Raw genomic sequence first — 57,671 nt, 5'->3', positions numbered from 1 at the left:
TTATCTACAAGAATTTAGATAGTAATCATCATGATGAGGATGAATGCACTGCCCGGTTTCGTAATTATATTTTATAAAAATAAAAATACCAAGACGTAGAAGGATACCGTTTGTAATATATTAATATAAAAATGCCACCAACACATATAAGCAGGAAGCACCATAAAGGATTCAGATAATACTTGATCATCAAAAATTTTTGACCAGGTTCATACCACTTTATAATTCATCACACTATTGCTACATTCTAAAAAATAATATTGCAGGGAACACTAATGGCATCAAAAACCGAAACCACAATGAAAGAAGATGAATTGCTTGAAAAGGTCGTCTCAGGAGAAATGCCACTCCGAAAAATAGATGCATATACCGACACTGATACAGCTATAAGGGTTCGAAAATGTGCCATTGAGAAGATGAAGGGAGTTCAGTTCGAACACATACAGAACTATACGATCGATGCTGAAGCAGCCACCAAGCGCAACATCGAGAACATGATAGGCACCATACAGATCCCTCTTGGCGTTGCAGGTGCTATAAAAGTGAATGGACAATATGCCAACGGAGACTTCACGCTTCCCCTTGCGACCACTGAAGGTGCTCTTGTTGCAAGTACTAATCGTGGATGTTCCATCATAACCGCATCAGGTGGAGCAAATGTCAGGATATTCCAGGACCTCATGACCCGTGCCCCGGTATTCAAACTGGAGAATGTGAACAAAGTAAAGGACTTTGTGGATTGGGTCAAAGAACCGGAAACTTTCACAAATATGAAGGAAAAGGCAGGCGAAACCACACGTTTCGGAGAACTGCTCAGTGTAGATCCATTCATCACAGGGAACACTGTGTTCCTAAGGTTTGCCTATGACACCAAAGACGCAATGGGAATGAACATGGTCACCATTGCCACCGATGCTGTGCTCAACTTCATCTCAGAGGAATTCGGAGTATATCCCATCTCACTTTCAGGCAACATGTGCACCGACAAAAAACCGGCTGCCATCAACAATATACTTGGCAGAGGAAAGACCGTTGCTGCAGACGTTACAATTCCAAAGGAGATCGTGGAGAAGAAACTGAAGACGACCCCCGAGATGATGGAAGAGGTAAATTACAGGAAGAATCTTCTGGGTTCAGCAAGGGCAGGTGCCCTGGGATTCAATGCCCACGCAGCAAACATTATCGCAGCACTCTATCTGGCATGCGGTCAGGATGCCGCCCATGTGGTAGAAGGAAGCAGTGCCATAACAACAATGGAAGTAAATGAGAACGGAGACCTATACTGTTCCGTCACTCTCCCATCGATACAGGTAGGAACCGTTGGAGGCGGGACAAGCATAGCTACCCAGAGAGACTGCCTTAACCTGCTGGGAGTTGCAGGAGCAGGAGAGGTTCCCGGACATAATTCAAAGAAGCTGGCAGAGATAATCGCTGCTGCGGTCCTTGCAGGCGAAATATCACTGATAGGAGCACAAGCTGCCGGACATCTGGCAAAAGCACACGCAGAGCTGGGGCGTTAACCCAGCTTAACTTTTTTTAAAAAGGAAATATCCTTTTAAAAAAAAGGATTACCCTCTCTGTGACAAATAGATGCTCTCGATACGATCTATCGTTTCAGCCTCTTCCGGAGATTTATCATCCCTCACATTTACAAGCCGTGGGAATCGGAGAGCATACCCTGAACCATAGTTCGTACTTTTCTGGATCTCCTCGAAGGCGATCTCGAACACCACATCAGGTTTAAGTTCGATCTCCCGACCGGATTCACCAACAATGAGCTCAGAGAAGACCTCAGTAAGCTCAGCAAGCTGCTCATCTGAAAAACCTGTAGCCACTTTGCCGATAGGAAGGAATTTCCCATCATCAGGATCAAGACATGCCAGAGCATAAGAACCTATGAGATTTGCACGCTTCCCATAACCCCATTCCGCACCAATGACAACGAGGTCGAGTGTCTCCATTATAGGCTTCTTCTTAAGCCAGTTCTTACCCCGCTTGCCAGGAGAATACGAAGCTTCCGGATTCTTTAGCATGACCCCTTCGTGTCCACCCCTCAATGCAGCAGTATAGATCTCGTTCACAACGTTCTCATCATCTGTGAGAACCTGCTCATCCACCCTGATGATATCACAGTTCTCCACACATGCGACCAGCTGTTCCCTTCTTCTTAAAAGAGATTGGTCCATCAGTACTTCCCCATTAAGATAGAGAATATCGAAAAGGTTCAGCGTAAGAGGGATCTCACGGACCATTGCCTCAACGTCATACTTTCTCCTGAAGCGTTTGAGTATATCCTGGAAGGCACGAGGAGCTCCGTTACCATCGACCGCTACAGCCTCCCCTTCAAGAATAGCGGAATTTGCCTTCACATGGAGCTTCACTGCCTCAACGAGATCCGGCAGAGATAGTGTCACATTCTCAAGCCTTCTTGAAAAGATGTTGACAGAATCTCCATCCTTATGGATCTGAACCCTTGCACCATCGAACTTCCACTCGACAGCCAGCATACCAAGGTCCTTGATAGCAGCTTCGATGCTCGGAGTGACCTGTGCCAGCATCATCTTTATCGGACGGTCAAGCTCCATCCTGAGCTTTGAGATCTCCTCAATGCCACCCTCTTTTGCAGCAACCGCCACAAGACCCAGATCGTTGGTCACCATAAAACCACGCTCGATATCCCCTGCCGGAACATCGAAAGCCTTAGAGATAGCATCCCGAACGATCCCTTCACCGACACCAATACGAAGGTCCTCGATGGCCAGCCGGGCAAGATAACGTGCTTCTTCAGGACTGGATGAATTGAAAAGGAATTGCAGGTTCCTCATTTTATTACTCTGTGAACCTGCACCTGATGATCTGGAAATATCAAGGAACCGACCAAAGACATCCATTATGGAGATGGAAGGTTCCTCACCCATGAATGCAGAGAATGTAGACTGGTTCTTTTTCCGTTTACCAAGTGCTGCTACCGCGGTCTCACCTATATCACCGGTGGAACGTACAAGGTCCTCAATGTCTTTCAGGGAAAGACCGGATGATCTCGAAAGGGCACCATACAGAAGGCTCGTACCCACGCCAAGCTGTTCAACACTCCATGCAGGAAAAACATCCCCCATTACAAAATGGGTCACAACAGGAAGTTCATCTTTAGATACCGACTTTAACATCTCTGAGATAACATCGGTCATCTCCAGTGAACTTGAGATATGTTCGATCTGTTTGCAAACATCAGCGAATTCCTTGAAATCGGTCATGTATAGATATTCCTGTCGTTCCCATCAGGTAACCAGATAGCCATCAGTCCTTGTAGATGGATACAATATCGCTCAAGATAGCACTTGCAGTCTCAATAGAACCTGCACCCCTGCCTGTTACCGTAATGGTTCCTGCAAGATCGGTACTGACCGATGCAACGTTCAACGTACCGCCAACAGCCAACGGATGAGATGCCGGTACAAGGCGTGGTGAAACTCTAAGACGGTCCTTCTTGACCTCACCTATAAGCTTGATGACATAGCCTTCATCATAGGCAAGAGAAAGAGATTCCAGAGTGACCTTGGTAATTCCGGTAACATCCACATCCTGATAGGTTGCATCCTGATTGAATATGGAATTTGCAAGAATGACAAGTTTACATGCCGTGTCGATACCTTCCACATCATAGGTAGGGTCGGTCTCAGCAATACCAAGCTCCTGTGACTCCGCAAGCATCTGCTCATAGGAAGCATGCTCTTCCATCATGCGTGTCAGAATATAGTTACATGTACCGTTAAGGATACCTTCCACACTGAGAATCTCATTCCCGGCAAGCGTATCCCTCACAAGATTGATTATAGGCATAGCACCGCCGACCGTGGCCTCAAAGAGCAACTTACGATCAGCTTCATTCGCAGCTTCCACAAGTTCCCGATATTTCAACGCAAGAGGACCTTTATTAGAGGTCACCACATGTCTGCCAAACTCAAAAGCAGCAACCATATTAACAAGACCGATGCCACCGGTCTCTATATCAGTAGGAGTCGTCTCGATCACAATGTCATGGTCCACACTTTTGATGACATCCTCTCCAGTAAGATCATCGATGGCAACAGTACCGGATTCCCGCTTTCTGCCAAGTGCAGCTTTAAGGTCTATACCAGCAAGATTCACCTCAGCACCTTTGGAATCAGCGATGGCCACAACGTCAAGGTCGATACCAAGAGACTTTAATTCTTCATCCTTTCTCAGAAGGACCTCTGCAACACCCTGTCCAACCGAACCAAATCCAATAATGGATGCACGTACTTTTCTCATTGAAATATCACCTTTATGCAATTTCAGTCTTAATTGGTTCTATGACCAGAAGATCCTTCTTGTTTGCGACCTGCCTCAGGATAGAGATCGCCTCATGAAGCTCATTCATTCCCAATGCATCTATTTTTAAAGAAGCAGAAGAGCGCATGTCTATCTGCGGCATTGAAAGAGAAATGTTCACGACCTCTGCAAAGCCGGTCTTATCAATAGTATCAATGGTATCCTGTATATCAGTATGAACTATATGACCTATCAGGAGGACAGCACCATGTGCTGTGAAACGATTCTCATCAACCCTTGCAACACCAATTCCATTCCCTTCGAGACGACCTATAAGGACCTCAAGATTGTCCGGTTCGATCTCAAAAACAAGCTGTACCGGAATGGTACTTCTTGGAGTTCGTTCTTCATGATGGTGTACGATCGATTTCAAGTTCCCTTTTAGCTCCGAAATCGGATCCAAAGCCAGAAGCAATTGTCCTGGAGTGTCCTTTAATTCAATGTCCATTGAAACTCTCATGTGTTCCCTCTTAGGCATTCTTCATATAAATGTATTGATAGGCCATACCATCAGTTCTTAAGATAGTACAGAAGCAAAGTCAACTTACTTCCTATCGTCAGGAATTATAATGATGTTGCCCCGCCCCTTCTTGAACTTCTCCACAAGGCCACGGTTTTCCAGATCAGAGACTATCAGACTTACCTTCGCCTCGGAATATCTCAATTTCCCACGCAGGTCCTTTTGGGTTATGCGTCCACCATTTGCAATAACGATGTCCAGAACTTCCTGAAGATCGTCAGGTAGGACAGTTGTTTCAACTTTAGTGATAGTATCAATGCGTTCCGAATCATCGCTAATAGTGCTGACCAGTCCAGCTTCCTTCACATCAACTGAGGGAGATACATCTGGTAAAGCACCATTATCACCCTCTGGTGAAGTGTTGACCAAACTCCCTTCATTCACCCCTTTCTTCCTTGAATACACATATGCTGACAAAACAATTACAAAAACGATCAGCAGAACCGCCACATAGGCCATATATGAGCTTTCCGCATCATCCTCGATGATCTGAGAATCGGCTTCAAATGCTTCGCTCAAATTGGCTATTTCAGCATCTTCGAGTTCCTCATTTTCATAGGAAGGAAGAAGGAGAAGGTCGATTATGTAATCACCATCATCGGTTATTGTTATCGATTCCTGTGCCGACGCTACGAGAGTATTACCAGTATAATAAGTAGCAACTATCATATAGTCACCTGGAGCCAGGTCCAGGGAATAGACACCATACTTTGCAACTATGGACTGCGGAGGAGTGGAATTGACCTCGATCAAGACATTCTCAAGAGGTTCAAAGGTGTCCCATTCATAGATAGCCCCATGTATCGTTGCAGTTCCAACAGCGCCCACAGGAACAACAAGCAGTATTAATGTAAGAAATGTGCAAACCTCAAATAGTGCCTTAACTTTCACAATATTATAATGCAGGGTTCCACTTTTATAGTTTTTTATTCCCAAATTAGTGTTATTGAAGTTACTTACGATATATGGAATAATAATGATCGAAACACCGAAAATATTGAATAGCTGAACAGTCCAAATAAAAATGGAGGAGAATCTCAGATAGAAAAGCGGTATTATAGACCTATATTTGAAAATAAGCATATTTTGCCATTTAATAAACAAAATAATTTAATATAAAGTATTATAAAGTAAACAAATGCTTTTGATTGCTCAGATAATACTTTAGATTGCCTTGATTCTGAAGATCAATTAAAGTAAGCTTATATCCCACGTATCCAAAGTTGAACTTGTAAGTTCATTACATCGATGATCAAGATCGTATCACATAATAAACAAAGGAAGGGATCCATTATGAAGAACAAAACAATGAAAGGGTTTGCACTGATCGGTGCCATACTGATGATATTAAGTCTCCTTCCTGTGACAGCTTTTGCTGCCAACCAAGGGGATAATGGTGTTGGGGCCATGGGCGCAGACAAGATAAGATCACAGGAACACAAAGATGAGAACCTCGCACCTGAGTTTGCTGCTAACAAAGCCGATAATGGTAATGTGGATGCAGACAGGATAAGGTTACAGGAACATAAAGATGAGAACATCACACCTGAACTGATCCAGGAAAAGGAAATGCGAAATAACCAGGGAAGGAGCAAAGTTAAGATCTCAAAGGCTGGCTATGAGGAGCTAAGAGGTAATTTCCAGAATGCTAAAGCATTGCAGGCCAAAGGTGAGTTAGATGCCACAGAAGCACTGGATGCAGCAAAGGAATACCTGAACGGGACCATTGATTACATGATCACCCGCCTTGAGACCATCAAGGAAGAAGGAAGCTATACTGAAGATGTCAATGAGACGATCGACACATACATCGTCAGGCTTGGAGAACAGAAAGATGATGTTGATGCTGCAGATACCAGAAAGGACCTCTCCGAAGCAACAAAGGACATAAGGAAGATCTGGAGTGATGCTCAGAAGGACCTGAACAGGATGAGAGCACAGAGGATCAACAATGGCCTTGTAAACTACCTTGAGAAAACAAATGGTGTTTCAGAGAGACTTCAGAATGAGATAGACCGTTTGAACGAGGAAGGCGAAGATACTGAAGAACTCCAGGAAATGCTTGACGACTACAATGCGCTTATCGAGGAAGCAAAGCAGACGCATGAACGTGCAAGAGAAGCTTACCAGAATGGAGAAGAAGACGCTGGCGAACAGCTCCGCAGATCCATCAGACTGACTAATGAAGCCAACACAAAACTTAGAGCACTTGTTCAGGAAATGAAAGGATTCAGACATGGCTATGTGAAACTGGCAGGCCAAGGTTTGATCGATGCCGAGGGTGATGGAACAGTTGTGCTTTCAGGAGAACTTGAGGTTGAGTTCACCGCAACCAATGCCACTATCGTCATCAAAGACCTTGCAGGTGACGCAGAAATTGACATTGATGGGGATTACGAGCAGCTCGATGAGGACAGCACAGGAGACGGAAGCTATGCATATGTCTACCACAATTTCACAGGAGAAGCAAAAATTGAAGGGTCCCGCCTCACAATTATGGTTCGTGGAGAGGACATAACCATCAAAGCAGAAGGAACAGGCAGCACATCCCTTTCAGGAGAAGGCTCTTACACAATTGAAAAGGATGATGAGAGTACTGAACTTGAGTGGGCTGCTCCAAAGATAAGCGACGATGAAGACGACAGTGCTGATGAGAAAGAGGATGAATTGGAAGACAGCAGCAACGAAGAAATGGAAGATGAAGGCTTCGATGATGACAGTGCTGATGAGGAAGACTCCGACGATGAGGAAGATGAGGATGACAGTTCCGATGACAATAACTCAACAGAGGTGGTCTGATCATGGTGAGCATTAAGCATCTGGGAATTGTTGCCATCCTTCTCATCGGACTTGCATTCTCCGGTTGCGTAGGGGAACCTGCGGACAATGCTACAGAAGAAGATACAGCCACTACCGCTGCAGACGAGATACTTGTAGAAGAAGGAGTTGAACTGACAGATTCTGAAATAGCAGCCCTTGAGAACGATCTTGAGGAATTTGAAGCTCTGATCTCTGAGATAGAAGAAGATACAGAACTGATAGTAGAAGAAGTATGAAAGTCGATATCTCGGCATTACATTCTTTCTTCTTTCTTTTTTATTTTTTATTTTGCATTGGTCAGCCCAGCGGATACTAATTTAACAAGGAAAAGTATTGCAACAGGCATTCGAATTTCTATTAGCTTTACATCGAAGCGTCTGAATATGTGTATTTCGAACGTGCCCTCAAGACCGATCATTTTTAGCCGTTATTGTGGGAACCATTTCGTCCCGATCAGGAATTAGAGATAATATATGGATTGAGCATATAAAATAAGATATGCCCGGACCATAACCCAACACATATATATAGAACCACAAATCAATAGATATGTTAGTAGGTGTAAATATCTAAAATTTACAGATTTTTCAAAGAACAACAGATACATGCGCACTACTGAGGTAAAACATGAAGAACATGCTTAAGACCACATTATTACTTTCATCCTTGACGGGACTGCTGATCATTGTAGGTCGTCTTATAGGCGGAACTGGCGGAATGTTCATCGCATTTGCGTTTGCACTTGTGCTGAACTTCGGCAGTTATTGGTACAGTGACAAGATAGTCCTGAAAATGTACAAAGCTAAAGAAGTGACAGAATCCGAAAGTCCGCAACTTTACGATGTTGTGAGAAATCTTGCAATGCGTGCCCAACTCCCGATGCCTAAAGTTTACATCGTAGAGACATCGATGCCAAACGCATTCGCCACTGGTAGAGATCCTAAACATGCAGCAGTAGCTGCGACCACAGGGATAATGAACATCCTCACACCAGAAGAACTTGAAGGCGTGCTTGCACATGAACTGGCACATGTAAAGAACAGGGACACACTTATCAGTGCTGTTGCTGCGACAATTGCCGGAGTTATCACAATGCTTGCCACCTGGGCAAGATGGGCTGCCATCTTTGGAGGTATCGGAGGCAGGGATGATGATGGAGGCGGAAATATTGTTGGATTCATAGCACTTGCAATAGTTGCACCGCTGGCAGCAACCATCATACAGTTTGCAATATCACGTTCACGTGAGTTCGGTGCAGATGCAGAAGGAGCACGCATTTCACAGAAACCCTGGGCACTTGCCAGTGCACTCTCTAAACTTGAATCAGGAGCACAGAACTACCAGCCAAGAAGGAACGATGTTCAGCCATCTCAGAACACAGCACATATGTTCATCGTAAATCCCCTGAGAGGAAGCTCCTTGATGAAGTTGTTCAGGACACATCCAGCCACAGAGGAAAGGATACGCCGCCTGAACGAAATGTAAACGCTTAGAACATTGAAAGATCCATCTGACCAGGATCGGTCAGATGGATTATTTTTATTCCGGAAGATTCAAGGACCTTTGATAAATGATATCTATGGCAATCCTTCGGGTTCTTTTCAGCGCACATAAGGACGATAGCTGAACCCGCTTTATTGACAGCCTCTATTTTATCCACTAAACTAGAGTAATATTTGCTGAACTCATCGGTCTTAGCATAGTCCATATAGCTTCCGTCCCTAAGACCCCCAAGACCCGGACAATGAGAATAGACGATATTGTTCTTGGGAAGCACTATCTCGAGGTTCTCCTTATTGAAATCCTCGTGCACTGAATGCGGATAACTGCGAATATCCACTAAATAGACAATATTGAAACTTTGCACCATATCAATAAGATATTCAAGAGACCTGTTACCATAGCCTATGGTATAGCAGAAACTAGCGTCTTCCATTATGGCCATTGAATGGATTGGAAGTTTATTATCTTTTCTCTTTTTAGTTGTTAACCCACGTTTTTTGAACAGAATTTATAGACATTAGATGCATATCAATGAACATTATTGAACATTGAACAGATACCTATATTAGAAGGATAATGCCTATTTAAGTTCATTAGTGGAGAATTTGTCATGACGCATGATGCTGCAATTGGAAGGATCATAAAAGCCCGGACTATAAGCGATGCATGGTATCGAGGACTCAATGTCATATGGAACCATGGAAGTGTGATAACCGATGAGCGTGGGAGCCAGATACGCGAGTTCATGAACCTCATGGTGGTTATCGAGGACCCATACAGTAATGAGATACCTGAAGATAGCGCCTGGAACCATGAGAGGCTGGAAGAATATGCAAAACAGCTTATTACAGGCGAAAATGTACAGGATTTCGAATACACCTACGGTCAAAGGCTCAGGAACTGGGATGACAAGGTCGACCAGATAGAGTATGTCATCGAGAAACTGACAAACAACAAGACAACACGCAGGGCTACTGCTGTCACATGGGTACCAACGATAGATACCGAAGTGGATGAAGTGCCATGCATGATAATTGACGATTTTAAAATAAGGAACGATAAAGTGCATCTTACAACATTGTTCAGAAGCCATGATTTTGCCGGTGCATATCCTGCAAACCTGTATGGGCTTTCAAAATTGCTCGAATATGTTGCAGATGAAGTGGGACTTTCCCCAGGAACGATAACTAGCGTGAGTGTTTCCGCACATATATACGACCATGACTGGGACAAGATCGAGAAGATCATTAAAGGGGTGCAGTAAATGAAAGTTACAGTAGGAAGATCAGGAGTGCACGGAGAGATCTATGCACCTCCTTCAAAAAGTTATACTCATAGGGCCATCACAGTTGCAGCCCTCTCAAAAGAATCCATTATCCACAGACCTTTGATCTCAGCAGACACTCAATCAACGATAAAGGCCTGTGAGATGCTTGGTGCATACATCGAAAAGGATGGAGAGAGATTATTGATAACCGGTGTTGACGGAGAACCACAAATACCTGACAACGTTATCGATGTTGGCAATTCCGGAACAACGCTTCGTTTTATGACAGCCATTGCTGCACTTGGCAAGGGAACTACCGTTCTTACAGGAGATAATTCCATAAGATCAAGGCCCAACGGACCACTTCTCAATGTATTGAACGACCTTGGAGTTAAATCCATATCGACACGCGGTAACGGATGTGCACCTATTGTGGTCACCGGAGGATTAAAAGGTGCTATCGCAAAGATAGACGGCTCCATAAGTTCGCAGTTCATATCCGCACTTCTGCTTGCATGTCCACTGACAAAGAACAGTACAACGCTTTCAATAAAGGGAGAACTGAAATCCAAACCTTATATCGATGTCACATTGGATATTCTGGAGAAAGCTGGTGCTGAGATATATCTGGAAGAGAATCAGAACCTTAAGTTCATAATACCTGGTAACCAGAAGTACAGGCTCAAGGAATATACAGTGCCAGGAGACTTTTCCTCAGCATCATATCTTCTTGCAGCAGCAGCAATGACAGATACGAAGATCAAGGTGAATAATCTGTACCCATCCATGCAGGGAGATGTTGCCATCATAGATATCCTAAAGGAAATGGGTGCCAATATCCACTGGAACAAAGAGGAGGGAACCGTGGAAGTAAATGGCGGCAAACTTCACGGCATCACAATGGATGCAGGTGCAACACCTGACCTCGTACCTACGGTCGCAGTCCTCGGTGCAGTTGCAGAAGGTGAGACTGTCATTACCAATGCCGAACATGTCAGATACAAGGAAACCGACAGGCTTCATGCAATGGCTGTGGAACTCAATAAAATGGGAATCTCCACAAGTGAGGAAAAGGACATGCTAACCATCAAAGGAGGAGAGCTTAAAGGTGCAGATGTCCACGGCTGGCACGACCACCGCATAGTGATGTCGCTGACACTTGCCGGGATGATAGCAGGCAATACCACCATCGATACTGCGGAAGCTATCTTTATCTCATATCCGAACTTCTTCGATTCAATGCGTTCCATCGGAGCGGATGTTATCCTAAGCGAACAGTGATGAAGAAGATATATCTTTAGGCCAGCTTCCAATGATATACGATGTAGTTGTTGTCGGTGCAGGACCAACTGGCTCTACTGCAGCGCGTTACGCAGCAATGGCCGGTGCGAAGGTGCTCATCATAGAAGAGCATGCTTCCATCGGATCTCCTGTGGAATGCACAGGATTACTGAGCACACGTGCTGTTTCGGAATGTGATATCGATCCTGAAGATGATTTCGTATTGAACAGTGTCCGCGGGGCCTTTGTGCATTCCCCTAACGGGTCCTGCCTGCCAATTGATGGAAAAAGGACAAAGGCCTATGTCGTTTCCAGAAAGATCTTTGACCGTCATCTTGTCTCGCTTGCAGTTGATACCGGAGCAGAGCTCATGCTTAAGGGCAGGGTAACAGGAATTCAACAAAAGGAGGGGATACAACTTATTTCGGTCATCCACATGGGAAAGATGATGACCGTCAGAGCGAAGATCGTCATCGGTGCAGATGGTGTCAAAAGCAACGTTGCCAGATATACAGGACTTGGAAAGGTTGAAAGGGTCCTTTCAGGGGTACAGACCGAAGCAGTTTACAGCTCAATCGACACTGATTTTGTGGAACTGTTCGTTGGTTCACAGGCACCCGGATTCTTTGCCTGGACAGTACCTGTCAATGAAAGGATATCAAGGATAGGACTGGCAGTAGAACCCGGAAATGAACACAATGCAATGAACTACCTGAACAACATAGTGAATAAGAACGAACATCTTGCAGGCAATTGCACCAACAATATGCTTGACCTCGTTGTCGGAGGGATACCCATAGGTCCGCTTAAGAGAACATATTCAGATGGGGTCCTCATTGCAGGGGATGCAGCAGGACAGGTCAAACCGACATCAGGAGGAGGCATTTACACAGGTGCTGTTTGTGCAAAGATAGCGGGACAGGTTGCAGCCGAAGCTGTCAGTGAGGAGGACTTTTCGGCAAACAGACTGAAAGAATATGAAAGCAGATGGAAAGCATCTCTTGGTCGTGAACTTAGAACAGGAATGAGGATACACGACTTTATGGGCGGGCTGACCGATAAAGAACTGGATGACCTTATCGGTTCAATGAACAATGATGCGATCCTCGAGCTTATAACAAAATACGGAGATATGGACCATCCGTCCATACTTATCAAAAAGCTACTGAACCCCATGAACTCACGTCATTTGATAGGGGTTTTCAGAGCATTTGCAAAAACTGTTCTGTGAAAGGATCAATAGATGCTTACGCCTTTTACGCCGGGAAGCTGTAAGATCTCATTTACAAGGTCACCCGGTACCTTGGAATCTGTGATTATGGTCAACATCGCTTTGCTGTTGAAATAAGGGTCATCTGATACCGCCTGCCTGATACTGATGTTGTGGTTAGATATCACCTGTGATACGCTGTACAGGATACCAACGTTCGCAGCATCATCAGGAGTTATTATTATTACACCAAGACCGAGAGCTGGAGCTACATCACGAAGGAAAGGTATGGACGTGACGTTCTGGAAGATATTCTTCAATAGATCATCCGAGAGTATGGTGTCAGTAGTTGCATCTACGACCCTGCGGTCCACACCTGCCTCTTTTGCAAGCTGAGTGTGAGGGATCTCTATCGAGCCTGATGTTACCTTGCCATCGCCATTTACCTGAAACCCGCGTTCGAAGAGTAACTTTATTACCTTCTGCTGGGCAGGGTGTTTTTCGAACTTCTTGAGTACTGTGCTCCACATGATGATCACCTTGGGCTTAAAATTATAATGATATAGGGACCTATAACCATATAAAATGAGCTTAATAAAGCTTCCGTTACATCACAGGAAGTTGCGGACATAATATGATTAAATAAATAATTATCAACATAATTAATGTACAAAAAAGAAAGACATTTTAAGGATAACGTCTTAAAGGGGTTAAATCATAGCGTTAATAGACAGATCAAATTATGTTTTCTCTAAGTGGTACAATACGAAAAACAGACTATTGTTATCAGTTCTATGAAATTATAGTGGTGGAATGCACACAGATAATACTGCTTCCATATCACAATTGTTGAGACAGTCATATACATTCAAGGAGGTAATTTATGAAACTATACAAAACTTATGACGATCTTCCAAAGATTAAGCTCCCGAAGGGACAGGAAGTAAGTATAAGTGATAGTACCCTACGTGATGGGGCTCAGATGCCAGGTATTGTATTAAAGGCAGATCACAAAGTGAAGATCTATGAGTATCTGCACAAGATCGGAATTGAAAAACTTGAGACATTTGTGTATAATGACCGTGATCGAAACGCCATTAGCATGATGTTGGACAGAGGTTATGAGTTCCCGGAGGTCACCGGTTGGGCAAGGGCTGCCACCAGTGACATTGATCTGGTACTGGATATCGGTGCTATCGAAGAGACCGGAATATTGATGTCCGTCTCAGACGTACACATATTTGACAAGATGGGACTACCAAGCAGGGAAGCTGCTGAGGAAAAATACCTTGATGCATTACAATATGCGGTAGACCATGGGCTTAGGACACGTGCACATATCGAAGACATGACACGTGCAGATAACATTGATTTTGTATATCCACTGATCAAGAAGATCCTTGAGATCGATCCAAAATGCACCATCCGTCTTTGTGACACCATTGGATTCGGAATTCCATTTGTAGATGTTGAAGAACCATTCGGCATACCCGAAATGGTCAGATATGTCAAGGATGATCTAAAAGCCATCAATATCGAGACCCATTGTCACGATGATTTCGGTCTTGCTGTGGCAAATTCCATCGCTGGGTACTGGCATGGTGCTAACTGGTCAAATGTGACTTTCCTCGGCATAGGTGAACGTGCAGGTAATGCTGAATTGGAGAAGTTGTTGCTGTTCCTCGGAAGGAGGATAGAAGGCTTCGATAAATACAACCTGAACTCCCTTTTCGAATTTGCCAAATTCATGGAAAGAGAGATCGGCATAAGGATCCCAAGGAACAAATCAGTTGTAGGGAACAATGTCTTTGCACACGAATCAGGTATCCATACAGCAGGTGTCATCAAGAACCCATTCACCTATGAACCTTATCCACCGGAAGTTGTTGGAGGAAAGAGGGCTTTCCTCATAGGTGATTCATCAGGCATCGAGGTTCTGCGTTTCAAGGTAGAGGATACCCTTAATGACCTTCTGGACGTCAAGATCAGTGTCGAAAAGAACGATCCACGCCTCAGGGCCATCCAAAAGGACATACAGGATATTTACAACAATGAAAAACGTGTATCATGCATCTCCGATGAAGAGATACAGGCATACGTTGAAAAATACTTCCTCTTCGAACCTATCGTTGAGAAAAGCATGGGTAGAAAGACCCTCTGAGAGCTTGTCCGCTAATATGCGGATAAGCAGCATTCTTTTTTTAAATTCGAGATCATTATATAGATATGCTCACTGATTGATGGCTTTAGAATTATCCATCTTAATCATACCAAGTGTATGTTACCAATAATAATTGAACAGACTTTTATAGATAGAATTACAAAATTACTGTTGTTCTTTAATTAGTAAGTTTGGGATTCAGGGAGAGTTAAAGCATGTTATTTGGAGAATATCAACTAACGATCTATACAATAATTGCATTGTTCGCCCTTCTTACGGTATTAAATTACATTCTCCGGAAAACCACCATATTGACCCGGGACAAAATGATAAAACAGATCATACTTTCCGTAGCCACCCTTCTCGGAATTGTTCTGATATTACTCACATTGCCAATATCAGATAATTCAAAACAAACCCTTTTGAGCTTTTTAGGAATACTACTGGGTGCCACCATTGCACTGTCATCGACAACATTTGTTGCAAACGGTATGTCAGGCATGATGTTGAGCATTATCAAACCATTCAAAACAGGTGACTATATAAGAATAGGAGACGAATTTGGGAAGGTCTCGAACATAAAAATACTTCATACACAGATACAATCCATTGACCGTGATCTTATAAGCATCCCAAACCTGAAACTCGTCTCAAATCCACTGGTCACGATAAGCACATCGGGAACAATTATTTCTGCCATCGTTTCATTGGGATATGATACACCATGGGAGCATATCGAAAAGGACCTGATAAGAGCAGCAGAAAGAACAGGCCTTGAAAGTCCATTTGTACATGTCACAGAACTAAATGATCATGCTGTAACATACAAGGTAGGAGGTCTTCTCCGGGACATATCAGGATTGATCACAAAAAGGTCCGATCTGAAAAAAGCAGTTATTGATGCCCTTCATGAAGATGACATTGAGATCGTTTCACCCACATTCATGAACCAGAGAGTATATGAGAAAAATGCTGTTTTTATACCATCATGCCCGGTATGCGATACAAAGGAAAATGTGCCTGCACCCTCTGATGAGTATGTGCCGAAAATGTCAACTGAAAACATAATATTTGACAAAGCCATAGGTGCAGAGCTTATCAACAAGATAGATATGACCTTCGAACGCCTTGAGGTGAAAAGTGCAGACTTCAGGTCCCTTTTCAGTACTACCACAAATGCTGATATGTTCGCATCAGAACTAGAAGAGATAGAATCTATCGAAAAACAAAAGGTAGAACTTGTGGACTCATTCAAGACCATGAAAGAAACTTTTAAAAAGGAAGATGATAAAACTCCTGATGCTATAAAACTTAAAACGCTTCAGTATGTTGATTCAAGATCACAAGAGATGGAAAACGAGATCTATAAACTTCTTGAGAAATTGAAAGAAAATATTGACTAAATATATCGACCTCATTTCACCAAGAAATCGATCAATAAAAAGAAGGTGCATAAGGCGTTAAGCCTTATGCGAAAAAGTCCCATTCTCGCCAGAGCCGGACTTACGTATAATTTTTAATTTACAACTTTGCGATGATAGCGTCGGTCGAAGCGGAAGTTTTAGTTCCCTAATCACATTGCTTATTTAGATACTAAAAAGCCCCGGTCGAAACCGGGGCTTTCCTTTTGTTTCCACAATAAAATTAAATAGAATCGATAATCCCATTCAAAGTCGCACTAGGTCTCATGGCCTGGGATTTCAACTCCTCATCTGGAGCGTAGTATCCTTTGATATCCATAGCTTTGCCCTGAGCTTCTAACAACTCATTGGCAATCTTCTCTTCATTTTCCATCAGAGCTTTAGCTACAGGTTCAAAAATCGCTTTTAATTCGCTATCTTTCTCCTGATCAGCCAGAGCCTGAGCCCAATACATTGCCAGATAAAAATGAGATCCTCTGTTATCAATCTCATTCACTTTTCGGGAAGGTGATTTTCGGTTTTCCAGAACCAGCTCTGTCGCTTTATCCAATGTTTCTGCTAAAACCAGAGCTTTAGGATTATCAAAACTGTTGCCCAGATGCTCCAGAGAAACAGCTAAGGCCAGGAATTCTCCCAGAGAGTCCCAACGCAGGTGACCTTCCGATTCAAATTGCTGTACGTGTTTGGGTGCCGAACCGCCGGCACCTGTCTCGAAAAGTCCACCGCCATTCATTAGGGGAACGATTGATAGCATTTTCGCACTGGTTCCCAATTCTAAAATGGGAAAGAGGTCTGTCAGATAATCTCTCAAAGCATTTCCAGTCACAGAGATTGTATCTTTGCCCTCTTTAATTCTCTCCAATGAAAACCTGGTCGCTTCAATGGGAGCTTTGATCAATAGTTCCAGGCCATCAGTATCATAATCTTTCAAGTATTTGTTCACTTTTTTAATGAGCTGTGAATCGTGAGCTCTTTTCTCATCGAGCCAGAAGACTGCAGGATCGCCTGTCGCTTTGGCTCGCTTGACTGCCAGCTTGATCCAGTCCTGAACGGGTGCGTCTTTCACCTGACACATGCGGAAGATATCCCCTTCCTCTACCGGCTGTTCAATGAGTACATTATTGTTGTCATCGATAACTTGAACTTTTCCCGTACCAGTCATCTCAAAGGTCTTGTCATGTGAGCCATATTCTTCAGCTTTTTGTGCCATAAGCCCCACATTGGAAACACTTCCCATTTTTGATGGATCAAAGGCACCGTGTTTTTGACAGAACTCAATAGTTTCCTGATACACTCCCGAATAAGAGCGGTCTGGAATTATGGCTTTCATATCTTTCAGTTTCCCGTCTGGTCCCCACATGCCGCCTGATGAGCGGATTGCTGCAGGCATGGAAGCGTCGACGATAACATCACTGGGAACATGGAGATTGGTAATTCCCTTATCGGAGTTAACCATAGCCAATGCCGGTCTCTTGGCATACACAGCTTCTATATCTGCTTTGATCTCAGCCTGTTTGTCTTCAGGCAGATTCTGGATCTTTGTATAGAGATCACCCAGTCCGTTGTTGGGATCTACACCCAATTCTGAAAGCAGATCACCATATTTATCAAATATATCTTTAAAGAAGACCTTTACCACATGACCGAAGATAATAGGGTCGGAAACTTTCATCATTGTCGCTTTCAAATGAACGGAGAATAAGACATCTTTAGCTTTGGCATCTTCTATCTGTTCAGCCAGAAATGCCTGAAGCGCTTTTTTGTTCATGACAGCTGCATCAATGATCTCTCCGGTCTGAAGAGGGGCTTTGTCTTTTAATAGTGTTTTATTACCAGCGTCATCTGTAAAGAAAATTCTGAAATTGGTAGCCTCTTCAATTTCAACAGATCTCTCACTGCCGTAAAAATCTCCGCCGGTCATGCTGGATACATGGGATTTGGAATCGGACTTCCATTCTCCCATGGAATGGGGATGTTTTTTCGCATAATTTTTTACAGCTTTAGGAGCTCTGCGGTCAGAATTCCCCTCTCTCAATACAGGGTTAACAGCACTGCCCTTGACAATATCGAATTTCGCTTTGATCGCCTTTTCTTCATCATTAGAAGGATCTTCGGGATAATCAGGCAGATCATATCCCTGAGCCTGGAGTTCTGCGACTGTCGCTTTAATCTGGGGAACTGAAGCGCTGATATTGGGTAGTTTGATAATGTTGGCTTCCGGAGTTAAGACCATCTCTCCCAATTCGGAAAGGGCATCGGAAATCTTCTGGTCCTCTGTCAGTCTTTCGGGAAACTGGGCAATGATCCTTCCTGCCAGGGAGATATCCCTCGTTTCCATAGTGATTCCGGCGTTTTTCACATAAGCCTATACAATAGGTAGGAGCGAACTGGTTGCCAAAGCCGGAGCTTCATCGGTTTTCGTATAAATGATTGTCGATTTCTGTGCCATGTTAATCCTTTTCTCTGTAAATTAATAACGTTTTATCGAATCGAAGCGCTTTATTCTATATAAAAAGACCCCATCCCTTTTTACCCATGTTGACCGAGCGTACAAAAGATCAATGTTACCTATTCTTAGATGTTTAAAGCTGGTTGTGCAAGTAACCTACATAACCCAGTTCTTATTAACATCTGATATATATGATAGGCAATAAACTAATAATATATAAGAAATAGAGTCTCAAAATCATAATATATACTCATTATAATGTACCCATTTGTAAAATAAAAGCTCGAAACATTTATATGGCAGAATTATATATTTTTAATTACCAAAAGTGGTTGGTATTTTTGTAGTTAATATTTTCGTGGTGGGTGATATTATTAAAACATTAAATGCAGATTCCCGTTTCATTAGCACAGCTAGTAAAATATTCCATTTCAACCTGAGATCTTGCAGGATCATTGGTTTAGCATTACTTTTGTTGTTGATTGTAAGCACCGGTGCAGCATTAGCTGAAGAGCCAAATGTCTGCAGAGAACTTCCGGCAAGTGCGAACCCGGGTGATACAATAACTGTGATCCTGGACATCACACTTGATGGTGCGGACAAGACCCTCATCGAGGATAATGCACCTGCAGGATGGGTAGTAAGCAATCCATCAGATGATGGATTTATCGTTGATACAGCTAATCCAGAGAAGGTAAGCTGGATTTACATCAACTCAGCACCAACTGTCTCACAGTTTACATATGATGTCACGATCCCTGGAGATGCTGCACCAGGAACATACACATTTGATGGAGAGTTCGACCTGGCAGTAGCGGTTCCTGGAATGCAGCCAATTGACTGTGAAACACAGATGGATGTCGAAGATACAACATCGACCATCAATGAGGAAACAAAGACCTCAAGTAGTGGTAGCAGCAGTTCCTCAGGCAGCAGTAACGTTGGAAGTGGAGCATCCGGTGAAGCCTTTGAGAACATCGCATTTAAAGATGTGAAAGCGAAGAACATCATCGGTGGTGCCGTGATCAGCTACACTTTCGATGAGGAACAGAATGCCATTGATTACATCAAGTTCACCGCACTGAAGAACTATGGAGAGGTTTCAACAACTGTCGAAGTCCTTAAAGATAAATCTGCAATGGCCGATGAAAAAGCTCCAGGACTTGTATATCGCAACCTCAACATTTGGGTTGGTAACGCGGGATTCGCCACAGAAGATAACATTGCACATCCTGTGATAGGTTTTAGAGTATCCAAAGCATGGCTCACAGAGAATGAGATCAATGAAAATGCTATTGCATTGTATCGCCATAGTGAAGGTAAATGGAACAATTTGAATACCATAAAGATAGGGGAAGATGATCCATATATCTATTTTGAAGCAGAAACACCCGGATTCTCACCATTTGCGATCACAGCAGATACAGAAGAAGATGATACATCGATAGTAAATGATGCTGAACCAAAATATGCAGGATCAGATGCTGAAGCAGAACCACCAATTGAGGAGGAAACTGCCAGTGAACCAAATGAAACCCCGGGAATTTCAGGGATCTTATCATTGATGCTTATGGGTTGTGCCTATGCATTCAGCAAGAGGAAGAACTGAGCTTCTTTCTTCCCCTTTTTTTCTTTATACCTTGAGCCAACATTTCTTTGCCAGGACTGTTTCTTTCGGTTCCTACTGAAGCATTTGTTCTTTTTCTTTAACAATAAAAAAAGAATTAAGAAATGAAATTTCCGAATAAGATCAGAACGAACAATAACATTATTCAACCCCCAACACATCAATAAATACATGAACACATCCCCAAAGATCCCCATAACCGATGAACACATGCACATCGACCCACGTGCAAAGGGACTCAAAGCTGTCAAAGAGTTCCAGAATGCAGGCGGCACCCACATCATCCTCGTAACGAAGCCAACGTGGACCATAGGAGTGGAAGTTACAAGACCGGAAGATTACAAGATCGTCTTTGATGAGACCGTTGACCTTGCCAGGCAGATCAACGAGACCGGGATCAAAGCATTTCCGGTCCTTGGGGTCCATCCTGCAGAGATCAACAAGCTGAACGAACGCATGGAACTTGAAAAGGCAGTGGAGCTTATGAAAAGCGGGCTTGAGATAGCTTCGGAGTACGTGGAAGAAGGGGTTGCAGTGGGACTTAAAAGTGGAAGACCGCACTACCCGGTGTCGGAAGAGATATGGGATGCATCCAATATTATCATGGAACATGGTTTCACACTGGCGAAGGATGTCGGTTGTGCCATCCAGTTACATACTGAAAGTGTTGGGGAACCGGAGCTTATCGACATCACTGAAAGAGCAAAGAAGACCGGAATTCCGCTTAATAAAGTGGTCAAGCATTACGCCCCACCCCTTGTCGAGGTCTGCGAAAGGCTTGGCATCTTCCCGGGTGTATTGGCAGGAAAAGGAGCCATCGAGGAAGCTCTTGAGCAGGGTACTCGCTTCATGATGGAAACCGATTATATCGATGATCCTCAAAGACCGGGAACCGTCCTTGGACCTAAGACCATTCCCCGAAGGACATTGAAGCTGGTAGAAGAGTATGGGGAAGAACCTTTCTGGAAAGTCCATAAGGAGAATGTGGAAGAGGTCTATGGTGTGGAGATCGAGCTCTGAGTCCGGGAACATACTGACCTTTAATTTCAATGCATGTACTCCGGACACACATCCGGCATATATTTATTCAAACCAATCATAATTATCAAACACACATGTCCCTTACAAGCATCATCGTAAAAGGTGCTAAAGAGCACAATCTCAAGAATGTAGACGTTACATTCCCACGTGATAAACTGATAGTCATAACCGGACTCAGCGGATCTGGAAAATCTTCCCTTGCTTTTGATACCATCTATGCGGAAGGTCAGAGACGATACGTGGAATCGTTGTCAGCTTATGCAAGACAATTTCTGGGACTCATGGAAAAACCGGATGTTGAATACATCGAGGGACTTTCCCCTGCAATTTCCATAGAACAGAAAACAACCAGCAAGAACCCGCGGTCCACGGTCGGTACTGTCACGGAGATATACGATTATCTGAGATTGCTCTATGCGAGGATAGGAATACGGCACTGTCCTAAATGTGGCAAGGCCATCGAGCCCCAGAGCGTTGACCAGATAGTCGATAGTATACTGAAGATAGAGGAAGGTTCTAAGATACACATCCTTGCACCCCTTGTGAGGGAACGCAAGGGAGAATACAAGAAATTGCTCACGGAACTTCGTACAGAAGGGTTTGCACGTGCAAGGGTAGACGGCGAGATAATAGCCCTTGAGGATGCAGAGACGATTGAGCTGGGACGTTATAACAAACACAATATCGAAGCAGTAGTGGACAGGATCGTAATAAAGGACGACATTCGGGAAAGAGTTACAGATGCCGTTGAGACCGCACTGGAGAAAAGCGGTGGCACACTGATAGCCCATGTGCTTGACAAAGAGGAAATGGTCTTCAGTGAAAATCTGGCATGTACTGATTGTGAAATTGGTTTTGAGGATATGGAGCCATCTGCATTCTCGTTCAACAGCCCTCAGGGAGCATGCGAGGAATGCCACGGCCTTGGGACTTCCATGGAGTTCGATCCTGAACTTATCGTACCCGACCCCACCCTTTCATTGCATGAAGGAGCCATCGAACATTGGGGCAAGAAAGATGGGTACTACATGCAGTCCCTGAAATCCGTTGCGGACCGCTATGGGTTCTCCATGGATGTGCCCTTTGAGGAACTTGCTCCTGAACATAAGGATATCATCTTTAACGGTGCCAGCGGGCTGATCGATTATGTGCACATCGGTAAGAACGGCGGGATGTGGAAACACAAGGGAAAGTTCAATGGGGTCATCGCCAATATATCAAAGATATATAACAGCACAGAATCCGAGAACAGAAAAGATACCCTGAAAAAGTACATCACCACCAAACCCTGCACATCCTGCAATGGAGACAGACTAAAACCCGCAAGTCTTGCAGTTACTATTAATGAACAGAACATTCTCAAGGTCACCCGTATGTCCGTGGAGACTGCACTATGGTTCTTCGAGGAACTTGAAACAAAGCTCACACCACGCGAATATTCCATTGCGAGACTCATACTCAAGGAGATAAAGGCAAGACTGGGTTTCCTGATGGATGTGGGACTTGATTATCTTACCCTGAGCCGTTCAGCAGCCACCCTGTCGGGCGGGGAAGCCCAAAGGATAAGACTTGCAACCCAGATAGGTTCCAGCCTTATGGGCGTGCTGTACATCCTCGACGAGCCAAGTATCGGTCTGCATCAGAGAGATAATCTCAGGCTCATTAACACGTTAAAGCATCTGAGAGATATTGGAAATACCGTCATAGTGGTCGAGCATGATGAAGAGACCATCATGAACTGCGATCATGTTGTTGACATGGGACCAGGGGCAGGCATACACGGCGGAGAGATAGTCGCAGAAGGAACTCCTGAAGAGATAATGGCCCATAAGGATTCACGTACCGGACAATATATGAGCGGTAAACTGGAGATCGCCATCCCGGAAAAAAGGCGTGAACCCACAGGGAAACTTGTTATTGTGGGGGCTTCACAGAACAATCTCAAGGGGATCGATGTTGAATTCCCGCTTGGAGTGATGACCTGTGTTACCGGAGTATCGGGTTCCGGAAAAAGTACGCTTATCAATGAGACATTGAACAAGGTCCTGTCACAGAAATTACATCGCTCCCGTGAGAGGCCGGGCAAATATAAGGATATAAAAGGGCTTGAACTGGTGGATAAGGTCATCACCATCGACCAGTCACCAATAGGACGAACACCACGCTCAAACCCTGCCACATATACCAATCTGTTCACACCCATACGAGAACTGTTCTCACAGACAAAGATGGCGAAGACACGTGGCTACAAGCCCGGAAGGTTCAGCTTCAATGTTCGTGGCGGCAGATGTGAGACATGTTCAGGTGACGGAACCATAACGATCGAGATGCACTTCTTGCCTGACGTTTACGTGCCGTGTGAGGTATGCCACGGAAAAAGGTACAACCATGAGACACTGGAAGTGAATTACAAGGACAAAAATATCGCTGATGTCCTTGATATGACCGTTGAGGAAGCCCTGGAATTCTTTGAGAACGTACCGAAGATCAGGAATAAACTGCAGACACTTTTCGATGTTGGTCTTGGATATATAAAATTAGGACAATCTTCAACAACATTGTCTGGTGGAGAAGCCCAGCGAGTGAAACTTGCGACCGAACTCAGTCGCCGTTCAACCGGAAAGACAGTATTTATCCTTGATGAACCCACCACTGGGTTGCATTTTGATGACGTAAACAAACTGCTTGACGTGCTTCAAAGATTGGTGGAAACAGGGAACACCGTTATTGTGATCGAGCACAATCTTGACGTTATCAAGACCGCTGATTGGGTCATAGATCTTGGACCCGAAGGAGGAGAACGTGGTGGCAAGGTCATTGCAAAGGGAACTCCTGAGAAGGTTGCGAAGGTCAAAGGCTCCTATACCGGAGAGTTCCTGAAAAAAGCACTCAAGAAATAATGAGGAAAAAAAAGAATGAAGTTTAATTGATATCTGACCCACAGGTCAGATATCGTGTCCTTCAAAACAGGAAAGGCAGACAATTTTACCTTCCTTTACACGCAGACGTGTTTCCATGGCTTCCTCGCCACATTCCGCACAGGCAATGGAACGATAGATCATTGCTTTTTCCGGCGGTTCTGTTTCAACTTTCTTGACAGTGAACAATTCCTCATCTGGAATGTCAAGGATAGCATAGGATCTTTCAGCATGCCTTTTTTGGAACTCCTCAAGCTCCTCGGCAGTAGCGGTTCCATTTCTCACCTTTGGGAAAAGTTCATTGTACTTTTCATCATTGCCCCGTTTGCGGGGATTTACGGATATTCGCAGAGCTTTGCAGTCTCCCCTCTTGAAGAAAGTGTAGACATGCTTGCCAAGGTCTTTAAAGACAAGATTGCCCTTTCCAAAAGTGCAACCATTGATGACCTGTATAGCATCGACACCGCATGATTTGTTCTCTACGACAACTACAAGTTCCTCATCCTCTGAACGGTCCTTGAACTGCTCAGCAGCATAAGTGCCTACTCTGTAACCGATGACCAGTCCCGGACAAAGGTGGCCGTGGAACTCTATTGCGTCTTCCAGATCCATTATGCCACCTTAGTACTGAGCCCTGAGCTTTGCCACAACGTTCTCGACCTGAACTACTGCGGTACCGATGTACATGTCAGGATTAAGAAGATCGTTGATCTCGGATTCGTTCAGATACTTTGTAACGTCCGGTCTACTGAGGAGGACATCCTTGAGATGCTTTCCTGATTCATGGGCTTCCATTGCGGAACTGCGCACGATCTCATGGGCTTCCTGCCTGCCAACACCGCGTTTTGCGAGATCGATCATGATAGCTTCGCCCATGTTAAGACCACGTAAGAGGTCGAGGTTCCTGCGGATGTTCTCAGGATAGAATCTCAGGTTCTCGATAACGCCTATTGCGAGCTTTAAGAGATGGTCTGTAAGGACACAGCTTTCAGGGAAAACGACCCTTTCACATGAGGAGTTCGTGAGGTCACGTTCATCCCAGAGAGTGTTGTTCAAAAGTTCCGGCTCGACCATTGAACGAACGATACGTGCTAAGCCACTGATCTGTTCTGATTTGATAGGGTTCCTCTTGTGAGGCATTGTGGATGAACCTACCTGGCCCTTGCGGAAGCTCTCCTCCACTTCTGCGATCTCGCTTCTCTGGAGGGTGCGTATCTCTATGGCGATCTTGTCAAGGGTGGTTACTGTGTTTGCCATCCACATGACGAATTCTGCGTGGCGGTCACGCTGGATGATCTGATTTGAAACATCAACACTGCCAAGACCGAGATATTCCATTGTATATTCCTGGATCTCGATACCATCATTACCGAATGCCGCCTGTGTGCCCACAGCACCTGTCATCTGACCTACCAGAAGACGTGGTGTAAGCTGTGCCAGACGTTCGAGATGCCTTGCGACCTCACTTGCCCAGATAGCAAATCTCAGGCCGTATGTGGTCGGCACACCGATCTGACCGTGTGTCCTGCCAGCACAAACAGTGTTCTTGTGCTCTTCCGCCTTTGTGAGCAGTACATCAAGAAGGGTTCTTGTCTTTTCCTCAAGGATAGCCACAGCATCCATCATCTGAAGAGCGGTAGCTGTGTCCAGGATATCGTTGGAAGTTGCACCAAAGTGTACCCACTTGGCAGCGTCATCTGTGCATTGCTCAGAAATAGCAATAACAATGGCCATCATGTCATGGTGGATCTCGTCCTCGATCTCAGCAACTCTCTCGATCTTCACATGAGCTATGCTCTTCTCGATCTCTGCTGCAGCTTCAGCAGGCACCATACCGATCTTTGCTTCGGCATATGAGAGGGCTGCTTCGGTCTTCAAGAGCTTTTCAAGGCGGTTTGCCTCGCTCCAGACATATTTCATTTCGTCAGTACCGTAACGGTATTCGATAGGATGGATTGCCATGTCTTTTGGTCTCCTTTGATGTGGAATTGATTTACTAATGAAGTATAGTTGGTAGATAAACAACAAACCCATAAATAGACTTTGTTTGTCAAGTTTAAAGCCCAAGGCAATACTTTCAAACTCACGCATATTCCAGATGGCAAGACATATTCGATATCATGAAAGACATGAACATGACCTCTATTCCATGCTATCAGTCCTCGAATACGGATATTCAGATATACAAAAAGATAAGAAAAGTGTAAAGAGTCCGTAGAACGGACTCAGCTTAGATCGCCTGTAAAAAGATAATCATTATCTGCCTTTGCTGAATGGCAATCGATGCAACCTGCGACCTTACCCTCAACAGTCACCTCACCTTGCGGTGAATAAACTGCCCAGAACCAGTCGTTATTCTCGGGATCATAACCGTCTACTTTGTACATCACAAGGACCCTTGTAAGTTCCTCATCCAGATCGTAGCCTTCTTTTACGATAATGCTACCATCGGGCATTACATCTTCTTCATCCTCGATGGCGGTGAAAGCATTATCTGATACATAGATGGTTATCAGCTCACCGTGTACTCCTTCGCTTTCACTAAGTTCGCCAAGTCCAGGCCAGAGATCCCATTCTTTGTAATTGTCCTCTTGAGTTATCTGCTCATAGAGATCAGCCGCATTGGGTTGAGCTTCTCCACCATTTTCAGGCACTGGTTCCTGATCTCCAGAATCATAACCTGTGCACCCTATGACCGTAAATACACTTATCAGTATCAATAAGATCGTAAGTTCTTTTCTCATTATTTGTCCCCCATATAATAGATATAGATATTTATGAAAGGATTACCTAATAAGTTTTTTCCGTCAGATGGATCAAGATCCTGGACTTCTATGACATTACCGAAGAAATTGACTCTTTAACATAATTTGTCTTTTCGGGCGCTTTAGCGGCGCTCAGACAATCACTTAAGGATTTATCAGGGTTATGAATTTTCAATATTAAGAATGAAGTTTTTATGAATCTCGTACTTTTGATTTATTATAGCTATTATTCCATTTTCAACGAAGTGCTCCAAAATCGCAACATTTTCATCAAATATACCAATGTTACATTGTCTTGCTATTCCAGCTATTGTACAAAAATGGTCATAAGTATTATTTTCAATTTCATCTAACAAATACTTGTATTTTCTTGTATCATCAGCTAAATTTAAACCAATATAGCGATTCTTGAATGCAGTTGTTGAAAAATAATTGCGATTATTAGCTTTTTCAAAGTACAAAGTTTGTTCAATTTTATTGTTTTGATTCTGTTCTTGCACTTGCCTTCTTTGCCTTTGCCACTCAACAAATTCTTTACGTCCAGGCTTTTCATGCCTCCAATACTCGTCTTGAGATTTTCTCTGATTGCAATTAAAAATTAGCATATCTTTAGTAGTAATAATTGCATACCCACACCCAATCCCATTATTTAAAATGTATTGAGATATCGATTCATCCATCGATTCAACACATTTTTTTAAAATATCATAATCAGAATCAGTTTTTATATACACATATAATACATCAATCCCCATTTTACGATATGTTTCTTTTTTCAATTCATTGTCATCATGAGTATGTATAATTTCTATTGATTTTACAAGATTATTGTTTTTCATTAAAGAAATATCAGGGACTAAATTACCTTTTTTTGTTTCTAATCCAAGTGAATCTACATTATCTAAAAGAAAAATTTCGTTTTTAAAATTCTTAGGAATAATTGTATTCAATATATATTTGCCATTGCTGGAATCGATTCCATATTTAATAGTATTGTATTCAATCCCATCACTGACACATTTTAGAAAGCACTTCAAATCTTTCCCATTAGATAAATATTCATTAAGTCGAGAATATAATAAAAATTTACTATTGCTATGCAAAATAGATTCTTTACTAGCAGTACATTTCTCTTTTTTATAATGATAAAAATGAGCTATTACATTTTCAGTTGAACGAGCTCTTAAATTAGCATCACACACAGGACACCGATGATCAATCCCTTTCTCTGCATCTTTTGCCGAAACTATTTTTCCGTCCCTATAAGCAAATTCGTATTCTACCATAGTTCCTCATAATTCAGATTCATTGAACACAAAAACAACACTACTAATTATATTTACTATTTTTCCAGTAAATTCAATTATAACAAAACATTTAATGTTATCAAGAATTACTCAATTCCATTCAAAATTTTAGCAATATTTGGATCATTCTCCACAAGTCCCATCAACTTAAGCATAAGTTCCTCTCGATTACCATCCATGGAAATAGCAGTTTCTACTCGGAGGGCTACACCACATTGAGCACAGAGATTGGAGGTTGCACCATTCTTATGTTTACATCTTGTACATACCTGATAGGACAATATAGGAATTGGACCATCTTGTTTCAATCCATGCATTTTTAAAAGGGCATCATCAACCTGCACCCCGGATAAATGAATATAGGTCGCTGGCATCATCGAACCTTGTATCCATCCTAAATGAGATTCCATTTGAACTTGGGTTAAATGGTTTGCTAATTCAGTAGCTCTTGAATGCCTGAAAAGATGTGGATGAATTCTTTTATTTGTACCTGCACTTTTAGCCAATCTTATAAGGACCATAAGACAGCCCATATATTGCATGTGTTGCCCTTTTTTTATCGCCTTGGTTTATCCACAAATAACCATCTGAATCGCCCCTGTGTGGATGTACGTCCAGCCAGGCGGCAACCTAAGGACAACTAGAGATAATACGTATCCTTCTCATTCCAGTTTTGCCGTCTACCTGGATAATACCGCCAACTTGAGAATATGTGATACCAATAAATCTGTGGAAAAATAAAGGTAATGTTTATCTACTCATAGAGAACATAATTATTTACTATAGGGGGAAAATTTGTGGAAAAATTAGATGTGTTCTTTGAGAAATTTGACAGGAATGAGTTTACAAGTCAGGATATAGGCCTACTTGTAAAACAGATGGCAGATGATGCAAAGCAGGGGATCATTGCATTTACAAAGGAAGACAGGCAATGGTTCGAGACCTATGCGTTCGGATTACAGCAATTTGAAGTGCTTTGCAGTAAAGACCCGTCTAAAATGAGAGCAGGGGACTGGAGACAGGCAGTGGATGATTTTAGCAAGGTCCGGTTCTTCGTGGATGATATGGAAGAGAGGAAGATAGTCAAAAATGTATTCTGGAATGTGGAAGGAATAGTTACCTTCGATATCCCTGATAGTGCAGGATACAGGAACTTCATCTATTGCAGGATCAAAAGTTATCTTGAGAAACTTTATAAATTATAAATTCCGGAAGAAAAAGGAGTGTATAGCGGGCCCGCCGGGAATCGAACCCGGGTTCTAAGCTCCGGAGGCTAAAGTGATATCCACTACACTACGGGCCCATTTGAATGAATTTAGATTATGTGAAATTAGCTATATTAAGTAATGGGTTTAGATGAAGCATGATCTGAACGAAAATGTATCAATTTTTTATTGAAACTGTGGTTTTTTTTATAACAGCACATTTATAAAGATGAAAACAGTAGGCTCATAAGGATTTAAGTCCGATCAAGGAATAGCTTACTAAAACAATATTAGTTCATTGATATAATAGTATAATAAAAAACATATTAATATACAATTGTATTAATTGAATATGATGCATTATTATCAGTTTAAGAGATCTATTTATTAGTATCAATGAAGGAACGATAATAGGTTAGAATAATAATCACGGTAAATGATATGGATATCTCAGAGAAGGTAACAGAACTTGAGAATGAAGATGAAGACCTCAGGACAAAGCTCCAGCTTGCTAACAAAAAGATAGAAGAGATAGAAGAGTTCTGTAAACTACATATTGAAAATCTCAATGATGTTATATTCAGCATCAATGAGCAAGGTAATTTCACATACATCAGCCCTGCTATTGAAAAATTTACCGGATATAGCCCAGAAGAAGTAATGGGCACCTCTTTTATGCAGTATATCCACCCAGAGGACCTTCCAGGTCTGCTCCAGGATATTGACCTCACGCTTGAGGGCGAACACAAGCCATATATGTTCAGGATAGTGTCGAAAACAGGCAGTATAACGTATGTTCACACCTCATCAAAGGGTATTGTAAAGGATGGAAAGGTAGTTGGTATCAATGGCATAATGGTCAATATTGCCCAACTTAAGAGGGTAGAGTTCGAGCTCATGAAGGAGAAGGAAAAAGCTCAGCATTATCTGGATGTGGCCGGAGTTGCGATAATCGTCATTAAAAATGATTTCAGGATATCACTGGTGAACAAGAAAGCCTGCGATCTTCTGGGATATAAGGAGCATGAGTTGTTCAATACGAACTGGTTCGAGATGATCATTCCAGAAATGATACGTGAATCTGTCACTCAATCATTTATGCTTTCCTGTTACGGAGATGCTGTATCAACTCCATTCGAGTGCCCCATAAATACAAAAGAAGATCAGATCCGATTATGTTCCTGGAAATGTACACAATTGAAGGATGAGAACGGACACAATGCAGGTTGCATACTGGCCGGAGAGGACATCACAGAGCGCAAAGAAGCGGAAGAGGCTCTTTTAAAAGCTAAGCATATGGCGGAGGAGGCAAGTCGGACAAAGAGCGAGTTCATTGCAAATATGAGCCATGAACTTAGGACCCCCCTTAACGCAGTCATAGGTTTTTCAGAGGTCCTTATTGAAAGAAAGTTCGGGGATGTGAATGAGAGACAGGATCAGTATCTGAGAAATATCTCCACAAGTGGAAAGAAACTTCTGGAAATCATCAATTCAATACTCGAGATATCGAAGATAGAATCAGGAAGTCTTGAGATGGACTATAAGACCATCGATATTGAAGACCTGATAGAGGAAATCAAAGAGGATATTGAAGAATACCTGCCTGATCAGGCTGAAATGGTATCTTTTGAAATACTAACGGACATAAGCCATATTATAGCAGATATGAGAAAGGTCGAAAAGTCAGTTTTTCATCTGATAGAGAATGCTGTTAAATTCTCAGACAAAACAACTCCGGTAAAAGTACGTATAGAGTCTGTCGATGAGATGGTAGCATTCAAGGTCACAGATAGAGGAATTGGAATTTCAGAAGAGGACATAGATAGATTATTCGAGCCATTCAGTCAACTGGACCCTTCATCCACACGCATTTACAGTGGGTTGGGAGTGGGACTATATCTTATTAAGAAGTTTGCAGAATTACACGGCGGTTGCCTTGGGATAAAGAGTGAGCTAGAGAAAGGCAGTACATTCACTTTTGCAATTCCAAGAAAACCAGCAAAAATGAGGAAGGAAGAAAATTAAAAAATGTTACACAAAATATCGTGTAACATTAATATTTTTTAATTTGTAATATCATAATAGCATCTTTTTGGAGAACAAACAAGACCTTTTTTCTTCAGACTGGCGAGTGATTTACTGACCACCTTATTATCGATGCCAGTGACTTCTGCAACATCGCCAGGTCTTAATGGCTCATCGGAATCTTCCAGAACTTTCAAGATCATTTCTTCATTTGTATCTAAAGCGTTGGTCATGATAATTACCTCTCAAATGCTACAACATTTGAATATAGAATAACAAATTCCAAATGTAGTTTTATAGTTATTACTATAAAAATATAGCTCAAATAAGTAAGAAAAAAGAAAGTAAGTAAGTGGGAGGAGAAATGTTACAGATATATATCTGTAACTAATCCAAGCCGTTTTTCGATCGTACTCAATTCTGAAGTACGATCTCAATACTGATATCTTTAGGAACCTGAATCCTCATGAGCTGTCTAAGCGCACGCTCATCAGCTGCAATGTCAATAAGTCTTTTGTGGACACGCATTTCCCAGTGGTCCCATGTTGCTGTACCGTCGCCACTTGGGCTCTTCCTTACAGGAACTACCAACTTCTTTGTTGGAAGTGGAACTGGACCGGATATGCTTACTCCAGTGCGGTTTGCAATGGCTTTCACCTGGTCGCAAACACCATCAAGGTTTACAGGACTTGTGCCTGATAATCGTATTCTTGCTTTCTGTGCCATGTTTTTCTCCTATAAAAAAAAAGAGAAAGAGTGTTACTTCTTCTCTGAAACACTCATGCACATACCCGCAGCGATCGTCATACCCATATCACGGATAGCGAATCTGCCGAGCTGTGGAATCTCTTTTACAGGCTCAATGCACATTGGCCTTGTTGGCTTGATCGTAATGATAGCTGCATCTCCAGCCTTGATGTAGGTTGGATTCTCTTCCTTGACCTGACCGGTCTTTGGATCCAACTTCTTGTCGAGGGACATGAGAGTACATGCAGTCTGGGTTGTGTGGCAGTGGAATACAGGAGTGTAACCGACTGTGATAGCGGATGGGTGCTGAAGAACAACGATCTGTCCTGTGAACTCATCAGCTACTGTTGGTGGCTTCTCTGCAGGACCACATACGTCACCTCTCCTGACGTCGTTCTTTCCAATACCTCTTACGTTCCAACCGATGTTGTCACCAGGTACAGCCTGATCAGCTTCTTCGTGGTGCATCTCAATTGACTTGACCTCACCAGTTGCGCCGCTTGGCATGAAGGTGACCTTCTGGCCCTTCTTCATGATACCGGTCTCTACCCTACCTACTGGAACGGTACCGATACCGGAAATGGTGTATGCATCCTGTACTGGGATACGAAGTGGAAGTGTGTCTGGCTTATCTGGCAACTTAAGCTCATTAAGGCACTGAAGCAATGCTGGACCAGTGTACCATGGAGTGTTCGGGCTTGATTTTGTTATGTTGTCGCCTTCGAATGCGGAGGTTGGAATGAATGGAACATCGTCTGCCTTGAATCCTACCATACCGAGAAGCTGTGATACTTCTTTCTTGACCTCGTTGTATCTGTCCTCGCTGTATTCGGCTGCGTCCATCTTGTTCACAGCGACGATGAGCTGGTTGATACCAAGGGTCCTGGAAAGGAACACGTGCTCTCTTGTCTGGGCCATTACTCCATCAGGTGCTGCAACTACAAGAACTGCTGCATCTGCCTGGGAAGCACCGGTGATCATGTTCTTGACGAAGTCACGGTGACCTGGACAGTCCACTACTGTAAAGTAGTACTTGTCGGTATCGAATCTCTTGTGTGAGATATCGATGGTAACTCCTCTCTCACGCTCTTCCTTGAGTGTGTCCATAACCCATGCAAATGCGAAGGATTCCTTACCCTTCTCTTTTGCTTCTGCCTTGTATTTCTCGATAAGGTGTGCAGGTACTGCGCCTGTCTCGAACATCAATCTTCCGACAAATGTTGACTTGCCGTGGTCAACGTGACCAATAACTGCTAAATTCATGTGTGGTTTCTCAGCCATGATAATATTCTCCTTTACTTTTTAATATTGGTATAATCTGTAATTTTGAGCATAATGGTTGTTTCTACTCTTAAACCTTTCCAACGAATTGTCTAAGGCAGAAAAAAGATGGATTAATATCCACCTTACATGCTCATAAAGTCTTCTGCCTGTGGCAAAGCTGCCTTGAGTCCTTTTCGCTTGCGGATACCTGTAACAACTTCGGCCATGAGGCTCATTGGGAGTGGTTCGAAACCTGCGAACTCTGTACTCCACATTGCGCGACCTTCTGTTGCGGATCTGATATCACCGGCGAATCCGAACAACTCTGAAACTGGTGCTTTGGACTCGATGATGGTTGTGTCACCTTCGGAAGTCATGTCTATGATGATACCGCGACGACCCTGGATCTCCTTGGTTGCTCCACCCATCTGCTCCTGTGGGACCTGGATGAATACCTTCTGGTATGGTTCAAAGAGCGTATCATCAGCCATAAGCATTGCAGCCTGGATTGCCTGTCTTGATGCAGGAATTACCTGTGCAGGGCCTCTGTGGACAGCATCCTCGTGGAGTTTTGCATCCATGAGCTTTACTTTGACACCCATGCATGGTTCCTTGGAAAGTGGTCCAGCCTTCATGACCTCGACAAATCCCTCAAGGATAAGCTCCATTGTTTCGTTCAGGTACTGAATACCCTTTGTCATATCGAAGTAAGCATTGCTCTCGAAGATACTTGCGATCCTCTTTGCTTCATCCTTATCCATACCTGCTGCAATGAGCTTCTCCCTTCTCTCGACCTCAGGCATCCTCATGGATATCTCGCCATTGCGTATAAGCTCACGGACTTCTGGCTCAAGTGGCTCGACGATAACATAGAATCTGTTGTGCCTGTTAGGGGATTTACCTTCTACAGGACCTGCAGTACCTACGATAGTCTCACGATATACGACAATTGGAGGTGTTGTTGTGATCTCTACACCCTTGTCACGCTCGATCCTGTGAGCAATGACCTCAAGGTGAAGTTCGCCCATACCAGCCATCAAGTGCTCACCGGTCTCTTCATCAAGAGTGATCTTGAGTGTTGGGTCTTCCTTAGCGACCTGGCGAAGAACTTCAACGAGCTTTGGAAGGTCCTTCATGTGCTTTGCTTCGACTGCAACAGTAACTACAGGTTCACTTGCGTGCTTGATGCTCTCGAAAGGCTCCATGCCTTCAAGTGTGGTCACTGTGGCACCTACAAATGCATCCCTGAGACCTGTTACCGCTGCAATGTTACCTGCAGGGATAGCATCCACTTCAAGTCTCTCAGGGCCCATGAAAACACCGACCTGCTGGATTCTGTTCGTCTTTGATGCGCCTGAAACATAAACTTCCATACCACGGGAAAGGGAACCACTGAAAAGTCTACCTGTTGAAACTTCTCCTGCGTGTGGGTCCATGGTAATATCAGTTACCATGAAAGCAACGTCTCCCTTGGCATCTGCAACAGACATCTGCTTACCGATACCGGACTCACGGTCACCATGCCAGATAGCTCCGACCCTGCCCTTCTGTGCATCGATAGGACTTGGAAGGAATCTGATAACCATATCGTTAACTGCTTCGTGGAGTGGACATTTATCTGCAAGTGTCTTCATGTCTTCTTCACGGCAGTAATTGAAAACGTCACTAAAGCTTACACCGGTCTTCTTCATCATAGGGACACTGATAGCCCAGTTGTAAAGAGCAGAACCGAATGCTACAGTACCCTCAGCTGCATTTACCTTCCAGCCTGCGTTGTAGCGCTCTTCGTTCATACCTTTGATAAGCTTGTTTACGTGATCGATGAGCTTTCCGAGCCTGATCTGCATCTCCTGATCATCGACCTGCAACTCGTTGATAAGACGGTCTACCTTGTTAATGAAAAGTACCGGCTTTACGTGCTCTTTCAGTGCCTGTCTCAGAACGGTCTCTGTCTGAGGCATTGTACCTTCAACAGCATCGATGACAACTACAGCGCCATCTACTGCACGCATTGCACGGGTAACATCGCCACCAAAGTCAACGTGACCTGGTGTATCAATAAGATTGATAAGATATTCCTTGTCCTCGTATTCGTGCACCATTGACACGTTAGCGGAGTCGATCGTGATACCTCTTTCCTGTTCCTCTGCGTCAGAATCCATGAACAACTGGCGACCTGCGAGCTCCTTGGAGATCATTCCAGCGCCTGCGAGGAGGTTATCTGAAAGAGTTGTTTTTCCGTGATCGATGTGAGCTACAATACCGATGTTCCTGATCATTACTGGATTGCTCATCAGCGTTGTAACACGCTCAACCATTTTCTTCCTTCGTCCCATGATAAAACCTACAATTAATATTATATAAAATTAAAAAAGCAACACGATTAACGTGCTGCCTTTGCGACTCTTTCCTTTCCATCCTTTCTGTTGATGGAGAAGCACTTTGCATCACGGTTAGAAGCTGCGATGAGCTCGGATGCAAGACATTCTGCTGCAGAGCGCTTTGATTTGAAAGCTGACTGATTTGAACCTATTGAAATATTTCTCAATGCATGGTCAACACGCCTCTGTGGAGCTGTGTCAACTGCCTTTGGTACAGAGATACCACCGTATTTAAGTCTGACAACTTCTTCCCTTGGACCTGCATTTGAAATAGCTTCTACGAGAACCTGAACAGGATTCTTCTTTGTCTTCGAGTTAACGATATCAAAAGCTTCATCCACGATACGAAGAGCGAGCTGCTTCTTACCGGTGTTCTGTTCATTACGCATTACATTGTTCACAAGACGCTCGACGATAGTAATGTCGGACTTGTTGAACTGCTGCCTTGCGTGTTTACCTGATGTATGTGGCACGATAACAGGATCGAGGTTGACATATCTCTTGATACCAGCGTCAGCAACTTCGACCTCTGTGAGGTCCCACTTTCCGAATAACTTATACATGGAATTATCTCCTTGGTTTTTCCTTTCTGCCAATGACCATTTCTCTCAATGATACATTGTTCACAGCAATGACCTTGAAGCGTACGCCAGGAATATCACCCATTGCACCACCCATACGGCCACCTATTCTTTCTACGGTCACTTCATCGTGCTCATCAATAAAATTGATAGCACCATCACCAGGACAGAAAGCTGTTGCCTGACGACCGTTTTTGATCAACTGGATCCTAACACATTTCCTGATAGCGGAGTTAGGCTGTTTTGCCTCGACACCCACTTTCTCAAGCACTATTCCACGACCCTGTGGCGCACCACTTAAAGGATCAGATTTAATATCCAGACCTAAGGTACGCCTGCTGTAGCCGGTGTCTTTCCACCTAGCATCTTTGCGAACCTGCTGAAGTCTGTGAGCTGCATACTTTCCATTTGGCATATATTATCCTCCCAATTATTTTTCCGTTAATAAATCAGTTGAATTTGATCATTTGTGTGAACAAAAGTTCACTGCAAGATAACATCATCGACATAGTGATGGCGACCTACCACCCTTTTTATCTTATCGATATTGCTTCCGTTACGTCCTATGGCAAGCCCTTTATCATTTGCTGCCACATCCACATAGGCAATTTTCTTATCGCCTTTACTGGATATCCTGACGGACTTAACAGACACAGTACCGAAAGCATTCTTTATAAATGTAACCGGTTCGGCCGAATATTCGATGAGTTCAATGTGTTTGTCAACGGACTTTTTCACCCGATTGAGATTATCCCCACATTTACCAATAGCTGCACCCATGTCACCAGTATTCACGACATAGATGATCCTATCGTCATCGACAATGCAATCCTTGATAGAAGCGTGAGTCACACTTTCAAACAGTGCAATGTATCTGATACATTCTGTTGAAAGTCTGATCTCGCCCAAATAATACAACTCCTGAATTAGATCCCTGCAAGTATATCGGATTCGCCTGCATCCATGATCGCCATGGTAGCAATGGTAAATGGCTTACCACATGCAGGACCGAGATCGACACCGGTTCCAGCATAATTTAAAATAGGTACGCTGGTTGCCTCGATCTGCTCTCTTATGTTTGCAGGGCAGTTGGATGCAAGAACTACCATCTTTGCTTCATTTTTAACTGCTGCTTCAATAGTGCGGTTCGCACCCATGATGACAGTACCTGTCCTGATAACTTTGATAAGTGCTTTATCAATATTAATATCCATTTTACATCAACCCATTATATTGTCAATTTGAGATTTGTATTCTAATATCTGAATCCTTATATCTACTTTCTGGTTGCAACCTAATGCTCTTAAAGGTCTTGAAGAGCATTTCTTGCAACCAGGTGAACATCACCCGTACCGAGCTTGATCGGCTGACCGACAATGATGTTCTCAGTAACACCATTAAGTTCATCGATATCACCGCGCATACCGGCATCAAGCAAGTGGTTCACAGTGACCTCGAACGCTGCACGGGCAAACACACTGGCCTTCTCACCGGAAATACCGTGACGACCGATCTGCTTTACCTCTCCATCACAGGTCATGATGTCCGACACAAGCATGAGATGGCGGATATCCACAGTAAGACCCTGCTCACGCAAAGTGTCACTGGCTTCCTTAATGATGGCAAAACGAGCCGCCTCAATACCGAACACTTCATAGATCTCACCAATATTGTTAGTAGAGGTCCTTGAAAGGTCTATACCTTCGACTTCGAGAATTTCCTTGAGCATTGAGCCTTCAGTATAAAGAGTGTATTCTTCACCATCTTTTCTGATAACTACCCTCTTGATACCCTCAATACCTTTCAAAGTGATACCATGAATGTTCTTGGCAAGCTGGAGCAGATCCCTGTATAAAGGCTCCTTTGGGATCACAATGATCTGATTTGAAACCTCACTTGGGATCTTTACCTTTACACCAAGCCCATCTTCAAGCTTTTCAGCAATGGTCTCAACATCAATGTCCCTCTGCAAAAGCATCTTCTCATTAAGATCAAGGATAAGGTTCATATTAGCAAGATCGGTCGTAACGTCCGCAAGATGCTCGATATGAGTAGCTTCGATCTCCCATGCGACCTTCCGTGCGAATTCCCTGTCTGCAGAGTACTCCTTGGAAAGAGCAACGGTCATCATCGGAGTACTTGGAGTCTTCCTTGCATCCACGATCTCGATAAGACGTGGCAAACCCAACGTAACGTTGATCTCAGCCACACCAGCGTAGTGGAAAGTACGCATGGTCATCTGAGTACCCGGTTCACCAATGGACTGTGCAGAGACCACACCAACCGCTTCACAGGGCTCAACACATGCATACTCATAGTCTGCCATGACACGTTCGATGATCTCTTCCATTTCTTTTTTCGTGACACCGACATCCACTACATCCTTTCTTAACGTAGCAAGTGTCGTCTTTGGAAGCGGAAGACCGCTTATCATAGAATCGATAGTAGCTTCACTGATGGACATTATGCCACCTCCTTACCTGTAACAGACCTGACAACACGGTGTATTGCCTCTGGCTTACTGTAATCACTCTTCGTGGAGTCGATACCATCTTCACCATACTTGAATTGTACAATGACACCTCTCGTCTCGCGCACAGAACCATCATACTGGACCTCAAGGTCCTGCAATGCATTCACAAGACGCCTCTGAAGGTAACCTGACTGGGAAGTACGGACCGCAGTATCCACAAGACCTTCACGACCACCAATTGCGTGGAAGAAATACTCTGTAGGATTCAATCCGCTCTTGTAACTTGCCTTCACGAAACCGTGAGCATCTGCACCAAGGTCACCCTTATCGAAATGAGGGAGGGTCCTTCCTGCATATCCTCTTCTTATACGCTCACCACGAACCGCCTGCTGGCCCACACAAGCCGCCATCTGGGTCAGGTTCAAAATAGAACCACGAGCACCAGACCTTGCCATTATAACCGCAGAGTTCTCAAGACCAAGACTCTTATCAGCCATTCCACCAGTATCATCCCTGGCTTTACCCAGAGTTTGCATGATCCTCATTTCAATGGTCTCATCAAGGGTCCTGCCCGGCAAAGCTTCAAGTTCCTTGGCCTCATACGCCTGAACAAGTTCAGCGACCTCATTCTCAGCATCCTGTAGCCTTATAGCAATGCCTTCCTTGGCATCTAGAGGAATATCCTCATCACTGATACCAAAGCTCAGGCCTGTGTGCATCACACCCCTGATAGCAAGTCTTGTGAAATCATCTACGAACTGTGCACCTGCAGTGGTACCAAATTCTTTAACGACCTTATCAAGAACACGTCCTTTGAACGCACCGATTGCCTGCTCATCGATAGTACCTTTGACAAGCTCACCATCTTCGATGACAACATAAGCATCGTACTCACAATCAGATTTCTTACAGGTATCACACTTGAAACATACCTGCGCAGGGAATTCGACATAAAGTCCCTTAGGGAGGATCTGACTGAAGATCTGCTTTCCATCCCAGTAAGGCTCACCATCTTCAAGATGTCCCCTAGGTTCTGGAAGCTCACGCAATTCAGACTTACGGAGAAGCTCCAGTGCATCGCTCTTACTGATGAACTTTTGATTCCTTGTCAAAAGGAACAGCCCGGAAATGTGATCGTGGATACCACCGATGATAGGACCACCGAAACGCGGGGAAAGGATGTTTTCCTGAACCTGCATAAGGATACTGGCCTCTGCACGTGACTCTTCTGTCTGAAGAACGTGCATGTTCATCTCATCGCCGTCAAAATCAGCATTGTATGGCGGACATACAGCCGGATTGAGCTTGAAGGTCTTATTAGGGAGTACCTTTACGCGATGAGCCATGATACTCATCTTGTGCAGTGAAGGCTGCCTGTTGAACAACACGATATCCCCATCCTGCATCTGCCTTTCAATGGTCCATCCAGGCTCGAGCTTCTCAAGAAGTTCGTCTTTGTTGATATCGGTGACCTTGATACGACGTCCATCGTCACGGATAACATAATTCGCACCCGGATGGATCTCACGTCCACGGCGAACATATTCCCGCATAAGATCAAGGTTCTTTGAGATTACCCTTACAGGAATTGTCATATGTTGTGCAATAGAAAGGGGAACACCGACTTCATTGATACTAAGGTTGGGATCAGGAGATACCACAGTACGTGCAGAGAAGTTCACACGCTTACCTGACAGACTTCCCCTGAAACGTCCTTCCTTACCCTTAAGACGCTGGGTCAAGGTCTTCAGCGGCCTTCCGGACCTGTGCCTGGCAGGAGGTACACCTGAAACCTCATTATCGAAATAGGTTGTAAGGTGATATTGCAAAAGCTCCCAAAGGTCCTCAATAATAAGCTGAGGAGCACCTGCATCCCTGTTCTCCTGGAAACGCTGGTTGATACGAATGATGTCCACTAGCTTGTGGGTCAGATCATCCTCACTGCGCTGACCGGATTCGAGAGTGATGGATGGTCTCACAGTGACCGGAGGTACCGGAAGAACTGTAAGGATCATCCACTCAGGACGGGCAGTATCAGGATTCATACCCATTACACGAATATCATCATCAGAGATGTTCTCGAACCTGTCCCTTATCTCAGTAGGGGTCAGTTTATGACCATTCTCAATATACTCACTTGGCTTCTCGAACTTTATATCGAGCTGCTCCTCATTACAGTAAGGGCAGGTCTTTGACTTCCTTGCTTCCTTGAAGACATTATTGATAACATCATCAGGAAGGTGACCCATATCCTTCTGCTTGGACAGTTGTTCAAGGAAGTCCCTCTTCTTGCTTTCGTCAAGCAGAAGGGAACTGCACTTGCAACATACCGAACGTAAGATCTTACGAAGGATCTTATTGAAGCCAACGTGGATAACAGGTGCCACAAGTTCGATATGCCCGAAGTGACCAGGGCATTCACCAGCACGGCTTCCACATGACTTACATTTAAGTCCAGGGTCGATCACACCAAGACGCAGGTCCATAAGACCCATGTCTATCGGATAACCGTCATCATCGTAGGTATCCGCAGTTATGATCGATGTAACGCTCATTTTACGTACTTCGCGCGGAGAGATCAAACCGAATTTGATCGCACCGATCCTCTTTGGTATTGAAGGTACCATATTGTCCATCTGCATTATTATCACACCGCATCATCAAGTCTAAGTCTTGGAGCAACCCCAAGGGATTTGATCTCATCAAGAAGCAACTTGAACGCATAGCTCATTTCCACCGGGTGAATGTCCGTTTCAGCACCACAGTTCGAACAGTATCTGATATTACGTGTCCTGTCAAAGGTTGCCACCATACCACAGTGCCCACATACGAGTTCTACGACCTTGTCAGACTCATCGAGAAGCCTTTCCTTCAAGGTCATCGCAGCACCGTGTCCGATCAGTACATCTCTTTCCATTTCACCAAACCTAAGACCTCCTTCACGGGCACGTCCCTCAGTTGGCTGACGGGTCAATACCTGCACAGGACCTCTGGACCTTGCATGGATCTTTGATGCGACCATGTGGTGGAGCTTCTGGTAAAGGATAACACCAACGAAAACATCCGCCTGGATCCTCTTGCCGGTAACACCATCACAGAACACCTCTTTGCCTGTGTGGGAGAAACCATTTTTCTTAAGCCCTGCACGGATACCATCTTCCTTATCACCGGAGAATGCAGTACCCCTCTTACGCTGACCTTCAATAGAACCAAGTTTCCCACCGATCATTTCCAGAACGTGAGCAACGGTCATACGGGAAGGGATAGCGTGAGGATTAATAACAAGATCAGGAACCATACCCAGTTCTGTAAATGGCATATCATGATATGGAACTATCAAACCGATAACTCCCTTCTGGCCGTGCCTTGATGCGAACTTGTCCCCGATCTCAGGGATCCTTTCATCCCTTATCTTCACCTTTGCAAGCCTTGTACCATTGATAGACTCAGTAAGAATTACAGTATCAACGATACCTTTCTCGTTAGAGCGCATCGTTATCGCACTTTCCCTGCGCTGTTCAATGGTTATACCAAAGTCAGACTGTTCTTCAAGGAACCTTGGCGGACTTGTCTTTCCGATAAGCACATCATTTGGACCTACAACTGTCTCAGGGTTCACAAGACCATCAATATCCAGGTTTGCATATGCTTCTGCGCTGCGGGCACCTCTGAACTCAGAATCAGGTATCTCGAACTTGTCTTCCTGGCCACCAGGATAACGGCGTTCTTCGCCTTCAAAGGTTCTCAGGAAGTGGCTTCTACCAAGACCTCTCTGAATGGAACCCTTATTGAAAACCAGTGCATCCTCAATATTATGCCCTTCATAGGACATGACAGCTACAACGAAGTTCTGTCCAGCCGGACGGTCATCGAAATGGATAGCATCACAGGTCTGAGTACGCGTCATTGCCTTCTGCGGATAGTGAAGTACATGTGCACGTGTATCAGGCCTAAGTTTCAGGTTAGATGTAGAAACACCGATACACTGCTTGATCATAGCTGCACCCATGGTGTTCCTCGGAGAAGCGTTGTGCTCCGGATATGGGACCATACCAGTACAGATACCAAGCATCAAGGAAGGGTCTATCTCAAGATGGGTGTGGTTAGGAGTAAGGTCCTTTTCATAAAGACCAATGAATGCATTCTCTTCTTCCTCAGCATCCAGATATTCAACAAGGCCCAGATCCAAAATATCACGGAACGACATCTCGCCATCCCGGAGCTTTTCAATATGCTCTTCAGTGATCAGCGGAACGCCATCTTCAACAACGATGGCAGGCCTTCTTGCGCGACCCATATCAGAGCTTAATATTACTTCGTGAATATCCTCATAAAGAGTTACATTCAACTGATCAGGCAACATACCGCTGCGGCGCTGCCCCCTTATACTCTCGACAAGCTCTACCGGATCATCGTGAGTTCCGATAAATTCCCCATCGAGGAAGACTTTTGCTTCAGTCATTGTTGTGCCTCCGTCTCATCGCCGCCCACAGGATCGGCATTTTCATCCATGTACTCATGATAGTCAACATCGCCAGGTACAGCCCCTGTTTTGGTTTCGGCCTTTACAGCATGTTCTTCGCCCTCATCATGAGGAGTAAGTTCCAGATCTTCCTCATAGTCTACGTCAGCAGCCAGCTCCAATATGACTTCAGGAACATAGAGCTCCACAGGAGCTACACCAAGTCCATAGAGGATGTTCTTAACAACATCATTATTTTCGGTACCGGTAGAAAGCTCGACCATCTGGGCAAAGTTCTTCACCAGACCACAATTCGGACCTTCCGGAGTCTCTGAAGGACAAAGCCGTCCCCATTGGGTTGGATGCAGATCACGAGCCTCAAAGTGAGGCTGTGCCCTTGAAAGTGGAGAAATGACACGCCTTAAGTGAGAAAGGGTTGAGATGTAATCCGTACGGTCAAGCAACTGAGATACACCACTTCTTCCGCCTACCCAGTTACCTGTGGCGAGAGGGTGCTGAAGACGGTCTGTAAGAACATCCGCACGTACAAGTGTTGCTACGTTCAGTTCCCTGTTCCTCATGTTCGCCCTTTCGAGCTGGTATTTAACATCGCGTGCAAGACGGTTGAAAGCTACCCTGAAAAGATCCTCCATAAGGTCGCCAGTTAACTTGAGCCTCTTGTTGGAGTAGTGGTCCTTGTCATCATCTGAACGCCTTTTAAGAGCAAGTTCGAAGCATGACTCTGCCATCCTGCCGAGGAAGTGTGCCTTTGGTATCCTGTCCTGAGGATCGTTACCAAGGTGCGGAAGAAGATAACGGTCGATCACATAGTTCGCACGTTTCATCTGATATTCCCTTGCCTGCCCGGAAGCCACTCGACCACCGATCTTCTCAATAGCATCTTCTATAGTGAAGACCTCTGCCTCTTCCAGGTTCTCGAACATGAACTTCATGATCTCAGGATCGGTAGAAACGATCTTTGCCACATCTTCATCGGTCTCAACACCCAGAGCGCGCATCAATGTAATGAAGTTGATACGTCCGGAGATAGATGGGAATGAGATCTCCAAAAGGGATTTCCTGCCTCTTTCCACGACTACCAGTGCCCTGTAACCTCTCCTCTGAGAGAACACCTTTGAAACTTCGATGGAGTCACCATACCGCTCACCGAGCTCAGTAAGGATCTTGTTAGGGGCAAGGTCCTCAAGTGTCATCACGACACGTTCGGTACCATTTACAATGAAATATCCCCCGGGATCAAGCGGATCCTCACCATGTTGCACCATTTCGGCATCGTTTATGCCAACAAGGTTACAGATCTCCGATTTGATCATTACAGGGAGCTGGCCGATCTTTGCTTCCCTTGGTTCTCCTTCCTCACCGTTCTGTACAACAGACATTTCCAGGAAAAGAGGAGCTGAATAAGAAAGGTTACGCAACCTTGCCTCGTTTGGATACAATTTCTCAATTGCACCATCTGCTTCCTTTACTACTGGATGTTCTACCCTTATCTTACCAAGTTTGACATAGATATCCTCGAGGTCGGTCTCGATTATACCCTGTTCATTAATGATCTTCTGAAGACCATGTTTGACAAACTTGTTATAAGAGTCAATGTGATGCTGCACAATCTTGTCCTTTGTGAAATAGGCTTCTGATAATACGCTCGTGTCTAACGCGATGATAGCACCCTCTTTTAGTTAATTGGATTTTAGAAAGAAAAATTAGCGGAATTAATGGTCACTGCGACCATACGGGAGGTCACAGTATCAACTCGGTCGAATGCACCCTCGAAACAATGCATTAAAAAGCAACCAAAATAAGTGGATAAAGAATAAACAAGATATTTCAAATATTAAAACCTCGTTTCACTCTATTACATATCTGTAATACAGTGCTTCACCTGCAGTCTGGCTTTTGCGAATAACCTTCACAACATTACCAGGCTCCGCACCAATCTCTTGTGCGATAGGATCTGTTACTTTCAACTTTGGCAACTGTTCCCTTTCAACATTATAATGCGTCAGGACAGTTTTCAGATCATCCTCATCCATAATTTCATGATGGGGGATTAATTCGTGGTCAAGCAGGCTGAACTTACTCAAATTTACTCCTCCTAAAAAATATGCAAGCAATATATCATTGGATTGCTGGCGGGCTTGTAGGGATTTGAACCCTAGACCGTCTGGTTAAAAGCCAGACGCTCTGCCTGACTAAGCTACAAGCCCACGGCGTTCACTGCACCGGCACCATAAATGCCGCCTCATACAGCGAGGTAACAAGGGAATACTACTATATAAGCATTCCTGTTGCACATTGCACATAATTTTGGAGGAAGTCTGCCAGATCCACACGTACAAAATACATCTTGAAATATAAATGAAAGAGGTATGAAATTGTCAATACATATTTATAGGATTATTTTCACTTTTTACAAAGTTAAGCCTTTTTTCACATGAAATTATTGAACATACCGCCCCTATCAAGATCAAGAGCATTTATCAACCGATAACGCACCAAACAGATCTTTGCGAAACAATATCCAGCCTGAATTACAACTTACAAAGAAAGTTGAATCAATGAACGCAAAGAGAGTTAGGTATTGCATCCTCGGGATTTCCATTATATGCCTCTATTTATATAAACTTTGACCTCAAAAATCACCCGCCAATGACTTGAAGATATCAAATACGAACAGGCATCACTAAAATTTTAAATTTAGAACATACCGATCAAAACGATAAAAATAGAAAAACGACCAAAAAAGTAAAAAAATAATTGCAGGACAATTATGTCCCGCACTCCCAACCTTCCATATATTCGGTCTGATGAGGTTCAAGTTCATCAATTTCAATGCCCATTGATCTCAATTTCAATTCAGCAACATACATATCAAGGTCATGAGGTACAGGATGTACACCGTTCTCAAGCTTGTTCTCAGCAATATATTTGACACAAAGTGCCTGGTTTGCAAAGCTCATATCCATGACCTCTGCCGGATGACCATCGCCTGCTGCAAGATTTACAAGTCTGCCATCTGCAAGAACATTAATTCTCTTACCTGCAACATTGTATTCCTTGATATTGTTCCTGACAGTCCTTACAGAACTTGCCATGGCAGTCAGCTCTTCAAGATTGATCTCCACATTGAAGTGACCAGAATTTGCAAGGATCGCACCATCTTTCATGACCTCAAAGTGCTTCTTTGAAAGAATGTCCACATTGCCCGTGGTTGTGACGAATATGTCACCATACTTTGCAGCCTCGGCCATGGACATGACACGGTGACCATCCATACGAGCCTCAAGTGCACGAATAGGATCGATCTCTGTCACAATAACATCAGCACCAAGTCCTGAAGCACGCATGGAAGCACCCTTACCACACCAGCCATATCCGCCGATAACAACGGTCTTTCCAGCAACCAGAAGATTAGTGGTCCTCATGATACCATCCCATGATGACTGACCTGTACCATACCTATTATCGAAAAGGAATTTTGTCATTGCATCGTTGACCGCAACAACAGGCATCTTCAGTGCCCCATCTTTCTCCATTGCCTTAAGTCTGTGAATACCAGTAGTAGTCTCCTCACAGCCACCAAGGAGCCCAGAGAGCAGATCTGTGCGCTCGGTGTGAAGCTTGAAGATGAGGTCTGCGCCATCATCAATGGTGATATCAGGTTTCATATCAAGCACTTTATCGATAGCCTCATAATATTCATCACTGCAGCAATCATACTTTGCATAGCAATTGATGTTATCACGCGTATTAAGAGCTGCTGAAACATCATCCTGTGTGCTCAACGGATTGCAACCTGTAATGGCCACTTCGGCACCACCGAGAGCAAGTGCTTCCACAAGAGCAGCTGTCTTTGCTTCGACATGTAATGCCATTGCGATCTTATGTCCTTTCAAAGGCTGTTCACGTTCGAAGTTCTCCCGAATGATAGAAAGAACAGGCATGTGACTGCGCACCCAACCTATTTTCATATCACCGGATTCGATCAAATCTTTATCACTCATCTTTAGATCTCCAGTATAAATTCAAATATTGTATAACAAGACGGACCCACATCAATTCTTGGCATCTACCCTTGACACCAGATCATAAGCTGCTTCTTTAGCATCATCGATGATCTTCTGCTCGTCCATGCAAAGCACCCTATGATCATCCATGAGAACCTTACCATTGACAATGGAAGTCCTCACATCACTTCCGCCTGCCGAATATACCAGTTGTGAAGGTACATCGAACAACGGAGTTAAGTGTGATCTATTCATGTCAATAATTATAACATCTGCATTATAACCTTTCCTCAACATCCCACCCTTAATATCAAGTGCCTTTGCCCCATTGACGGTAGCCATCTCAAGCACGTTCCTTGCAGGAAGTGCAGTTGGGTCCATGGTATCCACCTTTTGCAACAATGTAGCCGTCTTCATCTCATCGAACATATCGAGATTGTTATTAGAAGCACAACCATCAGTACCAAGACAGATATTTGCACCCCTATCAAGCAACTTCGTCACAGGTGCAATACCTGAAGCCAGCTTCATATTGCTCACCGGATTATGCGAGATATTGACATTATTGTTGGCAAGGATGTCCATGTCCCCATCAGAGAGCCAGACACAATGTGCTGCAAGCACATCAGGTCCAAAGAAATCGATACTATCCAGCATATTAACAGAGCACATGCCGTACTGTTCCTTCATCTGGTTCAGTTCAGTCTCGGTCTCAAGCACATGAATGTGTATCTTCGCATTATCTGCAACAGCTTGTTCTTTTACTTTGATGAGGAATTCCTTTGAGCAGGTATTGGGTGCATGCGGACCATACATTGCAGAGATCCGCCCTTCAGCTCGCCCATTCCACCCGTTCACGAACTCCTTGCCTTTCTTAAGTTCGGACTTCCCCTTCTCAGTATCCCCCAGTTCGATCATACCATAGGAAAGAGCGGCCCTTAGACCTGAAGATTCCACGACCTTACCAACCTCTTCCATGAAGAAGTACATATCTGCAAATGCCACTGTTCCGCTTTTGATCATTTCCAGACATGCGAGGTTCGTGCCTGCGACCACGTCTGAAGCAGTAAGTTCAGCTTCTGCAGGCCAGATGTGGTCCTGAAGCCAGGACGCAAGAGGAAGATCATCTGCATAGCCCCTGAAAAGCGTCATTCCTGCATGAGTATGTGTATTAACAAAACCCGGCATAACAACGCCGCCGCGTGCATCGATAACAGTATCTGCGGTCGCCTCGGTTGACTCGGCAACCTCGACTATACTGCCATCATCTATAACCACAACACCGTTTTTAAGGTCCCCTAATTCAGGGTCCATTGTCAGAACATAACCGTTCTTAATTATAATATCCGCCATATGATCACTATACCTGTTACTTGTTCGATGTTTCGGCATCAAGTGCATCAAGAAATTGATGCATTATCCTGAGCCGGTTCGCTGCAATTCTCTTTGCAGTCGTAGTGTTTAAGCCATCCATTATTTTAAAAGGTTTCATTTCCATATATTCAGCGAACCCATCCAGAGGATCAGCCACATAAGCATTTCGTGATGAACTTTTCTCGACCCCACTGGAATGTTTCAAACTACGCAGAGCACCCATGGACATTACCGCCCTGAATATACCTATAGCTCCAAGAGCATCGATACGATCGGCATCCTGCAATATCTGGCCTTCGAGAGATGCTGCCTTGTGCCCCCGGCTAAACCGGTGCGTACGTATACATGAAACAACATGATCGATAACCGAAGACTCAGCACCTTCCCCCAGGAGAAGATCATACGCAATCTCAGCACTATGGATAGCATGGTCGCCACCTTCACGGTGCTCTTTCACCACACCCACATCATGGAGCAAAGCTGCAAGACGTATAATTTGAAGATCACCACCTTCCTCGCTCTGTATAAGCATACAGGTGGATTCCACACGTTCAATATGGGACATCTCATGAGAGCTCGGCTCATCGGCAAGCACATCTGCAACGAACTTACGTGTTCTTTCAATAAGGACCATACAAACCTCACATATCAGTGATCATACCATCAAGCATGTCACGTATCTCACGAACAGCTTCTGACAATATCCTGTCATTGTCATACCCCTCAACAATTTTCTGAAGTTCAACGGGATCAAGCTTTTTTAGTTCGATCGCAAGCCCTGCCATATTTGCAAGAGCCCTGACGACATTATCAACAATGGACACAGAGGCAGTTCGGGACGTACGGGACATCGGGTTCAGGTCTATGGCAATAACGGTCTTACCCATATCAACAAGTTTCTGGCACCGGTCACCATCCTCAAGAGGAACAAGCACAACATCCGCCTTGTAAATACCATCAGAATCCACTATGGCCCTGCCATGTTCCAGAGAAAGCCTTGCATCCCCCTTCCCACCAAGCACCTCAGAAGCACCCTTTTGTTTAAGATGAGAGATTATACGCTCCACGCGTTCATCACTGCGGTGGAAAAGATTCACTTCAAGCGGAGCATCGACCAGTTCAGAAAGTTCCACAAGGAACTCAGGCACAAGGGCCGCAGCATTCCCATTGACAGAAAGGATAGGACGCTCAGCAAGAAGTAACATACAGACAGCTACTTTCTCTGCCAAAAAAGCAGAGGTGGTGGTCCTCTCACCAACAAGATAATCGAAACACTCACCCCTGCCCTGTGCAACCAGCCCCTGCTGACTGGTAATTCCAATATCCACACCCCCGACTATCCGCTCCCTTGTCATAAGGGAAGCGTAGCGAGGGTGATCCTTAGGAATATCACTCATACTTACCACTGATCTTACGCGGTAGCATCAAGGATAATTCCCTGATCAGAAGGCACTATCAAAGTCTGCACTTCCTGACTCTCAAGCATCTGGATGTACTTGTAGTTGATAAGCTTCGGGTTCTTCGCAAGTTCTACATTGACCAGACGTAGAGCCTCTGCCTCACCTGTTGCCTGAACGATCGTAGCATTGGCAATACCATTAGCTTCAATGATCCTTCTTTCAGCTTCGAGCTGCTCTTTCTGTTTCACGAAGATCATCCTCTGTGCATCCTGATCCGCCTGAAGCTTGGATTCAATAGCATCAGCGATCTTTGTTGGAAGCTGGACATTCCTGAGCAGAACCTCTTCAACGATTATACCATCGGCAACAAGAGCCTTTTCCATCTCCAACTGCATTTCAGTAGCCACAAGGTCCCTTTGCTCACCATATATGGCCATGGCAGTGTGACCGGAAACAACTTCTCTTATAACTGATTTGATAGTAGGTCTGATGATCTTTTCAGCATAAGCGGTACCAAGTTTTGAATGAAGAACGCTTGCATCTTCTGAAACAAGCCTGTACCTGACAGAGATATCAAGCCCTAGCGTCAAGCCCTCATTGGTCAATGCATTTATCTGGTCATCTCCGACAACTTCACCTTCTGCAGCTTTGGCGCTCATTGTATACATCTCGCTCCTGACAGAATACTTTGTAACACTTACCCAGGGAGGTACGATGTGCAAACCTTCACCAAGTTCATCATCCATCACACCACCGAACTGACTGAACTTTACTCCGACCTGTCCGGCACCGACTGAAACGAATATAGATCCGAAAACCGCCGAGAAGATCAGCAATATCACAAGAACTATTGCAGCGCCACGTAGGATATTGGCCACCATTGGTGGGATATTTATCTCCGGCATCTGTGGGTCTTTAGTACTTTTTGGGCCTTTGGGATCCCAATCATCTTCCATTACCATAATCTTTGCTCCTTTTTTATAAAATAAAACTGAATTATAATATATACACCGATAGTTGTTAGGTCTTCTTCAATGTTGCGTACAAAAGGCCCTGAGATCAAATATCCAAAGGAAGGAGATTGCAAGAACCAACATTGTAGGTAATGACATCACCGAACTCCTTAAGGGATAACATAATATCCCCCTTTGAAGCAGCTCCTGAGATAGCAAAAATAGTGTCCCCCAGCATTGCCTGAGAGGACAGACCACCAATAGCATCCACTGCTTCCATGGCATCCAACAAGCGGTCACTGGAAAGCCCGCATCTTAATGTGAACTGTTTCGAGAGTTCCATGAAATTCTCCAGCGTAGGCATTGAAAGCAACGAACTTAAAGCTTCCCTGCCGGCAGAATTTATCTCACGCATAATAGCACTGTCCTCAAGAATAGAACCGGTGGAGAGTTCACCCAGCACAACGCAGAATATCTCGAAGGGTGGAGATGGAACCCTGTCAAGCTTACCATATGGAGGGCAGCCTGCAGACAGACGAATGGGGATACCACCCTGAGACTGACCTTCGACATCACCCATCCCACTTCCATTCATGACCTCTGCAATATGAGCAGCCTCTATCAGCTGATTGGAAGTATGATCCAGAGAGAAGGCTTCGTTCAACGCATAGGCCACGCTCAGCGCACCTGCTGCGGAAGCACCAAAACCACAACCTATCGGAATAGAGGAAGTGCAACTGACCTTGACCGGGAAATCAACTAATTTATCTACAACTGCTCTTGTGGTCTCCGCTAGCACCGGGATACCATCAAGGATGATTTCCGTACTACTCACACCTTCAGAAACTGTGGTCTCAATACCCCCATCAAGAACAAGACCGCAGCCGGTAGAACCTCTCTTTTGAGGCAGGGGGTCATCGTGGATCTCAAAGAAACCGGTAATATGCCCCGGAGCAAAAGCCCTGCCGACAGAACCCTCAGTGGACATTTAATTCCCTTTTTTCAACATATCTTCTATATTATCCGCCAATGCTTCAGCGATCAGTCTTTTGTTCCCACTGATATGAGTGATAGAACCATCATCATCAGGTATTATGTAGACATTATTATCAATTGTACCCATCCCACTGGTACCGACCTCATTGGCCACGACCATGTCCAGATCCGCATCCTTCATCGAATCTTTTGCCCGGGCAATAAGCTCATCTTCTGAAATGTTTGCTTCTGCCTTGAAACCTATTACAGAGAGGTCGGGATAAGCATCACGCACCTCCCGGATCAGTTTGCGAGTGCTTCTGAACTTCAATGACAGGTCACCGCCGGACTTGATCTTATCATCCACGGCATCGATGGTATAATCAGAGATCGCTGCCGCACTGATAAGCATGTCATACCCATGCTCAAGTTCCTTTAATGTAGCATCCACCATCTGACCGGCACTTTCCACAAGTATCTCGCTGATACCATCAAGCCCGAGATTGCCTCCATGGACCACGGTAACATCTGCGCCCCTGCGATAGAATTCCAGTGCGAGCTCCCTGCCAGTGGTGCCTGAAGAACGGTTGGTGATAATTCTGATAGGATCAATGGATTCTGCTGTCGCACCACTCGTAATTAGCACTTTTTTACCGGAAAGGACACTGTCCCCAAGAGCACGCTCCGCAGCAAGCACTATCTGGCCATTCGATGCGATCTTTGCTATACCCTCACTGAGATGAGGACCAACAAAGGAGATATCCCAGCTCTTTAGCTTATCGATATTTTCCATCACTGCCGGATGTTCATACATGGAATTATGCATAGCCGGTACGACTATTACCGGAATACCGGAACCTATGGCAGTGGTCACAAAAGTAGTTACAGGAGTGTCATCCACCCCAACTGCCATCTTACTAATAGTGTTAGCAGTTGCCGGTGCTACCAGTAGAAGATCGGCACAACCTTCAGCACCACAGAACTTTACATGTTCGACCTCACCGGCAAGGTCAGTGATCACTTCATTTCCTGTTGCATAATGCAGCGCATCCTTATGGATTATGTGCTGTGCAGCCTCGCTCATTACACCATAGACATCTGCACCATTACGGATCAGTTCACGTGCAAGTTCTATGACCCGTACTGCACCTATACTGCCCGTTACTGCAAGAACTATAGTCTTTCCGGAAAGAGAGGCACTTTTCTGCCCCTTGATCCACATAGTAGGATGGCGTGAAGTATTCATCATATGAACTTTGTATTCTACTGATAAGTACCTTACTGAATGTTTTAAGAAGATATGACATAATTTTTATTTATGGAGAACTTAACTTGAGTCAAATGGATGATAAGAAAAAAGTAGTGGAGAACCTGAACTCTATATTCAGCCGATATTCAGGAAAAGAGAAGTTGGAGAATGAGATAGAGAGGCTACAGTCACATCTACTTGAAATGGAGATAGACAAAAAGCGACTCGAAAAGAACGAAACCAACACAAAAAAAGCCATTGCTGCAAAACAGGAAGCTGAACAGAAGCTCAATGAGGCTGATGTACGTATAGAAACGCTTACGTACCAACTTGAAGAGCTCAGGAACAAGGGAACGAATGATAGCTCATTTTCCCTTATTGAAGATATAATGCCATCGTCCTTCGAGCCATACATAGAAAGGTTAAGCTCCATAACTTCCGGCAACGATGCGTTCATCACTGCATACATGACATATGCACAGATGCAGACCAACGAAATACAGGAAAAACTCGTAAAACATCTCGACCAGGATACATTGCAGTTGCTCAAAAAGATAAATTCCAATACGGGATATGTGTTATTCTACGACAATATGAAGATGGTATGCGAGGTAATAGTACCCCCCATCCCCATAAATGAGAGTTTATTGGAGATTTCCGGATCGTTCAATGTAGAACCACTTACAAAGCTGCTGAACCGGGAAATGACCGTATGCATACTTGCAACACATGCAGGAGAATCACTCATAGGAATAACATCAGATAGGACAGTATTTGATGAGGACATGGTCATCAGAAGCAGTGTCAAGGCAAAACATACAAAGGGCGGATTTAGCCAAAGACGTTTTGAGAGGCTTCGGGATGAAGATATTGCACACCACGCAGATAAGGTCAGAAGTGCACTGAAAGACCTGCTTGCAAGCTCGATGATCGACATCGATATGATGATTATTTGCGGCGATATTGTCCTTGCCAACCATATAGTAGGTGAGATGAATATCGAGATACCATTGATGGAAAGGAACATTGATGCAAGGATAGAAAAACATGATACAGGCAATATTCTGAGAAGTATCTTTAGTTGCCGTCGTTATAGATTATGAGAGATGTTCAAATGATACAGCCGGAAGAACTCGAAGGTATCGTAGGTGCCCTTGGCGCAGCAACTCATGAAGAGGTTATCAGCATCGTAAAGGAGCTGGCCTATGAAAGGGATGAAGATGAGCCTTTGGATGAAGAAATTGAGAAAATGTGTGAAAAGGCTATTTCCGAGCATCTTCTTGAGACAATCTCTGCAGAAGAGCTAAGTGAAGAATGTGACACATGTGAAGAGGGCACGGAGTTCTATATCCTCGGACCTAATGCATTTCCCGAGTATCCATTCGAGCTCAGTGAAGTATTAGATATACTGAAACTGGACAGGCGCGAAGTTGATTCGGAAAAGCTCACACAGAGATATTCCGAAAGGCTAAAAGCAAGGCTCGCAGAACTCAGGCACAATATAGACAAATATTCGGAGAATGTGGAAAAAGGTAGGGAGTTCTATGTCCTTGGACCGAATGCACTTCCCGAGCATCCATTCGAACTCAGTGAAGTAATAGAGATACTGAAACTGAACAGAAGCGAAATTGATTCGGAAAAGCTCACACAAAGAAATTCCGAAAGGCTAAAAGCAAGACTCGCGAAACTCAAACATAATATGGACAAATATTCGGAAAATATGAGAGATGGTCTGGACATCCCGACACTTGAACATCAATACAGCGACCTTCTGAATGTTTACTACGATTATGATTCATGGCTTGAAGGCGGTATTGCAGATATGGAGAACGACATATTAGCCCTTAGCAAACAGATAGATTCCCTTGGTACAGCACAAGATATTTGATGTTTGCATGCGATGAGAGGTCAGATAGACATGGCAAGGCATAGAAGAGATACTTATTATTGGAGAGCAAAGGACGAAGGTTACCGCTCAAGGGCAGCCTACAAGCTTTTCCAGATCAATGAAAAACATGAAGTGATCAAAGAAGGCGATACTATCGTGGACCTGGGTGCCGCTCCAGGAGGATGGTTGGAAGTCGCCAAGAAGCTCTCCGGCGGAAAGATAGTAGGAGTTGACCTTCGCCGTATAAAAGAGATCGACGGTGTGGATACAATCAAAGGGGATATCACATCTGATGAGACGATCAAAAAGATAATAGAAATGGTAGGTGAAGAAGGCGCTGATGTAGTAATATGTGATGCTGCACCAAACCTTTCCGGCAACTGGAGCCTTGATCATGCGCGTTCCATTGACCTCACTACATCTGCCCTCGAATGTGCAAAGAAGATCCTTAAACCAAAGGGAAATTTCATTGTGAAAGTATTTCAGGGCGATATGTTCAAAGAGTACATGGACAAGGTTCGCGAAAGTTTCACTTACACCCGTGCATTCTCACCAAAGGCCTCAAGATCAGAGAGTGCAGAGATCTATGTCATCGGTAAGAAATTCCTTACAGCACCCTTGAAGATCGAAGATAAGTTCGATGTCACTATCAAAAAGATAGGATCTAAGGGGAACGGTATAGCTTTTGTTGAAGACTTTGTAGTCTTTATGCAGGATGAGGTTAAAAAAGGAGAGAACGTCCGAATAAAGATAGTAGACGTTAAACCGGAATTCGCCTTTGCAATTGTCATTGGACGTTATGATGAAGAGTTAAAAGAAAATAATGAAGAATAAAGTGATGTCCTTCAGCGATCCTGAAGGGTTTCCACCTCTTCCACAAGGAGCGAGCCGGCAGCGACCTCATCTATGCTGTGAATGACCGCTCCAAACTTTTCGATCTCCTGTTTTACCACATCATATTCAATATTATCACCTTCAATGGTGATCTTGATGTTCTCTGTTCTCTGGTCGACCTCATACAGACCAATGTTCACACCCGTAACACCATCAATACCACTCAACTTTCCAGCCAGTTCGATAGTAGAGGGATGATGGGGTTTCAATACATCCAGAACCAATCTTCGAATTCTTGTCAATTTGTTCAACCTTCCCAAAAACTTCTGATCAATTCGGAGAGTAATAGAAACATAGATAATTATCTGATAATTAACAATTTAAGTTTTGTCAGCAAACCTTATATAAACATTGATACGAATACTGTTCGTACACAAACGATTAATATGAACAGGACATTCAAAGCAAAAATTAATTCATAATTCATACAATAAAAATCCCAGGTGAGTACATGATCGACCTACACACACACACCGTTTTCAGTGACGGAGAACTTATTCCAAGTGAACTTGTACGAAGAGCTGTTACTTTTGGATACAGAGGTATCGGGCTTACAGACCATGCGGACCTTACCAACGTGGAACACATCCTCTCATGCATCAAGAAAGCAAAATACATGGAAGAGGTCATGGACATCAGAATTATCCCCGGAGTTGAGATCACACACGTACACCCTGACAAGATAGCATCTCTTGCAAAGATGGCAAGGGAACTTGGAGCAGAGATAGTTGTAGTTCACGGAGAAAGCCCGGTAGAACCTGTTGCACCTGGCACTAACGCTGCGGCAATTGCCTGCGAGGACGTTGATATTCTTGCACACCCCGGTTTTATCACCGAGGAAGAAGCGCAGATGGCTGCTGACAATGGGACCTGCCTTGAGATAACCGCAAGGAACGGCCACAACAGAACGAACGGACATGTTGCAAGGCTCGGCACAGAAGTTGGTGCGACCATGGTGGTCAATACAGACACGCACAGTCCGGACAACCTCATTACAAAAGAGACCGCACTCAAGGTCGCCATGGGTGCAGGGCTAACTGAGTCACAGGCAAAGAAAGTGCTTGAGAACTCTGTGCGCTTTATCGAGTAAAACTTTACTTAAAAGTGGCTGAGGGTGTATTTGCCCTCAC

51 protein-coding genes, 2 tRNA genes and 1 pseudogene (1 of these 54 cut by a window edge) are annotated in these 57,671 nt (G+C 44.1%); 18 read left to right on the top strand and 36 right to left on the bottom strand.

The features are described from left to right. Positions 1 to 275: 275 nt before the first annotated feature. Positions 276 to 1,520, top strand: a complete 1,245-nt coding sequence (hmgA, locus tag AC20MK_RS03240) for a hydroxymethylglutaryl-CoA reductase (NADPH) (protein WP_487356563.1) — start codon at positions 276 to 278, stop codon at positions 1,518 to 1,520. A gap of 48 nt (positions 1,521 to 1,568) precedes the next feature. On the opposite strand, the gene AC20MK_RS03235 is transcribed toward hmgA, so the two are convergent. From AC20MK_RS03235 to AC20MK_RS03220, 4 genes are all read right to left on the bottom strand, one after another. Further along, positions 1,569 to 3,254 carry an ATP-dependent DNA ligase gene (locus AC20MK_RS03235; RefSeq protein WP_487356562.1) on the bottom strand — a complete coding sequence of 562 codons (1,686 nt, stop codon included), beginning with the start codon at positions 3,252 to 3,254 and terminating at the stop codon, positions 1,569 to 1,571. 43 nt (positions 3,255 to 3,297) lie between these two features. Then, positions 3,298 to 4,293 (bottom strand): homoserine dehydrogenase, encoded by a 996-nt coding sequence (locus AC20MK_RS03230; protein ID WP_487356561.1) that lies wholly within the window; start codon positions 4,291 to 4,293, stop codon positions 3,298 to 3,300. A gap of 13 nt (positions 4,294 to 4,306) precedes the next feature. After that, positions 4,307 to 4,813, bottom strand: a complete 507-nt coding sequence (locus AC20MK_RS03225; RefSeq protein WP_487356560.1) for an amino acid-binding protein — start codon at positions 4,811 to 4,813, stop codon at positions 4,307 to 4,309. A gap of 84 nt (positions 4,814 to 4,897) precedes the next feature. After that, entirely contained in the window at positions 4,898 to 5,764 is an 867-nt protein-coding gene (locus AC20MK_RS03220) for a helix-turn-helix transcriptional regulator (RefSeq protein WP_487356559.1), read from the bottom strand. Positions 5,765 to 6,166: 402 nt separating this feature from the next. Between AC20MK_RS03220 and AC20MK_RS03215 the strand changes: the two genes are divergently transcribed. From AC20MK_RS03215 to htpX, 3 genes are all read left to right on the top strand, one after another. Then, a complete protein-coding gene (locus AC20MK_RS03215) occupies positions 6,167 to 7,672 on the top strand; it encodes a hypothetical protein (RefSeq protein ID WP_487356558.1) in 1,506 nt (501 codons plus the stop codon). 2 nt (positions 7,673 to 7,674) lie between these two features. Next, positions 7,675 to 7,929: a hypothetical protein gene (locus AC20MK_RS03210; protein ID WP_487356557.1), complete on the top strand. Its 255-nt coding sequence runs from the start codon at positions 7,675 to 7,677 to the stop codon at positions 7,927 to 7,929. A gap of 391 nt (positions 7,930 to 8,320) precedes the next feature. Next, a complete protein-coding gene (gene htpX / locus AC20MK_RS03205; RefSeq protein ID WP_487356556.1) occupies positions 8,321 to 9,178 on the top strand; it encodes a zinc metalloprotease HtpX in 858 nt (285 codons plus the stop codon). A gap of 4 nt (positions 9,179 to 9,182) precedes the next feature. Here htpX and AC20MK_RS03200 read toward each other — a convergent pair whose 3' ends face one another. Continuing rightward, a complete protein-coding gene (locus tag AC20MK_RS03200; RefSeq protein ID WP_487356555.1) occupies positions 9,183 to 9,629 on the bottom strand; it encodes a DUF488 domain-containing protein in 447 nt (148 codons plus the stop codon). A gap of 177 nt (positions 9,630 to 9,806) precedes the next feature. On the opposite strand from AC20MK_RS03200, the gene AC20MK_RS03195 reads away from it, so the two are divergent. From AC20MK_RS03195 to AC20MK_RS03185, 3 genes are read left to right on the top strand one after another with little or no spacing between them, the layout of a single operon-like run. Continuing rightward, on the top strand, positions 9,807 to 10,460 hold the full coding sequence (locus AC20MK_RS03195) for a thymidylate synthase (RefSeq protein WP_487356554.1): 654 nt from the start codon (positions 9,807 to 9,809) through the stop codon (positions 10,458 to 10,460). Then, on the top strand, positions 10,461 to 11,744 hold the full coding sequence (aroA, locus tag AC20MK_RS03190; protein WP_487356553.1) for a 3-phosphoshikimate 1-carboxyvinyltransferase: 1,284 nt from the start codon (positions 10,461 to 10,463) through the stop codon (positions 11,742 to 11,744). It begins immediately after the preceding gene. A 31-nt stretch (positions 11,745 to 11,775) separates the two neighbouring features. Continuing rightward, positions 11,776 to 12,975, top strand: a complete 1,200-nt coding sequence (locus AC20MK_RS03185) for a geranylgeranyl reductase family protein (RefSeq protein ID WP_487356552.1) — start codon at positions 11,776 to 11,778, stop codon at positions 12,973 to 12,975. A gap of 5 nt (positions 12,976 to 12,980) precedes the next feature. Here the strand turns inward: AC20MK_RS03185 and trpY are convergent, their stop codons facing one another. Then, positions 12,981 to 13,484 carry a TrpY family transcription regulator gene (trpY, locus tag AC20MK_RS03180; RefSeq protein ID WP_487356551.1) on the bottom strand — a complete coding sequence of 168 codons (504 nt, stop codon included), beginning with the start codon at positions 13,482 to 13,484 and terminating at the stop codon, positions 12,981 to 12,983. Positions 13,485 to 13,837: 353 nt separating this feature from the next. Here trpY and AC20MK_RS03175 point away from each other — a divergent pair, with 353 nt between their 5' ends. Both AC20MK_RS03175 and AC20MK_RS03170 read left to right on the top strand, forming a co-directional pair. Continuing rightward, positions 13,838 to 15,115, top strand: coding sequence for a homocitrate synthase/isopropylmalate synthase family protein (locus AC20MK_RS03175; RefSeq protein ID WP_487356550.1), 1,278 nt, complete (start codon positions 13,838 to 13,840; stop codon positions 15,113 to 15,115). Between the two features lie 215 nt (positions 15,116 to 15,330). Continuing rightward, complete coding sequence (locus AC20MK_RS03170; protein WP_487356549.1) at positions 15,331 to 16,518, top strand: mechanosensitive ion channel family protein; 1,188 nt, start codon at positions 15,331 to 15,333, stop codon at positions 16,516 to 16,518. 241 nt (positions 16,519 to 16,759) lie between these two features. On the opposite strand, the pseudogene AC20MK_RS03165 reads toward AC20MK_RS03170, so the two are convergent. Further along, positions 16,760 to 18,985, bottom strand: a pseudogene (locus tag AC20MK_RS03165) (NADP-dependent isocitrate dehydrogenase). A gap of 475 nt (positions 18,986 to 19,460) precedes the next feature. Between AC20MK_RS03165 and AC20MK_RS03160 the strand changes: the two are divergent. The 3 genes from AC20MK_RS03160 (at position 19,461) to uvrA (ending at position 24,553) form a co-directional block, all read left to right on the top strand. After that, a complete protein-coding gene (locus AC20MK_RS03160; RefSeq protein WP_487356548.1) occupies positions 19,461 to 20,594 on the top strand; it encodes a PGF-pre-PGF domain-containing protein in 1,134 nt (377 codons plus the stop codon). Between the two features lie 189 nt (positions 20,595 to 20,783). After that, positions 20,784 to 21,632 carry a TatD family hydrolase gene (locus AC20MK_RS03155; protein ID WP_487356547.1) on the top strand — a complete coding sequence of 283 codons (849 nt, stop codon included), beginning with the start codon at positions 20,784 to 20,786 and terminating at the stop codon, positions 21,630 to 21,632. A 95-nt stretch (positions 21,633 to 21,727) separates the two neighbouring features. Then, positions 21,728 to 24,553 carry an excinuclease ABC subunit UvrA gene (gene uvrA / locus AC20MK_RS03150; RefSeq protein ID WP_487356546.1) on the top strand — a complete coding sequence of 942 codons (2,826 nt, stop codon included), beginning with the start codon at positions 21,728 to 21,730 and terminating at the stop codon, positions 24,551 to 24,553. Between the two features lie 45 nt (positions 24,554 to 24,598). Here the strand turns inward: uvrA and AC20MK_RS03145 are convergent, their stop codons facing one another. The 5 genes from AC20MK_RS03145 to AC20MK_RS03125 all read right to left on the bottom strand — a co-directional run bounded on the left by AC20MK_RS03145 (position 24,599) and on the right by AC20MK_RS03125 (position 29,203). After that, the gene (locus AC20MK_RS03145) at positions 24,599 to 25,183 is read right to left on the bottom strand and encodes an FmdE family protein (protein ID WP_487356545.1); all 585 of its coding nucleotides are present in this window, start codon (positions 25,181 to 25,183) and stop codon (positions 24,599 to 24,601) included. Positions 25,184 to 25,192: 9 nt separating this feature from the next. Then, a complete protein-coding gene (purB, locus tag AC20MK_RS03140) occupies positions 25,193 to 26,533 on the bottom strand; it encodes an adenylosuccinate lyase (protein ID WP_487356544.1) in 1,341 nt (446 codons plus the stop codon). A gap of 263 nt (positions 26,534 to 26,796) precedes the next feature. Next, on the bottom strand, positions 26,797 to 27,315 hold the full coding sequence (locus tag AC20MK_RS03135; RefSeq protein WP_487356543.1) for a cytochrome P460 family protein: 519 nt from the start codon (positions 27,313 to 27,315) through the stop codon (positions 26,797 to 26,799). A gap of 182 nt (positions 27,316 to 27,497) precedes the next feature. Continuing rightward, positions 27,498 to 28,622, bottom strand: coding sequence for a competence protein CoiA family protein (locus AC20MK_RS03130; protein ID WP_487356542.1), 1,125 nt, complete (start codon positions 28,620 to 28,622; stop codon positions 27,498 to 27,500). Between the two features lie 107 nt (positions 28,623 to 28,729). Further along, a complete protein-coding gene (locus tag AC20MK_RS03125; RefSeq protein WP_487357050.1) occupies positions 28,730 to 29,203 on the bottom strand; it encodes a tyrosine-type recombinase/integrase in 474 nt (157 codons plus the stop codon). 237 nt (positions 29,204 to 29,440) lie between these two features. On the opposite strand from AC20MK_RS03125, the gene AC20MK_RS03120 reads away from it, so the two are divergent. Next, positions 29,441 to 29,848, top strand: coding sequence for a hypothetical protein (locus tag AC20MK_RS03120; protein WP_487356541.1), 408 nt, complete (start codon positions 29,441 to 29,443; stop codon positions 29,846 to 29,848). Positions 29,849 to 29,874: 26 nt separating this feature from the next. Here AC20MK_RS03120 and AC20MK_RS03115 read toward each other — a convergent pair. Beyond that, positions 29,875 to 29,946: transfer RNA gene (locus AC20MK_RS03115), tRNA-Arg, on the bottom strand. A gap of 343 nt (positions 29,947 to 30,289) precedes the next feature. On the opposite strand from AC20MK_RS03115, the gene AC20MK_RS03110 reads away from it, so the two are divergent. Then, entirely contained in the window at positions 30,290 to 31,873 is a 1,584-nt protein-coding gene (locus AC20MK_RS03110; RefSeq protein WP_487356540.1) for a sensor histidine kinase, read from the top strand. A 38-nt stretch (positions 31,874 to 31,911) separates the two neighbouring features. On the opposite strand, the gene AC20MK_RS03105 is transcribed toward AC20MK_RS03110, so the two are convergent. From AC20MK_RS03105 to coaBC, 21 genes are all read right to left on the bottom strand, one after another. After that, the gene (locus tag AC20MK_RS03105) at positions 31,912 to 32,106 is read right to left on the bottom strand and encodes an ArsR family transcriptional regulator (RefSeq protein WP_487356539.1); all 195 of its coding nucleotides are present in this window, start codon (positions 32,104 to 32,106) and stop codon (positions 31,912 to 31,914) included. A gap of 181 nt (positions 32,107 to 32,287) precedes the next feature. Continuing rightward, a complete protein-coding gene (rpsJ, locus tag AC20MK_RS03100) occupies positions 32,288 to 32,599 on the bottom strand; it encodes a 30S ribosomal protein S10 (RefSeq protein ID WP_011499238.1) in 312 nt (103 codons plus the stop codon). 33 nt (positions 32,600 to 32,632) lie between these two features. Beyond that, the gene (gene tuf / locus AC20MK_RS03095; protein WP_487357049.1) at positions 32,633 to 33,904 is read right to left on the bottom strand and encodes a translation elongation factor EF-1 subunit alpha; all 1,272 of its coding nucleotides are present in this window, start codon (positions 33,902 to 33,904) and stop codon (positions 32,633 to 32,635) included. Between the two features lie 122 nt (positions 33,905 to 34,026). Then, a complete protein-coding gene (locus tag AC20MK_RS03090; RefSeq protein ID WP_487356538.1) occupies positions 34,027 to 36,219 on the bottom strand; it encodes an elongation factor EF-2 in 2,193 nt (730 codons plus the stop codon). A 47-nt stretch (positions 36,220 to 36,266) separates the two neighbouring features. Further along, entirely contained in the window at positions 36,267 to 36,827 is a 561-nt protein-coding gene (locus AC20MK_RS03085) for a 30S ribosomal protein S7 (protein WP_487356537.1), read from the bottom strand. Positions 36,828 to 36,831: 4 nt separating this feature from the next. Further along, entirely contained in the window at positions 36,832 to 37,260 is a 429-nt protein-coding gene (locus tag AC20MK_RS03080) for a 30S ribosomal protein S12 (RefSeq protein ID WP_011499242.1), read from the bottom strand. Between the two features lie 68 nt (positions 37,261 to 37,328). Continuing rightward, positions 37,329 to 37,754: a NusA-like transcription termination signal-binding factor gene (locus AC20MK_RS03075; protein WP_487356536.1), complete on the bottom strand. Its 426-nt coding sequence runs from the start codon at positions 37,752 to 37,754 to the stop codon at positions 37,329 to 37,331. Positions 37,755 to 37,771: 17 nt separating this feature from the next. Then, positions 37,772 to 38,059, bottom strand: a complete 288-nt coding sequence (locus tag AC20MK_RS03070) for a 50S ribosomal protein L30e (protein ID WP_487356535.1) — start codon at positions 38,057 to 38,059, stop codon at positions 37,772 to 37,774. An 89-nt stretch (positions 38,060 to 38,148) separates the two neighbouring features. Further along, positions 38,149 to 39,279: a DNA-directed RNA polymerase subunit A'' gene (gene rpoA2, locus AC20MK_RS03065; RefSeq protein ID WP_487357048.1), complete on the bottom strand. Its 1,131-nt coding sequence runs from the start codon at positions 39,277 to 39,279 to the stop codon at positions 38,149 to 38,151. A gap of 29 nt (positions 39,280 to 39,308) precedes the next feature. Continuing rightward, positions 39,309 to 41,954: a DNA-directed RNA polymerase subunit A' gene (locus AC20MK_RS03060; protein ID WP_487357047.1), complete on the bottom strand. Its 2,646-nt coding sequence runs from the start codon at positions 41,952 to 41,954 to the stop codon at positions 39,309 to 39,311. A gap of 11 nt (positions 41,955 to 41,965) precedes the next feature. Beyond that, positions 41,966 to 43,780: a DNA-directed RNA polymerase subunit B gene (gene rpoB, locus AC20MK_RS03055; RefSeq protein ID WP_487356534.1), complete on the bottom strand. Its 1,815-nt coding sequence runs from the start codon at positions 43,778 to 43,780 to the stop codon at positions 41,966 to 41,968. Then, on the bottom strand, positions 43,777 to 45,408 hold the full coding sequence (locus AC20MK_RS03050; RefSeq protein ID WP_487356533.1) for a DNA-directed RNA polymerase subunit B'': 1,632 nt from the start codon (positions 45,406 to 45,408) through the stop codon (positions 43,777 to 43,779). Before AC20MK_RS03050 ends, rpoB begins: the two co-directional genes overlap by 4 nt. A 240-nt stretch (positions 45,409 to 45,648) precedes the next feature. After that, a complete protein-coding gene (locus AC20MK_RS03045) occupies positions 45,649 to 45,885 on the bottom strand; it encodes a DNA-directed RNA polymerase subunit H (RefSeq protein ID WP_172368762.1) in 237 nt (78 codons plus the stop codon). 46 nt (positions 45,886 to 45,931) lie between these two features. Next, a tRNA-Lys gene (locus AC20MK_RS03040) sits at positions 45,932 to 46,008 on the bottom strand. Between the two features lie 561 nt (positions 46,009 to 46,569). Further along, positions 46,570 to 47,805, bottom strand: coding sequence for an adenosylhomocysteinase (locus AC20MK_RS03035; protein WP_487356532.1), 1,236 nt, complete (start codon positions 47,803 to 47,805; stop codon positions 46,570 to 46,572). 51 nt (positions 47,806 to 47,856) lie between these two features. Next, the gene (locus tag AC20MK_RS03030) at positions 47,857 to 49,161 is read right to left on the bottom strand and encodes an amidohydrolase family protein (protein ID WP_487356531.1); all 1,305 of its coding nucleotides are present in this window, start codon (positions 49,159 to 49,161) and stop codon (positions 47,857 to 47,859) included. 16 nt (positions 49,162 to 49,177) lie between these two features. After that, a complete protein-coding gene (locus AC20MK_RS03025) occupies positions 49,178 to 49,816 on the bottom strand; it encodes an HD domain-containing protein (protein ID WP_487356530.1) in 639 nt (212 codons plus the stop codon). Between the two features lie 7 nt (positions 49,817 to 49,823). Next, positions 49,824 to 50,579 carry a 4-phosphopantoate--beta-alanine ligase gene (locus tag AC20MK_RS03020; RefSeq protein WP_487356529.1) on the bottom strand — a complete coding sequence of 252 codons (756 nt, stop codon included), beginning with the start codon at positions 50,577 to 50,579 and terminating at the stop codon, positions 49,824 to 49,826. Between the two features lie 14 nt (positions 50,580 to 50,593). Next, entirely contained in the window at positions 50,594 to 51,544 is a 951-nt protein-coding gene (locus AC20MK_RS03015) for a prohibitin family protein (RefSeq protein ID WP_487356528.1), read from the bottom strand. Between the two features lie 97 nt (positions 51,545 to 51,641). Further along, positions 51,642 to 52,523, bottom strand: coding sequence for a pantoate kinase (locus tag AC20MK_RS03010; RefSeq protein WP_487356527.1), 882 nt, complete (start codon positions 52,521 to 52,523; stop codon positions 51,642 to 51,644). Beyond that, positions 52,524 to 53,732 carry a bifunctional phosphopantothenoylcysteine decarboxylase/phosphopantothenate--cysteine ligase CoaBC gene (gene coaBC / locus AC20MK_RS03005; RefSeq protein WP_487356526.1) on the bottom strand — a complete coding sequence of 403 codons (1,209 nt, stop codon included), beginning with the start codon at positions 53,730 to 53,732 and terminating at the stop codon, positions 52,524 to 52,526. Positions 53,733 to 53,851: 119 nt separating this feature from the next. Between coaBC and AC20MK_RS03000 the strand changes: the two genes are divergently transcribed. The 3 genes from AC20MK_RS03000 to AC20MK_RS02990 are packed head-to-tail and all read left to right on the top strand — an operon-like array spanning position 53,852 to position 56,481. After that, positions 53,852 to 54,862 carry a Vms1/Ankzf1 family peptidyl-tRNA hydrolase gene (locus AC20MK_RS03000; RefSeq protein WP_487356525.1) on the top strand — a complete coding sequence of 337 codons (1,011 nt, stop codon included), beginning with the start codon at positions 53,852 to 53,854 and terminating at the stop codon, positions 54,860 to 54,862. Further along, entirely contained in the window at positions 54,859 to 55,647 is a 789-nt protein-coding gene (locus AC20MK_RS02995) for a DUF7109 family protein (RefSeq protein WP_487356524.1), read from the top strand. The genes AC20MK_RS03000 and AC20MK_RS02995 overlap by 4 nt, the downstream gene beginning before the upstream one ends. 30 nt (positions 55,648 to 55,677) lie before the next feature. After that, positions 55,678 to 56,481: a 23S rRNA (uridine(2552)-2'-O)-methyltransferase gene (locus AC20MK_RS02990; RefSeq protein WP_487356523.1), complete on the top strand. Its 804-nt coding sequence runs from the start codon at positions 55,678 to 55,680 to the stop codon at positions 56,479 to 56,481. Positions 56,482 to 56,492: 11 nt separating this feature from the next. On the opposite strand, the gene AC20MK_RS02985 is transcribed toward AC20MK_RS02990, so the two are convergent. Next, entirely contained in the window at positions 56,493 to 56,783 is a 291-nt protein-coding gene (locus AC20MK_RS02985; RefSeq protein WP_487356522.1) for a DUF211 domain-containing protein, read from the bottom strand. Positions 56,784 to 56,992: 209 nt separating this feature from the next. On the opposite strand from AC20MK_RS02985, the gene AC20MK_RS02980 reads away from it, so the two are divergent. Then, positions 56,993 to 57,631, top strand: a complete 639-nt coding sequence (locus AC20MK_RS02980; RefSeq protein WP_487356521.1) for a histidinol phosphate phosphatase domain-containing protein — start codon at positions 56,993 to 56,995, stop codon at positions 57,629 to 57,631. Positions 57,632 to 57,639: 8 nt separating this feature from the next. On the opposite strand, the gene AC20MK_RS02975 is transcribed toward AC20MK_RS02980, so the two are convergent. After that, on the bottom strand, positions 57,640 to 57,671 hold the final stretch of the coding sequence (locus tag AC20MK_RS02975) for a hypothetical protein (protein WP_487356520.1). 562 nt of this gene lie beyond the right edge of the window; 32 of the gene's 594 nt are visible here — the last part of the coding sequence; its start codon lies off the right edge, out of view; the stop codon is at positions 57,640 to 57,642.

Source organism: Methanococcoides sp. DA23, assembly GCF_057593895.1.
The sequence above is the reverse complement of the archived record's forward strand: the minus strand, read 5'-3'. Positions and strand labels throughout refer to the sequence as shown.

Coding starts and splice junctions, on each gene's coding strand:
- AC20MK_RS03130 (WP_487356542.1), bottom strand. CDS start 28,622: ATGGTAGAATACGAATTTGCTTATAGGGACGGAAAAATAGTTTCGGCA.
- AC20MK_RS03000 (WP_487356525.1), top strand. CDS start 53,852: ATGGATGATAAGAAAAAAGTAGTGGAGAACCTGAACTCTATATTCAGC.
- rpoA2 (WP_487357048.1), bottom strand. CDS start 39,279: ATGATAAGCGGTCTTCCGCTTCCAAAGACGACACTTGCTACGTTAAGA.
- AC20MK_RS03070 (WP_487356535.1), bottom strand. CDS start 38,059: ATGGATATTAATATTGATAAAGCACTTATCAAAGTTATCAGGACAGGT.
- htpX (WP_487356556.1), top strand. CDS start 8,321: ATGAAGAACATGCTTAAGACCACATTATTACTTTCATCCTTGACGGGA.
- uvrA (WP_487356546.1), top strand. CDS start 21,728: ATGTCCCTTACAAGCATCATCGTAAAAGGTGCTAAAGAGCACAATCTC.
- AC20MK_RS03170 (WP_487356549.1), top strand. CDS start 15,331: ATGTTATTTGGAGAATATCAACTAACGATCTATACAATAATTGCATTG.
- trpY (WP_487356551.1), bottom strand. CDS start 13,484: ATGTGGAGCACAGTACTCAAGAAGTTCGAAAAACACCCTGCCCAGCAG.
- AC20MK_RS03085 (WP_487356537.1), bottom strand. CDS start 36,827: ATGTATAAGTTATTCGGAAAGTGGGACCTCACAGAGGTCGAAGTTGCT.
- rpoB (WP_487356534.1), bottom strand. CDS start 43,780: ATGACTGAAGCAAAAGTCTTCCTCGATGGGGAATTTATCGGAACTCAC.
- AC20MK_RS02980 (WP_487356521.1), top strand. CDS start 56,993: ATGATCGACCTACACACACACACCGTTTTCAGTGACGGAGAACTTATT.
- AC20MK_RS03020 (WP_487356529.1), bottom strand. CDS start 50,579: ATGAGTGATATTCCTAAGGATCACCCTCGCTACGCTTCCCTTATGACA.
- AC20MK_RS03195 (WP_487356554.1), top strand. CDS start 9,807: ATGACGCATGATGCTGCAATTGGAAGGATCATAAAAGCCCGGACTATA.
- coaBC (WP_487356526.1), bottom strand. CDS start 53,732: ATGTGGATCAAGGGGCAGAAAAGTGCCTCTCTTTCCGGAAAGACTATA.
- AC20MK_RS03200 (WP_487356555.1), bottom strand. CDS start 9,629: ATGGAAGACGCTAGTTTCTGCTATACCATAGGCTATGGTAACAGGTCT.
- AC20MK_RS03135 (WP_487356543.1), bottom strand. CDS start 27,315: ATGAGAAAAGAACTTACGATCTTATTGATACTGATAAGTGTATTTACG.
- AC20MK_RS03105 (WP_487356539.1), bottom strand. CDS start 32,106: ATGACCAACGCTTTAGATACAAATGAAGAAATGATCTTGAAAGTTCTG.
- AC20MK_RS03155 (WP_487356547.1), top strand. CDS start 20,784: ATGAACACATCCCCAAAGATCCCCATAACCGATGAACACATGCACATC.
- AC20MK_RS03010 (WP_487356527.1), bottom strand. CDS start 52,523: ATGTCCACTGAGGGTTCTGTCGGCAGGGCTTTTGCTCCGGGGCATATT.
- hmgA (WP_487356563.1), top strand. CDS start 276: ATGGCATCAAAAACCGAAACCACAATGAAAGAAGATGAATTGCTTGAA.
- AC20MK_RS03080 (WP_011499242.1), bottom strand. CDS start 37,260: ATGCCAAATGGAAAGTATGCAGCTCACAGACTTCAGCAGGTTCGCAAA.
- AC20MK_RS03210 (WP_487356557.1), top strand. CDS start 7,675: ATGGTGAGCATTAAGCATCTGGGAATTGTTGCCATCCTTCTCATCGGA.
- AC20MK_RS03035 (WP_487356532.1), bottom strand. CDS start 47,805: ATGAGTGATAAAGATTTGATCGAATCCGGTGATATGAAAATAGGTTGG.
- AC20MK_RS03090 (WP_487356538.1), bottom strand. CDS start 36,219: ATGGGACGAAGGAAGAAAATGGTTGAGCGTGTTACAACGCTGATGAGC.
- rpsJ (WP_011499238.1), bottom strand. CDS start 32,599: ATGGCACAGAAAGCAAGAATACGATTATCAGGCACAAGTCCTGTAAAC.
- AC20MK_RS03145 (WP_487356545.1), bottom strand. CDS start 25,183: ATGGATCTGGAAGACGCAATAGAGTTCCACGGCCACCTTTGTCCGGGA.
- AC20MK_RS03025 (WP_487356530.1), bottom strand. CDS start 49,816: ATGGTCCTTATTGAAAGAACACGTAAGTTCGTTGCAGATGTGCTTGCC.
- aroA (WP_487356553.1), top strand. CDS start 10,461: ATGAAAGTTACAGTAGGAAGATCAGGAGTGCACGGAGAGATCTATGCA.
- purB (WP_487356544.1), bottom strand. CDS start 26,533: ATGGCAATCCATCCTATCGAATACCGTTACGGTACTGACGAAATGAAA.
- AC20MK_RS03225 (WP_487356560.1), bottom strand. CDS start 4,813: ATGAGAGTTTCAATGGACATTGAATTAAAGGACACTCCAGGACAATTG.
- AC20MK_RS03015 (WP_487356528.1), bottom strand. CDS start 51,544: ATGGTAATGGAAGATGATTGGGATCCCAAAGGCCCAAAAAGTACTAAA.
- AC20MK_RS02990 (WP_487356523.1), top strand. CDS start 55,678: ATGGCAAGGCATAGAAGAGATACTTATTATTGGAGAGCAAAGGACGAA.
- AC20MK_RS02995 (WP_487356524.1), top strand. CDS start 54,859: ATGAGAGATGTTCAAATGATACAGCCGGAAGAACTCGAAGGTATCGTA.
- AC20MK_RS03230 (WP_487356561.1), bottom strand. CDS start 4,293: ATGAGAAAAGTACGTGCATCCATTATTGGATTTGGTTCGGTTGGACAG.
- AC20MK_RS03215 (WP_487356558.1), top strand. CDS start 6,167: ATGAAGAACAAAACAATGAAAGGGTTTGCACTGATCGGTGCCATACTG.
- AC20MK_RS03235 (WP_487356562.1), bottom strand. CDS start 3,254: ATGACCGATTTCAAGGAATTCGCTGATGTTTGCAAACAGATCGAACAT.
- AC20MK_RS03185 (WP_487356552.1), top strand. CDS start 11,776: ATGATATACGATGTAGTTGTTGTCGGTGCAGGACCAACTGGCTCTACT.
- AC20MK_RS03030 (WP_487356531.1), bottom strand. CDS start 49,161: ATGGCGGATATTATAATTAAGAACGGTTATGTTCTGACAATGGACCCT.
- AC20MK_RS03110 (WP_487356540.1), top strand. CDS start 30,290: ATGGATATCTCAGAGAAGGTAACAGAACTTGAGAATGAAGATGAAGAC.
- AC20MK_RS03060 (WP_487357047.1), bottom strand. CDS start 41,954: ATGGACAATATGGTACCTTCAATACCAAAGAGGATCGGTGCGATCAAA.
- AC20MK_RS03175 (WP_487356550.1), top strand. CDS start 13,838: ATGAAACTATACAAAACTTATGACGATCTTCCAAAGATTAAGCTCCCG.